Here is a 57671-nt window from a genome sequence, read left to right as displayed (position 1 = left end):
TCGAACCCACGGTAGGCTTGCACCTACGCCTGATTTCGAGTCAGGTACATTCGACCACTCTGCCACCTCTCCGCGAAGCCGCGCATTATAGCGAGGCTTTGGCTTTTTGCCTAGTTCAGGCAACAAGTTTTTCGAGGCCGCCCAGATAGGGGCGCAAAACGGTCGGGATCAGCACCGAGCCGTCAGCTTGCTGGTAGTTCTCCAGCACCGCCACGAGGGTGCGACCGACGGCGAGACCGGAGCCGTTGAGGGTGTGCACGAACTCGTTCTTGCCTTGGGCGTTCTTGAAGCGCGTCTGCATGCGGCGTGCCTGGAAGGCTTCGCAGTTGGAGACCGAGGAGATCTCGCGATAAGCGTTTTGCGCCGGCAGCCAGACTTCGAGGTCGAAGGTCTTGCTGGCGCCAAAGCCCATGTCGCCGGTGCACAGCGAGACCACACGGTACGGCAGCTCCAGCTTTTGCAGGATGGCTTCGGCGTGGCCGACCATTTCGTCGAGCGCTGCATAGGAGTGATCGGGATGGACGATCTGCACCATCTCGACCTTGTCGAACTGGTGCTGGCGGATCATGCCGCGCGTGTCGCGACCGTAGCTGCCGGCTTCCGAACGGAAGCACGGCGTGTGGCCAGTGAGCTTGATCGGCAGCTCGGCGGCATTGAGCAGATCGCCACGCACGCTGTTGGTGAGTGTTACTTCCGAAGTCGGGATCAGGTAGAGCGCTTCGCCCTCGCCTTCCTGGCCGCCTTTCTTGGCGGCGAAGAGATCAGCTTCAAACTTGGGCAGCTGGCCGGTGCCACGCAGGGTTTCTGCATTGACGATGTAGGGCGTGTAGCACTCGGTGTAGCCGTGTTCGCTGGTCTGCACGTCGATCATGAACTGGGCGAGCGCACGATGCAGGCGGGCGATGCCGCCGCGCATGAAGGTGAAGCGCGCACCGGAGAGCTTGGCGCCGGTGTCGAAATCGAGCCCCAGCGGCGTGCCGACGTCGACGTGATCCTTGACCTCGAAATCGAAGGCGCGCGGCGTACCCCAGCGGCGCACTTCGACATTGTCGCTCTCGTCCTTGCCGACCGGCACCGAGGCGTGCGGCAGATTCGGAATGCGGGCGAGGAAATCGTTGAGCTTCTCTTGCAGCGCGGCGAGCTTTTCTTCATTGGCCTTGAGTTCGTCGCCAATGCCGCCGACTTCGGCCATCACCGCCGAGGCGTCTTCGCCCTTGCCCTTGAGCATGCCGATCTGCTTGGAGAGGCTGTTGCGGCGCGCTTGCAGTTCCTGCGTGCCGGTTTGCAGCAGTTTGCGTTCATCTTCCAGAAGCTGGAAGGCGGCCGTGTCAAGGATGAACTTGCGCGCAGCCAGCGCCTGCGCAGTGGTGTCCAGTTGGGTACGAAGCAGTTGTATGTCGAGCATGAGTTCGCGAGAAAAAAGAAGAATTCCGGGCTAGATTGTCTCAAAAATCAGCGCTTGCGGCGCCACTATCGTCAGCTGCTTTGTCGATTGCAAAGCGCAACTGGCATTCCGCTATCGGCGGGCTAGGCTGAAATCATCGATGACAAGTTTGTGACAGGCGCTGGTGCCGATACGCGAGGCGCAATACCCCGCAACACGCGGCCCGGATGTCGATGTCAGCAGGGACACGTGGTTCCACGTGTATGTGCAGTTCCGTGCTGCGCAATTGCTCGCTTTGTTGATCTTGCCGCCTCGTGCGCGGCAGTCAAGCCTCTCCGGTAAGCGAGCATAACGGCGATCTTCGCCAACTCCCGCGACCAGGTGGTGCCAGCCAGCTGGTCGCGGGCTCCTCGCCCCCTGCCCGCCACCATCCCACGCTTTCACCCTGCTCGGCACGAGTGCCTATTTCTTGCCGGCCTCTTCGTCCCATTTGCGCAGCAGGGCGAGCTTTTCGGCGATCTTGCTCTCCAGACCACGCGGCACCGGCTGATACCAGCCCGGCTCGGGCATGCCATCAGGCAGATAGGTTTCGCCGGCGGCGTAGGCATTCGGTTCATCATGCGCGTAGCGGTATTCGTGGCCGTAGCCCAGCTCTTTCATGAGCTTGGTCGGCGCATTGCGCAGGTGCACCGGTACTTCACGGCTCTTGTCCTGCTTCACAAAGGCGCGTGCCTGGTTGTAGGCCATGTAGCCGGCATTGCTCTTTGCAGCAATCGCCAGATAGATCACCGCCTGCCCCAGCGCCAGCTCGCCCTCGGGGCTGCCCAAGCGTTCGAAGGTCAGCGCGGCATCATTGGCGATCTGCATGGCACGCGGGTCGGCCAGGCCGATATCTTCCCAGGCCATGCGCACGATGCGGCGCGAGAGATAACGCGGATCGGCGCCGCCATCGAGCATGCGGCACAGCCAGTAGAGCGCGGCATCCGGGTTGGAGCCGCGCACCGACTTGTGCAGGGCTGAAATCTGGTCGTAGAAATTGTCGCCGCCCTTGTCGAAGCGACGGCTATTGAGCGTCAGCGCGTTCTGGATGAAATCAGCATCGATGCGCTGGATGCCGGCTGCGCCCGCTGCGGTATTGCATTGTTCGAGCAGATTGAGGAAGCGCCGCGCATCGCCGTCGGCATAGCCGATGATGGTGTCGACCGCCAGCTCATCGAACTGCAGATGCCCCAGCACTTTCTCCTGCGCGCGGGCCAGCAGCTGGCGCAACTCGGCATCGCTGAGCGATTTGAGCACATAGACCTGGGCCCGCGACAGCAAGGCGGAATTGACCTCGAACGAGGGATTCTCGGTGGTCGCGCCGATAAAGCTGACCAGGCCGCTTTCGGCATAGGGCAAGAGCGCGTCTTGCTGGCTTTTGTTGAAGCGGTGAATCTCATCGACGAAGAGGATGGTGTGCTTGCCCTGCGCCAGATGCTGCTGGGCCTGCTCCATCGCTGCGCGGATATCCTTGACGCCCGAAAACACGGCCGACAGCGCGATGAAAGCGCAGTCGAAAGATTGCGCGGTGAGCCGCGCCAGCGTGGTCTTGCCAACCCCCGGCGGGCCCCACAGGATCATCGAATGCGGCTTGCCCGACTGAAACGCCAGGCGCAGCGGTTTGCCTTCGCCGAGCAGGTGCGACTGGCCGATGACTTCATCCAGACGCTTGGGGCGCAAGGCCTCGGCCAGCGGCGCGACGGGTTCGTGCGAGAACAGATCAGCCATGCTGCAGACTCAAAGCGGGCACGGTGCGCACAGGCAACTCACTCGCCCACCACGTCAGCGCCCTTGGGCGGCGTGAAGCGGAAACTATCCGCCGTGACGGCAGCATTGCGCTCGAAAGATGAAAACTGCAGCTGAGTGGTCTGGCCGAAGTTGTCACGCACTTCCATGGCTTGCGGCAAGCCGTTCTTGAAGCCGATGCGCACACGCTCAAAACCTGCTTCGCCATTTTTCGGCGTCGCTTCGAGCCAGGCCAGGCCGTCAGCTTCACCGCTGTCGCGCAGATTGAAGTTCTTCTCCATCTCGTTATCACCCGCCAGCAGCGCAGCCGGGCTGGCGCCAATGGCCTTGCCCATCGGCTTGATCACTACCTGATTGAGATCTTTGTCGTAGGACCAGAGCTTGCTGCCATCGCCCACAATCAGCTGGCTGTATGGCTTCTCGTAGTTCCAGCGGAATTTGCCCGGTCGCTGGAACAGCATGTCGCCGCTGGCTTTCTGGCCGGCCTTGCCGCTCTTGTTGATGACCACCTGGTTGAAGCTGGCGCGTGCGGTCTGGGTGGATTTGAGGAACTGATGCAATTGCTCGATGCCGCCATCGGCGGCGCTGGCCAGCGATGCGTGAGCAGCGAGCAGGCACAGGGAGACAGAGGACAGGGCGAAACGGATCTTGGTCGGAAACATCTTGGCTTTCTTGAAGCGAATCAATCTTCGCGGGGTGCGGGCGCAATGACTTCGCGGTTGCCATTGGCGCTCATCGCCGATACGACACCGGATTTTTCCATCTGTTCAATCAGGCGCGCAGCGCGGTTGTAGCCAATGCGCAGATGACGCTGCACCAGAGAAATCGAGGGGCGCCGCGTCTTGACCACGATTTCGACGGCCTGGTCGTAGAGTGCGTCGGACTCGCCATTGCCCTCGCCGCCGGCGTCGCCGAACAGATCGCCGCCACCGGCTGCGGCCGTGTTGCCGTCTTCGCTGGCGCCGGTGAGGATGCCTTCAATGTAATCCGGCTGGCCCAGGGTCTTGAGGTGTTCGACCACGCGGTGCACTTCCTTGTCATCGACAAAGGCGCCGTGCACCCGCGTCGGCATGCCGCTGCCGGGCGCAAGGTAGAGCATGTCCCCCATGCCGAGCAGGGATTCGGCGCCCATCTGGTCGAGGATGGTGCGCGAGTCGATCTTGCTCGACACCTGGAAGGCCATCCGCGTCGGAATATTGGCCTTGATCAGGCCAGTGATCACATCGACCGAGGGGCGCTGCGTCGCCAGCACCAGGTGGATGCCCGCCGCACGTGCTTTTTGCGCCAGACGCGCGATCAGTTCTTCGATCTTCTTGCCGACCACCATCATCAGATCGGCCAGCTCGTCGATGATCACCACGATCATCGGCATGCTGCTGAGCGGCTCGGGGCTCTCGGGCGTCAGCGAGAAGGGATTAGTGAGCGGCTTGCCGGCTTTTTGCGCGTCGGCAATCTGTTTGTTGTAACCGGCGAGATTACGCACGCCCATTGCCGCCATCAGCTTGTAACGGCGCTCCATTTCGCCAACGCACCAGTTGAGCGCGTGGGCGGCGTGGCGCATATCGGTAACGACCGGTGCGAGCAGATGCGGAATGCCTTCGTAGATCGACAGCTCCAGCATCTTCGGGTCGATCATGATCAGGCGGACCTTGTCGGCCTCGGACTTGTAGAGCAGCGACAGGATCATCGCGTTGATACCGACCGACTTGCCGGAGCCCGTCGTCCCGGCGACGAGCAAGTGCGGCATCTTGGCGAGATCGGCGATGATCGCATTGCCGCCGATGTCCTTGCCCAGCGCCACGGTCAGCGGCGAGTGGCTGTCCTGATAAACCTTGGAGCCAAGGATTTCCGACAGGCGCACGGTCTGCCGCTTGGGATTCGGGATCTCCATGCCCATGCAGGTTTTGCCGGGAATCGTCTCGACCACGCGGATGCTCATCACTGACAGCGCACGCGCCAGATCTTTGACCAGGTTAAGGATCTGGCTGCCCTTCACGCCGGTGGCCGGCTCAATCTCGTAGCGCGTGATCACCGGGCCGGGGTAAGCGGCCAGCACCTTGACCTCGACACCGAAGTCGGCCAGCCGCGATTCGATCAGGCGCGAGGTGTATTCGAGCGACTCCACCGAGGGCGGATCGACATCATAGGACGGCGGATCGAGCAAGGGCAGCGGCGGCAGGCTGCCCGTCGTGGCTTCGCCGAACAGGGTTTGTTGAACCGGCTTCTTGGCCTTCTCGATGTGCACCGGATCGACGCGCGGCGCTTCGATATGGATGCTCACCGGCGGCGCGTCTTCGCGTTTCTTGCGGGCGCGCTGCACTTTCTCCTCGCGCTGCACGGCGACCTCCTGGCCGACGCGGCGATCCTGCCAGGCCAGGTATTGCGCATGGCACCACAGCGCCGTCGCTTCCAGCGCATGGCCGAGTCGTTCAATCGCCACCACCCAGGAAAAACCACCGAAGATCGACAAGCCTGCCGCCCACAAGCTGAGCAGAATCATCGTACCGCCGGTAAAGCCCAGGTACTGCATGGCGGTCGCGCTCAGTTCCAGACCGATCACGCCGCCCGGCGCGCCCGGCAGATCAGCACTGCTGCTGTAAAAACGCAGGGCTTCAATGCCGCAGCTGGAGAGCAGTACGACGACGAAACCGGCGAGGACAATGAAAAACGAGCGCCGATCACCGGCCAGCTCATTGCGCAGGCGTGCACCAAAGAACAGGCCCCAGAGCAGGAATAGCACCAGCCACCACACCGAACTACCGAACAGCAGCAGCAGGATGTCGGCCAGCCAGGCGCCGAAGCGGCCACCTGGATTGTGGATCTGCGCCACCGCCACGGCGTGCGACCAGCCCGGATCGGCCTTGTCGTAGCCCCACAGGATCATCGCCACATAGGCGCCTGCCACCGCCAGCACCAGCCAGCGCGCTTCGCGCACCAGCAAGCTGATTTTTTCAGGCAGAGGCTGTGCGGCAGGACGGGATGCAAAACGGAAGAGCATGGAAGATGGGCATCAGCTGGGATGGCTGATTATAGCCTGCACAGGCTCCCCAGACCGGTTGGCGGCAACAAGCCAGCCGACAGCCGTCATTGCTCGCTGCACCACCACCATTCGATGCGGCTGATGACATCGTCCTTGAAGTTAAAGTCCAGCCGGTCAAAGCAAGAGGCCGAGGGGCGCGAATAGGACAGCCAGCCTTCCCCGCTGAAATCCGCTTTGCCGAGCAAGCCCAGCACCTTGTCGCGACTGCCCTGGCCGATCGCCAGTTCCAGCACTTGTTGCCCTGGTTTGGAGAGGCTCAGGCGTTCAAGGCTCAGCTTGTCGTGGGTTTTGACCGCATCGCTCCAGACGACTTCGACATCCGGCTCGGCGAGCCGGTAGCGCCCCAGCGCACCCTTGGCGTAATACTGCTCGGCTGGCTTGCTATGCGAAGATTGCGCTGACTGGCGGATCTTGGCCAAGGCGAAATCACGGCCGAAGCGATCAAAGCTGGGATAGGCGCTGAGCGTTGCGCCAGCGGGTGCAGCGGCGGGCGCACTTTGTTGCGCCAGTGCGCCGGTACTGGCCAGCGCCAGCAGGAAGAAAACCACGGATCTGTAGCTCGGACTGTTCATGCTCAATCACCTCAGCAGACTCAGATAAACCAATCAGAATCAAGCCATCGAGACAGCACGAGCAACATTCACCTGCAGTGCAAGCCGCACAGTCCGACGCGTGTGCGGGCAATCATAGCGCCATTTTCAAACTGCGTGAATCTGCTCGTGAAGCACCACGCCGGAGTCGGTTTCATCGATCAGACCACGCGTATGCAGGTCCTTCATCACACGGGAGACCATTTCCCGCGAGGCGCCGATCATCTTGGCGATGTCCTGCTTGGAAATCTTCTTGCGCACCACGGTCTGACCGCCGCTGGTCTCGGCCATGTCGAGCAGCAAACGGGCGACGCGGCCATAGACATCCATCAGCGCCAGGCTCTCGATCTTGCGGTCCGCTTCGCGCAGGCGCTGCGAGAGATTGCCCATGATGCGCAGACACAGTTCGAAGTTGTCCTGCAGGATCTGGCGGAAGTCTGCCTGCGAAATCACGATCAGATCTACGGCTGCGACGGCGGTGACAGTTGCCGAGCGCGGCTCCTTGTCGAAGACGCCCATCTCGCCGAATACATCGCCATGACTGAGCATGGTGAGGATCACTTCGCGGCCGTCATCGTCGCTGACGATGACCTTCAGGTTGCCGTTCATCACGAAATAAACATTGTCGGTACTGTCGCCGGCGAGAACCACGGCCGTACCGCGCGTTACGCGGCGCAACACAGCGCAGCGCGCAATCGCCTCAAGCTTGTCCATCGCAATGCCCTGGAACATCGGCAAGGTGCGCAAAGCAGTGACGGAGACATGATTGGCAAGCATTTGTTTCTCCCGTGAAATAGTCCTGGAAACCTGAGGGCTTGACAGGAAGGCACGACTATAGATGAACGGACAGATGTAAGAAATCTTTAAGTGCCAACAATGAGGATTGAGCGCCGCTATCGTACCGATCAGCCTTGGCGCTACGACAGCTCAGCTATAATCGCGCCACTCTTCGTCCTGCAGGAAGCACATCATGAGCACCGCCGCCCAGCACCACAGCCTGATCATCCTCGGTTCCGGCCCTGCCGGTTACACCGCCGCCGTGTATGCCGCGCGCGCCAATCTCAAACCGGTGCTGATCACCGGCATGGCACAAGGCGGCCAGCTGATGACCACCACTGAAGTGGACAACTGGCCGGCCGATGCCAACGGCGTCAATGGTCCGGACCTGATGGCGCGCTTCGAACAACATGCTGCACGTTTCAACACCGTACAGATTTTCGACCACATCCACACCACGCAGCTGACCGAACGCCCTTTTACGCTGATCGGCGACTCCGGCACCTACACCTGCGATGCGCTGATCATCGCCACCGGCGCAACCGCCAAATACCTTGGCCTGCCCTCCGAAGAGAAATTTGCCGGGCGTGGCGTGTCGGCCTGCGCAACCTGTGACGGTTTTTTCTACCGCAATCAGGAAGTCGCCGTTGTTGGCGGCGGTAATACCGCGGTCGAAGAAGCGCTGTACCTTGCCAATATAGCCAGCAAGGTGACCCTGATCCACCGCCGCGACAAGTTCAAGGCCGAGGCGATCATGGTCGACAAGCTGATGGAGCGCGTCAAGGAAGGCCGTATCGTCCTCGAACTCGACTCCGCCCTGGACGAAGTGCTCGGCGATCAGAGCGGCGTGACCGGTGTGCGCCTGAAGCACACCAAGAGCGGCGCGAGCAAGGAGCTGGCCCTGCAAGGCGTCTTCATCGCCATCGGCCATGCGCCGAACACCGAGATTTTCAAGGGCCAGCTGGAGATGGACGAGACCGGCTATCTGGTGACCCAGATGGGTCGCAATGGCAATGCCACGCAGACCAGCATTCCCGGCGTGTTCGCCGCTGGCGATGTGCAGGACCACATCTATCGCCAGGCCGTCACCAGCGCCGGCACCGGCTGCATGGCCGCGCTGGATGCCGAACGCTATCTGGACAGCCTGAAGTAAGCCCCGGCGCAGTTCGTCCCGTTCATGGCACGCAACAAAACCATCGCGCTCGCGGATCTCAAGCGCCATGTGCGTGCCAGCCCGGCCAGTGTTGCCGCACGGCCTGCGGCAGCTGCTGCTAAAGCAGTACCCGCAGCGCCGGGCAAGGACGACGCAGCCTTGTTCAAAGCAGCGGTGGAGGATGTGCGCAGCTTGCCAGCGAGCAATCGCGCCGAGATCAAGCGCACACTGCCTGCGCCTGTGCCACGGCCGCGCACCGAGCTGGCCGAATCGGCTCAAACCCCAGCCACCAAGGAAGCGGATCAATGGCTGCCGGCCCACTGGCTGCAGGATTCAGCGCAGCCTGCAGGTAACGCAACCGAACAGCTGATGGCCAGGGCGCTGCAAGGCGTGGTGCCGATCCGTTACGACAAGGTGCATGCCGATACGCCCAAGCCCTTGCCGGTTCCCCTGCAACACGAGCGCGATGAGCAGGCGGCGCTGGCCGAATCTATCTACGCGCCGACGCCGCTCGAACTGGTCCTCGAAGGCGGCGACGAGCTCTACTACCTCAAGGAGGGTTTGCCGCGCACCATGTTGCGCGATCTGCGACGCGGCCGCTGGGTCGTGCAGGCCGAGCTGGACCTGCACGGCGCCAATCGGGACGAGGCGCGCGACCTGCTGGCCGCCGCCTTCGCGCAATGGCGCAAGCAGGACATCCGCTGCGTGCGCGTCATCCACGGCAAGGGGCTGGGCTCACCCGGCAAGGAGCCGGTACTCAAGAAGCTGGTCGCTGGCTGGCTGATGAACTATGACGATGTGCTGGTGTACACGCAAGCCCGTGTCCACGATGGCGGCGCTGGCGCCTTGCTGGTACTGATGCGCGCAGCGCGCCGTTGAGATCCAGGCTGTTGCCGGGCAAATAAAAAGCCGCCCTGAGGCGGCTTCTTTGCGGAGAGATCCGAATCGCTCAGATGGCGGCTTCGCCAGTCTCACCGGTACGGATGCGAATCACCTGCTCGACCGTGGACACGAAGATCTTGCCATCACCGATCTTGCCCGTGCGTGCGGACTTGATGATCGCTTCGATTGCCTGTTCGACGATACCGTCTTCGATGATCACTTCAAGCTTGATCTTGGGCAGGAAGTCCACCACATACTCTGCACCGCGGTACAGTTCGGTATGGCCTTTCTGACGACCGAAGCCTTTGACTTCAGTCACGGTGAGGCCAGTAATCCCTACTTCCGACAAAGCCTCGCGGACCTCGTCGAGCTTGAAGGGCTTAATGATGGCTTCGATTTTCTTCACGGTCTTGCCTCCGGGGTATTGGGTTCATGCTGGCGCAACAAAGCAGGGATAGTAGCGCAATAATCGCCGTTTTAGCGCAGCGCGAGTTGTCAGAAATACATCGCCCGTGCAACACGCTCAGGCTCCGGCATGAATATTCTCTGGCGGGCAGCTGTGTGCTGGCGCGGCGCTTGCGTAGCGAAGAGGCGAAGCCGTATCCAAGCAGGCTCGATAGACACGGCCGCCCAGTAAGCCCCCTGCTCCACCGAAAGCCATCCGAGCACTGATCCATGTTCCGCATCCTTCACAGCATTCACGAAGTCAGCGCCCCGCAATGGGACGCCTTGCACGATGGCCAAGTCTTCGTGCGCCACGCTTTTCTCGCTGCGCTGGAGGATTCCGGCAGCGTCGGCGGTGCCAGCGGCTGGACGCCGGCCTACGCCAGCCTCTGGCAAGACGATCAGCTGATTGCCGCCGCTCCGCTCTACGCCAAGTCACATTCCTGGGGCGAATACGTCTTCGACTGGGCCTGGGCCGAGGCCTACACTCGCCACGGCCTGGCCTATTACCCCAAGTGGCTGTGCGCCGTGCCGTTCTCGCCAGTGCCGGGCGCGCGCCTGCTGGCCCGCGACGCAGCGCATCGTGCGGCGCTGCTGCAAGCGATGCTCGCGCATGCTGAACGTAGCGGCTATTCCTCGCTGCACCTGCTGTTTCCCGATCGGAGCAGTCTAGACGCCGGACTCGCGCAGGCTTTGCTCCAGCGCAGCAGTGTGCAGTTCCACTGGCACAACCAGGGCTACGCCAGTTTCGATGCCTTCCTGGCCACTCTCTCGCATGACAAACGCAAGAAGATCAAGCAAGAGCGGCGCAAGGTGGCGGAAGCCGGCGTCCGTATCGAGGTACTTGAAGGTCGGCAGATCACGCCGGAGCACTGGCGCTATTTTCATCGCTGCCATCGCAACACCTACGCACTGCATGGCGGGCGGCCCTATCTGAACGAGGACTTCTTCCAGCGCCTGGGGCAAGCGCTGCCCGAGCACTGCGTCTTGCTGCTGGCGCAACGTGATGAGAGCAATGTGGCGTGCAGCCTGCTGCTGCGCGACGAGCAGCAGCTCTACGGTCGCTACTGGGGCGCGACCGAAGCAATCTCTTGCCTGCATTTCGAAGCCTGTTATTACCGCCCGATCGAATACGCCATCGACCAACAACTGCTGCGCTTCGAAGGCGGCGCGCAGGGCGAGCACAAACTCGCACGCGGACTCGATCCGGTGAGCACACATTCCCTGCACTGGATCGCCGAGCCACGCTTCCGTGAGGCCATCGCGGACTTCCTGCAACGCGAGGCCAGCGGCATCAGCCAGTACGTCGACGAACTCAACGAGCACTCCGCTTATCGGAATTCCTGAGCCGCTCATTCGCGCCGCTTCAAGCCCGCTCCGTCGCGCGCCGTTATGCGCCAAACCACGTCCATAGCGCGTGGCGCCATTCAAAACGGAAAGGGAGTGAGATGAAGAAAACCCTGCTGCACATTCTGCTCGGCAGCGCTGGCCTGATCACCATGCATTGTGCGAGCGCCGCCAATCAAGGCGTATCGCTCGGTATCTCGACCCTTGGCGCGGGCGTCGCCTACACCTACGGATTCACTCCATCCGCATCGCTCAGCGTCGGCTACAACGCATTTGATTTCAATCGCAAAGCCAGTGAAAGCGGCGTCAATTACGATGGCAAGGTCAAGCTGCGCACGCTTGAGCTGCTCGGCGGCTACCATCCCTTCCAGGGCAGCTTCGCGATCCAGGCTGGCGCCCTCTACAACGACAGCTCGATCAGCGCCAATGGCACCAGCAACGCGACCTCGATCACCATCAACAACGTCACCTACACCGGCACGGCGCCGCAAGCGCATTACGAAAGCAAGTTCTCCAAGAGCAAACTGTCGCCCTATCTTGGCGTCGGCTGGAGCGCCAATCCGCCCAGCAAGCCGGGCCTGGCTTTCAATGCGCGCATCGGCGTGCTGTATCAAAAATCATCCGGCACGCTGACGGTCAGCGGCGTGACGGACTCGACCGGTACGCTGGAGAGCAACCGCGCAGCGGCCGAAAAGAAGCTCAATGACGACGTCAACAAACTGAAGTGGTATCCCGTCGTCGGCATCGGCGCCTCCTACAGCTTCTGAGGCGCTCCGCACAAACAACAAAGGCCGCAATTACAGCAATACAGCTCGGTTACGGCGTATCCAGTTTTTAAGCGCTGGATATTTCGTCGCAAAGGCCGCCGAGAAAGACAGAAGGTCCGCAAAGGAAAGCAAGCGTCGCTTTTCTTTGCGGACCTTTGCTTCTCCTTCGCGCCCTTCGCGTCTATATATCGGCGGACAAAAATGCAAACTGCCTGAATCAACGGTATAGCCTGCAATTGCAGGCCTTCGTTTTGGCTGAACGCGCTGATCAGGCGCCCAGGCGAGCGAGCACGCGCTCGCGGCCGAGCACTTCGAGCACCGCATCGATGGACGGCGTCTGGGTCACGCCGAGCAGCTTGACGCGCAGGGGAATCGCCACCTGCGGCATCTTCAGTCCCTTTTCAGTGCAAGTCTCCTTGATCGCGGCGGACAGCGCGGCCTTGTCCCATTCAGCTCCCTGCAAGCGTGCAGCCAGCGCGGCCAGCGCATCCTGCGCTGCTTCGCTCAGGTGCTGGGCGATCAGCGCTTCATCTGCCTGCACGGCGCTGTAGTACGGCGCCACGGCATCCGCAATCTCGACCAGGGTGGCGGCGCGCTCGCGGTAGAGCGCGATCACTGCGGCCAGATCCGGCCCGCCTTCGATCGTCACATCACGCTTGGCAAGACGCTCGGCGATGTCTGCCGCCAACACCTCCGGCGCCGTCTGCTTGATGTAATGCGCGTTGAGCCACTTGAGCTTCTCGGTATTGAACTGCGCGGCCGAGGGCGTGATGTGGTCGAGGTCGAACCATTCGACGAACTGCGCACGCGAGAAGACTTCGTCATCACCGTGACTCCAGCCCAGGCGCGCCAGATAGTTGATGACGGCTTCCTTGAGGTAGCCGTCCTCGTGATACTGCATCACGCTCACCGCGCCATGGCGCTTGGAGAGCTTGGTGCCGTCGTCGCCAAGAATCATCGACAGATGCGCGTATTGCGGCACCGTCGCCCCCAGCGCCTTGAGGATGTTGATCTGGCGCGGCGTGTTGTTGACGTGGTCGTCGCCGCGAATCACCTGGGTGATGCCCATGTCCCAGTCATCGACCACCACGCAGAAGTTGTAGGTCGGTGTGCCGTCGGCGCGGGCGATGATGAGGTCGTCCATCTCCGCATTGGCGATCTCGATGCGGCCCTTGACCAGATCGTCCCAGGCCACCACGCCATCGGCCGGGTTCTTGAAGCGCACCACCGGCTGGATGCCTGCCGGCACAGCGGGCAAGGTCTTGCCCGGCTCGGGACGCCAGCGACCGTCGTAACGCGGCTTTTCGCCACGTGCGCGCTGCGCTTCACGAATCGCCTCCAGTTCCTCCGGCGCCATGTAGCAGTAGTAAGCCGTGCCCGCCTCCAGCATCTGCGCAATGACTTCCTTGTAACGCTCCATGCGCTGCATCTGATAGAAAGGACCTTCGTCGTGCGCGAGCTCCAGCCAGTTCATGCCATCGAGAATGGCCTGCACGGCTTCCGGCGTCGAGCGCGCGACATCGGTGTCTTCAATGCGCAGGATGAATTGCCCGCCATGGCGACGTGCATAAGCCCATGAAAACAAGGCGGTACGCGCGCCACCAATATGAAGATAACCCGTCGGGCTGGGTGCAAAACGGGTACGGACAGGAGTGCTTGAGGTTTGGCTCATGGGATCAGAATCGGGCTGCGATGCAAAAAAAGCTATTTTACGGCAGAAGACCTTTGACGAACGCGAAAACCCTCTCTATAATCGCGCCTCTCTGATGACGAGGCAGCAATTGCTCCTCAGTTATTTAGGCGGTTAGCTCAGTTGGTAGAGCACGTCCTTCACACGGACGGGGTCGTTGGTTCGAGTCCAATACCGCCTACCAGATTCCCGAAAAGCCCGACGCGAAAGCGCCGGGCTTTTTCATTTTCAAGCCGCGAAACCGCCCACGACCGGTGTACATGCGCTCGGTGTGCCAACGCACCGAAATCCCTCCCGTATTACGCGAGCATGGCCTTACTGAGCCCTCCGGGCTCGCGACGCGGGAGCTCCGAGCATGAACAGCAGATCAAATAGCCAGCGCACGTTCGTCAAGCTGTTGTGCGCCCTCAGCAGCAGCACAGCCCTGCTCCTGAATCCGGCCGCCAGCAGTGCCCCAACGACCAGCTCGCCAACCGTGCCGGCCACACCGCGCAGCGACGGGCTCGCCTCCACGGCCAGCGATGCGGCTATCACCAGCAAGCTCAAGCTCAAATTGGCAGGCAATAGCGCGCTCAAACAATCCGACATCAGCGTCAGCACCTTCAATGGCGTTGTCACGCTCTACGGCGTGGCCAGCAACCGCGCAGCGAAAACACTCGCCGAGGCAGAGGCCACCCGCATCGAGGGCGTCAAAGGCGTCGATGCCAGCGCGCTGCTGATCGGTAAATGAAGCCGCCGGCGCCACTTCACTCTGCGACTCATCGGGACACCATCGCCATGCACATCAAATCCACACTGGGCATTGCCGCACTCCTCGTGAGCGCGCAAGCCATGGCCCAGATCACATTCTATGAAGGTAGTGACTTTCGCGGCCGCGCCTTCACGACCAGCAAATCGCTCAGCAATTTCCAGCGCGGCGGCTTCAATGATCGCGCTTCCTCGGTGGAGGTCAGTCGCGGTCGCTGGCAGGTTTGCTCCGATGTCGGCTTCAAGGGGCATTGCGTGATCCTGCGCCAAGGCAGCTACGATTCCTTGCAGGGCATGGGCATGCAACGACGCATCTCTTCAGTACGCCCGGCCAGCGCCGCTCAAGGCCGCAGCGGCAAAACGCCGGAGCCGCTGGCGCAGGCGGATTACGCCTATCGGCGGCGTCCGGATGAGCGCACTTACACGATAGCCGTCAGCTCGGTCCGTGCCGTGGTCGGCCCGCCGACCCAGCATTGCTGGGTTGAGCGCGAACAGGTGACGCGGCCGCGCGCAGAGGCGAATGTCGGTGGCGCGATTGTCGGCGCCATCCTGGGCGGCGTACTCGGTCATCAAGTGGGCGGCTATCGGCTCACGCGCCGGTCGGGAAGACGAAGTCGGCAGTCGCGAGATCCGCCGCTGCGAACAAACGCCCAGCGGCCCGCCCGACTACTGGGACGTCAGCTATCACTTCCGCGGTCAGGAACATCGCGTGCAAATGAGTGCGCCACCGGGACCGACCCTGGTGGTTAATGCCGACGGCATTCCGCGCCAGTAAGCCTGCACAGCGAAGCTGCAGAGCAGCCACTGCCGCGTGCCAAGAGAGCGACAGACTCTGGCCCAAGCGCTCAGGCGCGGCTTGCGACAGCGCTTTTGCGGCGGTGGATCAAGCGCGACAGCCCCAGAACCAGCACATCGAGCATGCAGTAAAACGCACCGGCGGCCAGGGGCGGATTGGTGGTGGGGATGTGCAACAGCGGCACCTCGCTGTGCCAGCGCCAGTTACCGACCCATGTCGCGAAAACCTCCATGATGAGGGCGATGAGGAACATCCAGACGTAGAAACGCCGGGCGCTGCGGCTGTAGTACCAGCAGACGAAGAACATCAGCCACAGCGGCAGACTCAGCTGATCGATACCGCTGATCGCCAGCACGGCGACCACGAGGCCGCTGAGCAGCGGCATCGCGTCGAGCAGGCGTGCGGGCACGCGCACAACAGTGTTGAGACCGAACCAGAACAGCAGCACATGACCAGGCGGCACGAAGAGCGGGATGTTGTGCAGGCGGTAGTCGTACAGTCCCCAGACCAGGGACAGAATGACTTCACCGGTGGTGGCTAGAATCAGGCAGGCGATCAGCGCCGGCCGCGTGGCGGGCGCTTCCAGCACCAGCAGCGCAAGATAGAGCAGCCAGATGAAGGCGCTGACAGCGCCCTGCCCCCAGGGCGCGCAATACTGATCGATCAGCGCGCCACAGGCGATGCTCGGCGGAATCAGCCAGAGCAGGACGCGCGCCAGACCAGACGTACTGGACGATGGCGCGCCGGCGATCAAAGATCAGCCTCGACCAGATTGCCCTTGGCTTCCATCCAGGCGCGGCGGCCCGAAGCTTCGCCCTTGCCCATCAGCAGATTGAACAAGGCATTGGTCTGCGAATTGGCGTCGATATCGACGGTGACCGGCAGCACGCGGCGTGTGGCGCGGTCCATCGCGGTTTCCTTGAGCTGGTCGGCGCGCATCTCGCCCAGGCCTTTGAAGCGGCCGACTTCCAGCTGCTCGGGCTTGTAGCCTTCTTTGAGCAGGCGATCGCGGAAGGTGGCGAGTTCTTTTTCATCGAGCGCGTAAAAGCGCCGCGCCGGGCGCTTCTTGCCCTGCGCCGGCACGTCAACGCGATACAGTGGCGGCAGCGCAATGAACACATGGCCGCGTGCAATGAGGCGCGGGAAGTGGCGCAGCAGCAGCGTGAGCAACAGGGTCTGGATGTGCGAGCCGTCGACGTCGGCATCGGCCATGATGATCAGCTTGCCGTAGCGCAGATTGGCCAGCACGCTGTCGGGCGCATCGGCGGTGTGCGGATCGACACCGATGGCGACCGAGATGTCATGGATTTCAGCATTGGCGAACAGGCGGTTGGGGTCGATTTCCCAGGCGTTCTGCACCTTGCCGCGCAAAGGCAGAATCGCCTGCGTTTCGCGGTCACGCGCCATCTTGGCCGAGCCGCCGGCCGAGTCACCTTCGACGAGATAGAGCTCGTTCTCGGCGATGTTCTCGCTCTCGCAATCGGAGAGCTTGCCTGGCAGTACGGCGACGCCGCTGCTCTTCTTCTTTTCGACTTTCTGCGCATCCTTCAGGCGCGACTGCGCCTGCTTGATGGCCAGCTCGGCAATCGCCTTGCCGTGTTCGACGTTCTGGTTGAGCCAGGCTTCGAAGGGATGCGTCAGCATCGAAGAGACCAGCTTGACCGCCTCACGCGAGTTGAGCTTTTCCTTCACCTGCCCCTGGAATTGCGGGTCAAGCACGCGGGCCGAGAGCACGAAGCTCATCTTGCCGCAGACATCGTCCTGCTGAATCTTGACGCCCTTGGGCAGCAAGCTGTGGTGCTCGATGAAGCTCTTCACCGCATCGAACACGCCGGCGCGCAGGCCGGATTCGTGCGTGCCGCCCGCCACCGTGGGGATCAGGTTCACATAGCTCTCGGAGAGCTGCACGCCATCGAACCAGCCAAAGCACCAGGCGGCACCCTCGCCTTGCGCGTAATCTTCGTCCGCGCCGGCATAGGCCTCGCCGGTGTAGAGCGGTGCCAATGCTTCGGCGCCGGCGGTCATTTCGCGCAGGTAGCCGGCCAGGCCGTCGACGTAGCGCCATTCCTGGCGCGCCATGCTGCCATCGGCCTGCTCGACATCGAGCGCCACCTTGACACCCGGCAGCAGCACCGCCTTGGAGCGCAGCAGGCGCTCGATCTCGGCCAGCGGCACGCGCGGCGAGTCGAAATATTTACCGTCCGGCCACACGCGAACCCGCGTTCCAGTCTGCTTGCCGCAGGTGCCGGCATCGACCAGCTCACCGATCTGGCGGCCGCCGTCGACAAAGGCGATCTGGTGCACACGCCCTTCGCGGCGCACCTCGACTTCGACCCGTTGCGACAGCGCAGTGGTCACCGCCACGCCGACGCCGTGCAGGCCGCCGGAGAAAGCGTAAGCCGAATTGCCGCTCTTCTTGTCGAACTTGCCGCCGGCGTGCAGCACGGTATAGGCCAGCACCACCACTGGCAGACCTTCAACCGGATGCAGGCCGACCGGAATGCCGCGACCATCATCGGTGACGGCCACCGAACCGTCACGGAACATGGCGACATGGATGTTCTTGGCAAAGCCGGCAAGCGCTTCGTCGGCCGCGTTGTCGATGACTTCCTGCACCATGTGGCAGGGCGAATCGGTCCGCGTGTACATGCCGGGCCGCTCGCGCACGGGCTCCAGGCCCTTGAGAACGCGGAAGGAAGATTCGTCGTATTGTTTCTGGCTCATGGCAAGACTGTGTGGCGTGAAGGCGGTGATTGTTTCATAGATTGCCGGCCTGACCACGGGGCGCGGCAACTTGCGGCAAAGACCTCAGCTCAAGCGGGCAACCACAGGCAGCGCGCTTTTTTGGCAATGTCCTGCAGCAGCTTGTCGTGCTCGGCCATTTCCTGCTCGCTGGCGCGCAGGATGCGCATTGGCGGCCGTTCGGCGGCATGCGCACGGCGCTCGGCCTGGCTGTTGGCGGCAGGCTCTTCGAGGCCGATGGTGAGCGTCTCCTGGCCACGCGTCATGGCCAGATAGACTTCGGCCAGCAGCTCCGCGTCGAGCAAGGCGCCGTGCAAGGTGCGGTGCGCATTGTTGATCGCGTAGCGCTCGCACAAGGCGTCGAGCGAAGCCTTCTTGCCCGGGAACATCTCCTTGGCCATGCGCACGGTGTCGATCACGCTGGGGCATAGCGCGCTCAGGCGGCTCATTTCCAGACGTTCGAGTTCCATGTTGAGGAAGCCGACGTCGAAGCTGGCGTTGTGGATGATCAGCTCGGCGCCGCTGACGTAATCGACGAACTCCGCCGCAATCTGCGCGAAACGCGGCTTGTCGCTCAGAAAATCATCCGACAGGCCGTGGATGCGTTCGGAGTCGCCCACCTCGCGCTCGGGATTGAGGTAGATGTGATAGTTGTGACCGGTGAGCTTGCGATTGGCAAGCTCCACACAACCGATTTCAACGACACGGTCGCCGGTCCGCCAGTCCAGGCCGGTGGTTTCCGTGTCGAGAACGATCTGCCGCATCAGTCAGCCCGCGATTCGCAAGTCTTGACGAGCGATTGGTAGATCGCCACGAAGTCCTCGGCATTGAGCGCAGCCGAACCGATCAGGCCGCCATCGACATCGGGCATAGAGAACAAGCTGGCGGCATTGCCAGGCTTGACGCTGCCGCCGTAGATGATCGGCATGCGAGCGGCAAAGCTGGGGTCGCGCTGGGCGACACGCGAGCGCAGGAAGGCGTGCTCGGTCTGCACGATCTCGGGCGTCGCGGCGATGCCGGTACCAATGGCCCAGATCGGCTCGTAGGCAATGATGACCTGGTCATGCGCGGTGCGGATGTAGCCGAATGCAGCGTCGAGCTGACGTGCCAGCACTTCGTGGGTGCGGCTCTTGTCGCGCTCTTCGGCGGTCTCGCCGACGCAGATGATCGGAATCAACCCGGCATCGATGGCGGCCAGCGCCTTGCGGCCCATCAGACCGTCGTTTTCGCCCTGATAAATACGGCGTTCGGAGTGGCCGATGATGACGTAGCCGCAACCGAGTTCCTTGAGCATGCGCGGCGAGGTTTCGCCGGTGTAAGCGCCTTGCAGGTGATCGGAAGCGTTCTGTGCGCCAAGCTGGATGCCGGTGCCTTCAACCAGGCTCGCCATTTGTGCGATGTAGGGAAAAGCCGGGCACAGCACCATGTCCACATAGGGTGAGAGCGCCGGCTGACGCTCACGAATGGCATTGAGGAGCGTGGCATTGGAAGCCAGGCTGCCATGCATTTTCCAGTTGCCGACAAGCCAATATTTCTTCATATATTCACCTGGTTGATGTCAATGCTTGCGGAAGAACAGCGGCATGCGCGCCTTCCTGAATCCGTAATTCTATCGGGCTTGGCGCCGTTTCCCTACTGCGCCTTTCACTGATCCCGCCATTCGCGCAGACAGGCCAAGGCCTGTTCGATGCGGTCGACCGCGCGCACCTCGATGCCGGCAATCGGCTGCTTGGGCGCATTGGCACTGGGGATCAGCGCCAGTTCGAAACCGAGCTTGGCGGCCTCGCGCAGGCGCTCCTGACCACGCGGCGCGGGGCGGATCTCGCCAGCCAGACCGATCTCGCCAAAGATCACCAGCTTGCGCGGCAGCGCGCGGCTGGTCAGCGAGGAGACAATCGCCAGACACACCGCAAGGTCGGCCGCCGGCTCGCTGATTTTCACCCCGCCTACCGCGTTGATGAACACATCCTGATCGGCGCAGACAATGCCGGCATGGCGATGCAGGACGGCCAGCAACATCGCCAGACGGTTCTGCTCCAGCCCCACCGAGAGGCGGCGCGGGCTGGGACTGCTGGCACTATCGACCAGCGCCTGGATCTCCACCAGCAAGGGCCGTGTGCCTTCCTGGGTGACCAGCACGCAACTACCCGGCACCGGCTGCGGATGCTGCGAGAGAAACAGCGCGGAAGGATTGCTGACGCCGCGCAAGCCCTTGTCGGTCATCGCAAAAACGCCCAGCTCATTGACCGCGCCGAAGCGGTTCTTGAAGGCGCGCACCAGACGGAAGCTCGAATGCGTGTCGCCCTCGAAATACAGCACCGTATCGACGATATGTTCGAGCACGCGCGGCCCGGCCAGCGCACCATCCTTGGTGACATGGCCGACGAGGATGATGCAGGTGCCCGTTGCCTTGGCGTGACGCGTCAGCTGGGCCGAACATTCACGCACCTGGGCCACCGAACCGGGCGCGCTTTGCAGCGCTTCGGAGTACAGGGTCTGGATCGAATCGATCACCGCCACCGCGGGCTTGGCCTCGCGCAGCTGGGCGAGAATCTTCTCCAGCGAGATTTCCGGCAACAGCGGCATTTCGCCGCAATCGAGCTGCAGGCGCCGCGCACGCATCGCCACCTGCTCGGCCGATTCTTCACCGCTGACATAGAGCACGCTCTGCGTCTTGACGATGCACGACAGCGCTTGCAGCAACAGCGTGGATTTGCCGATCCCCGGATCGCCGCCGATCAGCACCACCATGCCCGGCACCAGACCACCGCCGAGCACGCGGTCGAGTTCCTCGACGCCAGTAGGCTGGCGCGGTGCTTCGCGCGGATCGATCTCGGCGAGCTTCTGCAGCTTGCCACTGCCATCGGCCAGCGAGGCAAAACGCGCTGTCGCAGCAGTTTCGGCGACGCTCTCGACCAAGGTATTCCACTGCCCGCAGCCGGTGCACTGCCCCTGCCACTTGGGACTTTGCGCACCACACTCGGTGCAGACGTAGACGGACTTGGCCTTGGCCATTCAGTCCCTCACCGGCACGCGCGGCGCCAGGGCACAGAACAGTTCATAAGAAATGGTGCCGGCAGCCGTTGCCACTTCGTCAGCCGGCAAACCATCGCCCCACAGCACCACGCGGGAGCCGATCTGCGCGGCAGGAATGCTGCTCAGATCGCAGGCCAGCATGTCCATCGAAACGCGACCGAGGGTGCGCGTGAGAATGCCATCGACGAGGATCGGCGTACCGGTGCCGGCATGGCGCGGATAACCATCACCATAGCCGCAGGCGACGATGCCGACGCAGGTCGGCTCGGTCGCTACGAAGCTCGCCCCGTAACCGAGCTGGTCGCCCGCTTGCAGGTACTGGATCGCAATCAGCTCGCTCTCCAGGCTCATCACCGGTTTGAGCCCCAGCTGCACAGCAGATTCAAGCTGCGGCATCGGCGACGCGCCGTACAGCACGATGCCCGGACGTACCCAATCGGCATGGCTGTGCGGAAAGCGCAGCAAGGCGGCAGAGTTGGCGGCACTGCGCGGCAGATCGCTGCCTGCCAGCGCCTGCTCGAAGCGCGCCCACTGCGCATCGATGCCGGCACCATCGGCGCAGGCAAAGTGCGTCATCGCGGTGATGCTGCGCACTGCGCTGCAGGTACGCAGGCGGGCAATCAAGGCCGGCACTTCCTCCGGGCGAAAACCCAGACGGTTCATGCCGGTATTGATCTTGAGGAAGACATCCACGCTGCGCGGCAGCGCCTCTGTCTCAAGCAGGCGCAGTTGCGGTGCCGAATGCAGCACCACACTCAAATCGTATTCAGCGGCCTGCTGCAAACCTTCGGCATCGAAGAAACCTTCGAGCAAGAGGATAGGCTGGGCAAACTGCGCCTGGCGCAGCTGCAGCGCTTCGCTGATGTCGAGCAAGGCGAATCCGTCGGCAACATCGCGTACTGCTTCGGCACAGCGCAGCAGGCCGTGTCCGTAAGCATTGGCCTTGACCACACACCAGGCACGCGCCTGCGGTGCCCGCGCCTTGGCCAGCAGGTAATTGGAGCGGAAGGCGGCGCGATCGATGCGCGCGAAAATCGGACGCATGAGCTCAGAGCAAGGAGGCCGTGGGCGTAACGTCTGCGGGCGCTTCACTGAGCTCGCGCATGTGGCTCACCACGTACTCGGCAAAGGTGGAATGCAGGCGCGCACGGAAACGATCCTTGGGCACCAGCACATTGAGCTTGGAATACAGGCGCGGCTCCAGCGAGATCGCCACCAAGCTGCCCTCACGCAGATCGCGGCGCAGCGAGGCACGCGAGACGATGGCGAAACCGGTGCCTTCACGCACCAGGTGCTTGATGATGGTCAGGCTGCCCAGCTCGGCCGTGCGTTGCAGGGTTTCCGGCGGCACATCGCCATCGCGGAAGAACTGCTCGGCCAGTGCGCGGATCGCCGCCCCCGGATCGCGATCCACAAAGGGGAAGGGTTGCAGGTCGATCGGCCGCAGCGAGCTGGCCGCAGCAAGCTCATGACCCGGCGGCACGACAACCATCAGCTCGTCGCTGAACGCCAGGGTGCACTCGAGATCGGGATTGCTCGAATCGCGTTCGACCATGCCGACATCCAGCTCGTGCGCGGCGACGCGGTTCTCGATGTTTTCGGAGTTACCGACGAACAGACGCGGCACCACGCGCGGATACTTCTGCTTGAAGTTACCCAGCAGCCGCGGCAACCAGTAAGCGGCAATCGTCGGGCTGGCGCCGATGGTCAGCACACCGGTGAGCTCGTCAGTGAGCTCATTGATGCGCACTTCCATTTCGTCGGACAGGCCGAGTATTCGCTCAGCATAGGCAAACACGATGTCGCCAGCGGGGGTCAGGGACACCTTGCCATGGCCACGGTCGAGCAGTCGCGTGTTGAACTGCTCTTCCAGCTGCTTGACCTGGAAGGTCACCGCCGGCTGCGTCATGAACAAGGTTTCAGCGGCACGGGTAAAGGACCCGAGACGCGCCACGGCATGGAATACCTGCAGTCTTCTATCGGCCAAGGTGCTGCTCCGCAACATAAACAATGCTTATCGCGAATTGCATCACAAAGCCCGCCACAAGGAAAGCCCCGCCGACAAGTAAAGTACAGCAAAGGGCCGCATTTCCTGCACTGCGCTACGGGCGGCACGAACAGCTGTGGTATAAACGCCGATCCGTACCTGAACCGGGCTACGCGACCCTGCATCTGCAAGGGCGCGTGTTGTAGACGAGCCGAGCTCCGGCAGTACACACAAAAGGTTTTCGATGGGCTTTGGGTTCTATATCGTCATGGCAGCGCAGTTCTTCTCCGCGCTGGCCGACAATGCGCTGCTCATCTGTGCCATCGCCTTGATGCGCGATCTGCAGGTACCAGCTGAGTACGATTCACTACTGAAGACTTCGTTCACGATTTCTTACGTCGCGCTCGCCGCCTTCGTCGGTGCTTTTGCCGATTCGATGCCGAAGTGGCGGGTTATGTTCATCAGCAATGGCATCAAGATCGTCGGCTGCACGATGATGCTGTTCAGCGTGCATCCCCTGCTCGCCTACGGCATCGTCGGCCTGGGCGCTGCAGCGTATTCGCCCGCCAAGTACGGCATCCTCACCGAGATGCTGCCGCCAGCCAAACTGGTCAATGCCAATGGCTGGATCGAAGGCTTGACCGTCGGCGCCATCATCCTCGGCACCTTGCTGGGTGGCCAGCTGATCGAAGGCAGCTTCCACGACTGGGCGCTGTCGCTGAACCTGCCCTTCATTACCTCCAGTGCCCAGGTCAGCATCCTGGTGGTCGGCGTGCTCTATCTGCTGGCCGCCGTGCTCAACCGCTACGTGCCCGACACCGGCGTGACCTGCAAACCGCTGCGCAATGACCCGATCTACCTGATCCGCGAATTCGCCCATTGCACCAGCCTGCTGTGGCGTGACCGTCTCGGTCAGATCTCGCTGGCAGTCACCACCTTGTTCTGGGGCGCTGGTGCGGCCCTGCAATTCATCGTCATCACCTGGGCCACCTCCGGGCTCAACCTCAACCTCTCCCAAGCCGCGCGCCTGCAAGGCGTGGTCGCCATCGGCGTGGCCATCGGTGCGGTATTCGCCGCCCGCCTGCTGAGCCTGCGCCGCTCGACCACCGTCATTCCGATCGGCATCGCCATGGGCTTGATCGTGCCGCTAATGGTCTTGCTGCCGCTTATCCCGCACATCACCCTGCAGGGCCCCAGCTTCGAGCTGTTTGGCTACAGCTTCAACTGGGAATTCCATGTGCGCATGCTGGCAGTGATGTTCATGATGATTGCCGTCGGCGCGCTGTCCGGTTATTTCGTGGTGCCGATGAATGCGCTGCTGCAGCACCGTGGCAACAGCCTGATGGGCGCCGGACACTCGATCTCGGTGCAAAACTTCAACGAGAACATCAGCATCTTGGTGATGACTGGCACCCTTCCGCTGCTGCTGGGCGCCGGTATCTCGATCAATGTGGTGATCGTGCTGTTCGGCAGTTTCGTCGCCGGCATCATGTACTTGATCAAGCGCTGGCACGAAGCGAATCAGCGCCTCAGCGACGATCTGGCCAAGCTGCCCGACAACTGCTCGCACTGAGCAGGGTGGGGCCGCAAAGCGGCCCGCTCAGCCTGCTGAACGCTGCTTGGCCATCACATCCATGGCAAAGCAAAGATCTTCCCAAGCCTTGGCTTTGTCCGGCAGATTGCGAAGCAGGTATGCCGGGTGATAGGTCACCACCAGCGGAATCCCGGCGTAGTGATGCAGCTTGCCACGCGCGGCAGCAATGCTCGTCTCGCTGCCAAGCAGGGTCTGCGCGGCCGGCCGGCCGAGCGCGATCAGCACACGCGGCTTGACCAGTTCGATCTGCTGCACGAGATACGGCCGGCAGGCAGCGATCTCCTCGGCCTCAGGCGTGCGATTGCCCGGCGGGCGACATTTCACGGCATTGGCGATATAGACATCCTTGTCACGCTTCAGGCCAATCGCCTGCAGCATCGCATCGAGCAGCTTGCCGGCCTGGCCGACAAAGGGCTCGCCCCGTTCATCTTCTTCCGCGCCCGGGCCTTCGCCGACGAACATCCAGTCGGCCTGACGATCACCGACGCCGAACACCGCCTGCTTGCGCGCCTTGCACAATCCGCAGGCGCTGCAACCCGCAACTTCTGCGGCCAGGCCATCCCAGTCGGTCGGTATGCGACGGCGCTCGCTCGGCAGTGCATTCAGTGCGTCATCGGGCACGTCGATGATCTGCTCAATCAGCAGCTCACGGCTTGCCTCCCGTGCCAGATCATTGATCAGCTCATCTGCCGGATAGTCGGCCAGCTGCGCCATCGCCTGCTCTGCAACACGCGGAGCAGGCGCAGGTTCAGGCGCAGGTTCAGGCGCTGATTCGGGCGTTGATTCGGGCGTTGAGCCCAGCGCGACGGCCACTTCAGGCAAGGATGGCTGCGGCGCGGCCTGGCGCAAGCGCCACAGCGGTTTGATGCCCATCTCGGCCAGCACACGGGTTCGATCGATCACAGCGCTCTTCTCATCACGATGGCGTCTTCACGCCCCTGGGGCGCCGGATAATAGCCTTTGCGTACGCCAATTTCGCTAAAGCCCCACTTTTCATACAGCCGCAAGCCCGCCGCATTGGAGCGGCGCACTTCGAGAAACATCTGCGTCGCGCCGCCCTGGCGTGACACGGCACAGAGCTGATCGAGCAGCAAAGAGCCCAGCCCGCGACCACGCAATGCTTCCAGCACGCTGATGTTGAGCAGATGCGCTTCATCGAGCACCAGCATCAGCACCGCGTAACCACAGGCTTCGCCTTCCAGCTCGGCGACCCAGCTGCTATAGCCGGCGTGCAGCGAATCCGCGAAGTTTTGCCGACTCCAGGGAAAAGTGTAAATCTCGCGTTCGGCAGCGCTGACCCAATCAAGATCGGCGCCACTCATCGGACGGAAGGCCAAGCTCACGCGCGGCCTCCGGCCGCCAGGCGCTCGGCCGTAGTCAGGGCGATGCGATTGCGCACGTAATCGGGGGCGGCCAGCGCGGCATCCAGCCAGTCTTGCGGCGCACGTGCGGCCAGCGCGGCGACACTGCGCGCACGCGGCACGGCCTGCGCGTCAATCACCGTCAGATGCGGGCCGAGACGTTCATCCAGCGCTGCAGCATAAGCGCTGAAAGCCGAACCGATGCCCTGCCAGCCAGCACCTGCCGGCAGCGGTACGGAGCCCGGCGGTACGCAGCAGATCTCGCCCAGTGCCTGCGGTATGCCCTCCTGCAGCTCGAACAGCGCGCAATACACTTCGCTCATGCGCGCATCGACCGCGCAGTAAAGGCGTTGGTGCTCGGCAGCAAAAGACCAGGCCAGGGCCTGCAAGGAACTGATCGCTGCGACCGGCAAATCGGCCCCCAGCGCCAGGCCTTGGGCCACGCCACAGGCCAGGCGCACGCCGGTAAAAGCGCCCGGCCCGCAGCCGAAGGCGATCGCATCAAGGGCCTGCAGTCCCTGCCCGGCTTCAGCCAGCAGGCGATGAATCGCCGGCAGCAAGCTCGCCGAATGCGTGTTGCCGCCGCGCGGCAAGTGCTGTTCGAGGCACTCGCCCTTGATCCACAATGCGACCGATGCTTCCTCGCACGAAGTTTCGATGGCGAGAATGCTGCAAGCACCCGCCTGATGATTGTTTGCCAGATTGCCCATGCGGGCATTGTAACCGCGCATCGCAAATCCTCGTGCGAAGCTCGGCCGCCGGGCATCTGCCCACACACAGGAGGAAGACAATTGACCACTCTCGCCACGCTGGCCGTCGCAGGCATTGCTGCCCTGCAAACCTATATCCTGTTGCTGGAAATGTTTTTCTGGGACAAACCGCTGGGGCTGCGTAGTTTTGGCCACAGCGCCGAGCAAGCTGCGGCCTCACGCGTGCTGGCGGCCAATCAAGGGCTTTACAACGGCTTTCTAGCGGCAGGCCTGATCTGGGGCCTCAGCCTGGGTGAGGCCGGGCGCGACATCGAACTGTTCTTCCTCGGCTGCGTGCTGAGCGCCGGCGTGTTCGGCGCCCTCACGGCGCACATCAAGATCCTCTGGGCGCAGGGGCTGCCCGCAGCGCTGGCCATGATCCTGGTTTTGCTGGCATCCTGAGCGGATGAGTAATTCTTCGAGATGGCGTCCGCCGCCCCTGCTGCTGGCTTCCTTGGCCCTGCACGGTACAGTATTGGGCGTACTGATCGCCCAGCCGATCTGGTGGCGCGGCGCCCTGCTGGCCCTGATCATCAACCATCTGCTGCTGGCCGCAGTCGGGCTGTGGCCGCGCTCAAACTGGCTCGGCGTTAATCTGACGCGTCTGCCTGCGACGCCGGCAACGCACAACGCTGTCGCCATCACCATCGACGATGGGCCCGATCCGCAGATCACGCCGCAGGTGCTGGAGATCCTCGCGAAGCACAAGGCGCAGGCCAGCTTTTTCTGCATTGGTCGCAAGCTGCACGATCAGCCCGCGCTGGCACGCAGTATTGTAGCGGCGGGACACGCCATCGAAAATCATTCGGAACATCATCGCCACAATTTCTCACTGCTCGGACCCGCCGCAATGGAGCGCGAGGTGGCCCAGGCGCAGGCAAGCATCAGTAGCCTGAGCGGGCGTCGGCCGTTTTTTTTCCGGGCGCCGGCAGGCTTGCGCAACCCCTTTCTCGATCGGGTACTGCACCGTCAAGGCCTGCGTCTGGCCAGCTGGACCCGGCGCGGCTTCGACACCCGCGAGCGCAATGCGCAAAAAGTGCTCGCGCGGCTGCTAGATGGATTGCGTGCGGGCGACATTCTCCTGCTGCATGATGGCAATGCCGCACGCGACGGAAGCGGGCGAGCGATCATCCTGGAGGTACTACCTCAGCTGCTCAAGGAAATCGAGGCGCGCGGTTTACGGACAATCAGGCTGGATCAGGCGCTGGACGCCGATGGCAGTCTCGTCGCTCAATCGCGATAGGCATCACGCAATTCGCGGCGCAACTGACGGCGCTCTTCTGGCGTCAGGCGACGCAAGGCGCCCGCCTCTTGTGCGGAAGGCGCGACAAAGCGCCCCATTTCGTGACGCTCGACAGGCCTGGGGCGAAGCTCTTCGGGCGACTCACGCGGACCTGGACGCGGCCCGTACTGGCGCAACTCCTCGCGCAAGCCTTGCAAGCGCTCGCGCCGCTCGGGCGCCATAGCAGGACGCTCGCGCCGTTCAATCGCGGGCGGGCGCACATAGACCTCGCGCTCGCGTGGCTGTGCCTGCGCAGCGGGCAAGACGCCCATCAGCACACACCACGACACACCCAGCCAGACTGCCCGATTCTTCATTACCACTCTCGACGTTTGGGGCGTGAAAGCCACAATTGAGCTTTGAACCCTATACCTGCATCTTCGTCCACACGCAGGAAAGCTGCTGTACCACGTGGTAGCAGCTTGTAAGCAAATGTAATCAAGCCGCCGCCAGGCAACAGATCCTCACACTTGAGCGGCAAAGACGCTGACACAAACGCAACAAGTGCTTAGGATGGCGCCATGGACAAAGATCGTTTCCGCATTCTCGTCATCGATGATGACGCCCGCCTGCGTAGTCTGCTAGACCGTTATCTTGACGAGCAAGGCTTTACCGTCAAGGCTGTTGCAGATGCGCCACAGATGGACCGCGCCCTGGCGCGTGAGCACTTCGACCTGCTGGTACTCGACCTGATGCTACCCGGCGAAGATGGCTTGTCGATCTGTCGCCGCCTGCGCGCCGCCAACAATCTGGTGCCGATCATCATGCTCACTGCGCGCGGTGATGAAGTTGATCGCATCGTCGGGCTGGAGGTCGGCTCCGACGACTACCTGCCCAAACCCTTCAACCCGCGTGAGCTGGTGGCACGCATCCACGCCGTATTGCGCCGCCGCCCCAAGAGCCTGCCTGGCGCACCGCTGGAAGAAGATGGCATGGTCAGCTTCGGTCAGGTCAGTGTCGATCTGGGTGCCCGCCGCATGGAACGCGCGGGCGAAGACGTGCCGCTGACCACCGGCGAATTCTCGCTGCTCAAGGCACTGCTGCTGCATCCACGCCAGCCGCTGTCGCGGGACAAGCTGATGGAGATGGCACGCGGCCGCGAATACGATGTCTTCGATCGCTCCATCGACGTGCAGATCTCGCGCCTGCGCAAGCTGGTTGAGGAAGATCCGGCCAAGCCGCGCTACCTGCAAACGGTGTGGGGCTTTGGCTATGTCTTCGTGCCTGACGGTAGCAAACACGCCGGCAAGGACTGATGCCCCGACTCCGCTTTCCCTGGCCACGCACCCTGTTGTGGCGGACCTTCCTGCTCATCGTGCTGCTGATGGGCTTGTCGCTGTTCGCCTGGTTCCAGATCTATCAGCAATTCGCGATCAAACCGCGCACGCATCAGACGGCGCAAATGGTCTACAGCATCGTCAATCTGACCCGCGCAGCGCTGCTCGCATCGGATGCCACGCAGCGCACGGCCTTGCTGCAGGATCTCATCCACATGGAAGGCATCCGCGTCTATCCGGCGGAGAGCACCGACCAGATTGTCGCGGCGAATGAATCGGCTTTCATGCGCGGCCTCGCAGATGAACTGCGCCTGCGCCTGGGGCCGAGCACGATCACCGCATCCTCACTCGAAGGACAAACCGGCTTCTATGTCAGCTTCATTCTCGACCCCTACGCACCGGATGATCGCTACTGGCTGATGATTCCCGCCGAGCGCGTGGCACGGGGCGATGTGGTCGGCTGGATCGGCTGGGGGCTCGCGGTCGCCCTGCTGTCGATGATCGGCGCCTACCTGCTGGTGTTCGGCATTACGCGGCCGCTCAAGGCACTGGAACAAGCGGCGCGCAGCGTAGGCCGCGGTGAGTTGCCACCGCCACTGCCAGAGAAAGGCTCACGCGAAATGGCTGCGGTGGCCAATGCCTTCAACCAGATGTCACGCGACCTCAACCAGCTCGAATCCGATCGTGCGCTGATCCTTGCCGGCGTCTCGCATGATCTGCGCACGCCTTTGTCGCGCCTGCGTCTGGGCATCGAGATGTCCGGCGCCAGCGCCGCCGATATCGCAGCGATGAGCACCGATATCGACGACATGGATCGGGTGATCAAGCAATTCCTCGACTTCGCCCGCGATGCGCATTCCGAGAGCAGCGAGCCTTGCGAACCCGGCGCCCTGCTCGACGAGCTCGCCGAACGCTATGCACGGCGCGGCGCCCGCATCAGCGTCAGCCGCCACACCAGCGTCACGCTCAATCTGCGCCCGCAATCGATTCGCCGCGCCGTCACCAATCTCATCGATAACGCATTGCGCTACTGCCCGCCCGACACCCCCATCGAGCTGCGCCTGGACGTGCAGGCCACGCAGATCTTCATCGATGTGGTTGATCAGGGGCCGGGCATTCCGGCCGATGCCGTCGAGCGCCTCAAACGCCCCTTCACTCGCCTGGAGTCCGCCCGCAGCAATGTGCAAGGCTCGGGGCTCGGACTGGCCATCGTCGAACGCATTGCCCGCCTGCATGAAGGTGCGCTCGACCTGCTGCCCAATCCGGCCGGTGGCCTGATTGCCCGCATCCAGTTGCCGGGCAAGCTTCGCCACAAGGCAGGCCTCGTACGAAACCCGCTGACAGAGCAGTCGACTATAATCGCGCGATCATGAAATTTCTTTTCGACTTCCTGCCCATCGTGCTGTTCTTCGTCGCCTACAAGCTGGGCGACATCTACATCGCGACCAAGATCACCATGCTGGCCACGCTGGCGCAGCTGCTGATCAGTAAATTCATACTCAAGCGCCTGGACAAGACCCTGCTCAGTTCGGCCGCCATCGTGTTTGCCTTGGGTAGCCTGACGCTGATCTTCCACAACCCCAATTTCATCAAGTGGAAACCGACCCTGGTCTATGCTTGCATGGCGCTGGCGCTACTGGTCAGCAACAGCGTCTTCAAGCGCAACCTGATCCGCGCAGCCATGGAAGAACACCTCAAGCTGCCCGAACCGATCTGGGGTCGCCTGAATCTCGCCTGGATCCTGTTCTTCGTCGCCATGGGCATCACCAATATCGTGGTGGCCTACTCGGTGTCTGAAGCCATGTGGGTCAATTTCAAGCTCGCCTGCATCGGCATCACCCTGCTCTTCTGTATCGGACAGATGCTTGTACTGGCACGCTATCTGCCAAAGGAACCGACATGAGCAACACCGCAGACAAGATCCGCCAGGCGCTGAGTGCATTGCAGCCGAACACCCTTGAACTCAGTGATGACAGCCACGAGCACGCTGGCCATGCTGGCAACCGTGGCGGCGGACATTACAGCGTGCGCGTGGTGTCCAGCCAGTTCGAGGGCTTGTCCACGGTAGCGCGCCACCGCCTGATCTACACGACACTCGGCGCGCTGATGAAGACCGAGATCCACGCGCTGGCCATTGCAGCCCAAACGCCTTCTGAAGCATCGACGACTGCGTAGTTGTCACCGACTCCTGCCTTTGCAGGTTTTTCACTCTCTGCTTTTTTAACAGCCAGGTCACTCAATGAATTACAAAATTTCGCTGCTCGCACTTGCCCTTATCGCCTCCGTTGGCACCGTTTCGGCCCAGACGCCGGCCGCCAAGAAGGCTGCACCGGCCGCTGCTGCCAAGCCCGCTGCGGGCAAAGCCGCTGGCAAGATCGCCACCGTCAACGGCAACCCGATCAGCGAGAGCCTCGCGCAATTGCTGGTTGATGAGCAACTCTCGCAAGGCCAACAGGATTCGGCCGACCTGCGTGCTGCCGTCAAAGACGAGCTGATCAAGCGCGAAGTCCTCGCGCAAGAAGCCCGCAAGCTGAACTTCGAAAAGACCGAAGCCGTCGCTTCGCGCATCGAACTGGCCCGTCAAAGCATCCTGCTCGGCGCCTATCTGGACGACTACGTTGCCAAGCACCCGGTGCCTGAAAGCGCCATCAAGGCCGAATACGACCGTCAGGTGCAACTGGCCGGCGACAAGGAGTACAAGGTCCGCCACATCCAGACGGAAAAAGAAAGTGATGCTGTTGCAATCATCAAACAGCTGGACAGCGGTGCCAAGTTCGACACGCTGGTCAAGGAAAGCAAGGACCTGGGCAGCAAGGACAACGGCGGCGACCTCGGCTGGATGCGCCCGCAAGGTAGTTTCAAGGACGCTATCGTGCTGCTCGACAAGGGCAACTACACCAAGACTCCGGTCAAGACCGAATTCGGCTTCCACGTGATCCTGCTGGAAGATGTGCGCAAGCCTGAGATCCCCGCCTACGACCAGGTCAAGGAGCGCGTGCGCCAAGCACTGGTGCAACAAGTGATCCAGAAGCACGTGGCAGAACTGCTGTCCCGCGCCAAGATCGACTAAAGCTAAAAACATCAAAACAAAGGGGCCGGCAGGCCCCTTTGTTTTGACTGCATGCGCAAGCGCTTGGCAGCCAGCTATAATCGCGGTTTTTTCGCAGTGGAGAACTCAATGGGCTTTCTGTCCGGCAAACGAATCCTGATTTGCGGATTACTCAGCAATCGCTCGATTGCCTACGGCATTGCTAAGGCCATGCATCGTGAAGGCGCCGAACTGGCCTTTACCTATCAGAATGACCGCTTCCAGGAGCGCGTCACCAAGATGGCTGCAGAATTCGGCAGCGAGCGGGTCTACATCTGTGATGTTCAGGATGACGCGCATATCGCAGCATTGGCTGAATCGATCGGCAAAGACTGGGACGGCCTTGATGGCCTGGTGCACTCGATTGCCTTCGCCCCTGGCGAAGCGCTGCAAGGCAACTTCCTCGAAGGCCTCAGCCGTGAAGCGTTCCGCATCGCGCACGACGTCAGCAGCTACAGCTTCGCAGCGCTGGGCAAGGCACTGCGCCCGCTGATGCAAGGCCGTAATGGCGCCATGCTGACGCTCTCCTATCTGGGTGCCGAGCGCACCATGCCCAACTACAATGTGATGGGTCTGGCCAAGGCCAGCCTGGAAGCTTCCGTGCGTTACATGGCAGCGGCCGTCGGCCCCGAAGGCATCCGCGTCAATGCGGTGTCCGCCGGCCCGATCCGCACCCTGGCAGCATCTGGTATTGGTGACTTCGGCAAGCTGCTGAGCTACAACGAGCGAAACGCACCGATGCGCCGCAATGTGACCATCGATGAAGTCGGCAATGCTGCAGCCTTCCTGTGCTCGGATCTCGCATCGGGCATCAGCGGTGAAGTGCTGTACGTCGACGCAGGCTTCAACAATGTAGCCGTAGGCAGTGTCGAAGCCACACAAGGCTGATATCCGTGCGCTGATACAGCGCGCTTCAGCACCATGAAAAACGCTGCCCTCGGGCAGCGTTTTTTTATGTCTTGCTGATGCGCAATTCTTGCATCATTCAGCTGCGCTGCTGTTGGACGGCAAGCGATCCTGATAGATCTCGACCCCCAGGCGATTACGCATGCCGGTCTGCAGCTGACGCAGATCAGACACGGCATAGATCTGATTGAGCTGGCGGGCGAGACCATCGATTCGCGGATCATTCAAAGCCACCTCCGGCTTGTTGATCTGCTCAATGCGGTAGATCGAGTATCCGTCCGCTGTGGTGGCACCCACGTAGGCCGGCAGCTTGGCGGATTTGGCCGCGAACACAGCGCGACGCACTTCATCGCTAGGCATTTCGCTACGCTTGAGCGCCTTGGCTGCACTCCAGCTGGCCTCAACGGCAGTTCCGGCATTGAGCTTGGCCAGACGCGCTTCACCTTCAGCCTTGGCGAGCTTATCTGCCTCAACAGCACGCAGCTGAGCTTCAATCGCTGGGCGCACTTCATCGAGCGGACGTTGCTTCTGCGGCTGATAATCGGTCACGCGTACCGAGACCAGCACACCCTTGCCCAGGTCAATCGCTTCAGAATTGCGACGATCATTCACCGATTGCTCGGCGAAAATGGCAGCAAGCACTTTCGGATTTGCCAGCACGCCGGGCGCCGCGGCACCACCCTTATCGATCCAGTCGCTGTGCTGGACACTCAGGCCCAATTTGTCGATCACACCCTTGAAAGTATCAGGCTGCTCATACACCAGATTGCCGAACTGATCCGAAGCCTCCGCCAGACGCTTGGCACCGGCTTGCTTTTGCAGTTCAGCCGAGATCTCACCGCGCACCTCTTCGAAACTACGCGTCTTGCCACCGCGCACATCGGTCAGCTCGATAATGTGAAAACCAAACTTGGTCTCGACAATATCGCTGATCTGATGCGGCTTGAGGGCAAACGCCGCGGCTTCGAATTCCGGCACCATCGCGCCCTTGGCGAAATAACCCAGGTCGCCGCCCTGCTCGGCTGAACTATCCGTGGAGTTTTCCTTCGCCAGTTTGGCAAAACTGCCCGGCGCGGCCTTCAGCTTGGCAAGCAGCTCTTCTGCTTTTTTCTTCGCAGCAGCCTTCTGCTCCGCTTTGGCTCCTTCCGGCACACCAATCAGAATGTGGCTGGCACGGCGCTCTTCGACACCGATGTAATCCTTCTTGTGCGACTCATACCAGTCGCGAGCCTCCTTGTCACCGACCTGGACCTTGCTCGCCAGCTGGTCAGCATCAAGCACCACGTATTCGACCTTGGCACGTGCCGGGCTCTCGTATTCCTTCTTGTGAGATTCGTAGTGCTTCTGAATCGCCTCCGGCGACAGCTGCACCTTGGCATTGAAACTGGCGCGATCAAGCTTCCATTCTGCAACCGTACGTTGCTCCTCGGTCAGTGCGATCCAGCGTGCAACAGATTGACGGGGCAAGGCGCTGATCTGCGCAAGCGGCGTCATCAGCAGACGCTGACCAAGCGATTCGCGCACACGCGCTTCATAAGCCACCTGAGTCAAGCCATGCGTCTGCAACACGTACTCGGCTTTCTTCGGCGAGAACTGACCGTTCTCCTGGAATTCGGGCTCGTTGACGTAGGCATCCTTGATCAGCACATCGGGCACAAAGAGACCAGCACCCTCACTCGTCAAACCGATGGCGCGTTCATTGATCATCATGTCCAGCACTTGTTCGCGATAACCGGGACGGCTGGCAATGGACGGGTCTTGCTGGTCGCTGGCGATAGTGCGCATGCGGTCGAGCAGCGAACCCGCGACAATTCGCTCGCCGCCAATCTTGCCGATGACGTCGGCATTGCCCGGCACCTTCTGCATATCACTCAGAATGCCCCACAACGCGAAGGGCAGGATGATGACCGCAAGAACGATCTGGACAATTCTTCGATTGTTTCGGACAGCTTCAAACATTGCACACTCGATTCAGAAAATGGAAAGCTGAAGATGGCATCACGCACCATCAACAAAAATTTGACCATGCTGCAGATACGAAAAAGGCGAACAGAGTTCGCCTTGAATCGTGTTGGCGGAGTGGACGGGACTCGAACCCGCGACCCCCGGCGTGACAGGCCGGTATTCTAACCGACTGAACTACCACTCCGCGCTTGCATGTGCGCTCACAATCATTTGAGAGCATGCTCATTTGGTGGGTGCTGAGGGGCTCGAACCCCCGACATTCGCCTTGTAAGGGCGACGCTCTACCAACTGAGCTAAGCACCCGCACTGCGCAGCTGAACCTGCTTTGTCCAGCTGCGAGGGAGCATTAGTTTACAGCATCCTTGAGCGCTTTGCCCGGACGGAATTTCGGCACCTTGGCGGCCTTGATCTTGATGGTATCGCCGGTGCGCGGATTGCGGCCCGAGCGAGCAGCGCGCTTGCCCACGGAGAAAGTACCAAAACCAACGAGCGTCACGTCGTTGCCCTTCTTCAGGGATTGCTTGATGGCTGCAATCGCAGCATCCAGTGCGCGACCCGCTGCAGCCTTCGAAATTTCAGACTGCTTGGCGATCACGTCGATCAGTTCGGATTTGTTCACGTAAACCCCCTCAAGTGTTGTCAATACTTCAACGGACAGAGCCGTACTCGCATTTCGTTACTTAGCGGAACTGCTTTGTAACGTTCATTCTTCAGTCAGCGGGAAATCTTATAACAAGCCGCAAAACCTTGTGTCAAGCCGCTTTGCAGCGAATGATGCGCTATAGCAGACGAGTGATGCAAGTCTCACAAAAAAAGGCGCACTTTGCGGTGCGCCTTTTCGGGTGATGCATCAAACAATGTCCGTCAATGCGTCACCACACCCGTTGCCGGCGCGGGGTCAGTGGTCGCCGCAACTTCTGCGACCGCGGGCACCACAGGCTCCGGCAAGGCCACTGGCGCACGCTCCAGCGCGAGTTCAAGCACCTGATCGATCCAACGAACCGGAATGATCTCGATCTTGTCCTTGACACCAGGAGGCAGCTCGGTGAGGTCCTTGACGTTCTCATGCGGAATCAAGGCACGCTTGATACCCCCACGCACTGCCGCCAGCAGTTTTTCCTTCAAACCGCCGATCGGCAACACCTCGCCACGCAGGGTGATTTCACCCGTCATGGCGACATCGGCGCAGACCGGAATACCGGTGAGCACCGACACCAGCGAAGTTGCGATGGCGATCCCTGCGGACGGGCCGTCCTTCGGCGTCGCACCTTCCGGCAAGTGGATGTGGATGTCGCTCTTCTGGTAGAAGTCCTCTTCGATACCCAGCTGACGCGAGCGCTTGCGCACCACCGACAGCGCGGCCTGGATGGACTCCTGCATCACCTCACCGAGCTTGCCGGTGGTCATGATCTTGCCTTTACCCGGCAGGACCACCGCTTCGATGGTCAGCAGCTCGCCGCCCACCTCGGTCCACGCCAGACCAGTGACCTGACCAACCTGATTCTGCTTCTCCGCCACGCCGAAGCTGTAGCGACGCACACCGAGGAACTTGTCGAGGTTCTTGGCATTGATGATGATCTTGCTGCTGCGCTTCTTCATCACCAGCGACTTGACCACCTTGCGGCACAGCTTGGACACCTCGCGCTCCAGGCTACGCACACCGGCTTCACGGGTGTAGTAGCGGATGATGTCGCGCAAAGCGTCTTCGGTGACGGTCAGCTCTTCGAGCTTGACACCATTGTTCTTGAGTTGCTTGGGCAGCAGGTAGCGCTGCGCAATGCCGACCTTCTCCTCTTCGGTGTAACCGGAGAGACGGATGATTTCCATCCGGTCCAGCAGCGGACCGGGAATGTTCAGCGAATTGGCAGTTGCCACGAACATCACTTCGGAGAGGTCATATTCGACTTCAACGTAGTGGTCGACAAAGGTCGAGTTCTGTTCGGGGTCCAGCACCTCGAGCAGGGCCGAGCTCGGGTCGCCACGGAAATCCTGGCCCATCTTGTCGACTTCGTCGAGCAGGAAGAGCGGATTGCGCACGCCGACCTTGGTCATGTTCTGCAGGATCTTGCCCGGCATCGAACCGATGTAGGTACGGCGGTGGCCACGAATCTCAGCCTCGTCACGCACGCCGCCGAGCGACATGCGCACGAACTTGCGATTGGTCGCTTTGGCGATGGACTGACCCAGCGAGGTCTTGCCCACGCCCGGAGGTCCGACGAGGCAGAGGATAGGCGCCTTGAGCTTGTCGACGCGTTGTTGCACGGCAAGATACTCAAGGATGCGTTCCTTGACCTTGTCGAGGCCGAAATGGTCCTTGTCGAGCACCTTCTGGGCTTCGCCCAGATCCTTGCTGATGCGCGACTTCTTCTTCCAGGGCAGGCCGGTCAGGGTCTCGATGAAATTACGGACCACCGTCGCTTCAGCCGACATCGGCGACATCAGCTTGAGCTTCTTGAGCTCCGCCAGTGCCTTGGCCATGGCTTCCTTGGAGAGGCCGGCCGTCTTGATCTTTTTGTCATACTCTTCCAGATCGGCACCATCTTCACCCTCGCCGAGTTCTTTCTGGATCGCCTTGACCTGTTCGTTGAGGTAGTACTCGCGCTGGCTCTTCTCCATCTGGCGCTTAACGCGACCACGGATGCGCTTTTCAACCTGCAGGATGTCCAGCTCGGTTTCCAGCTGAGCCAGCAGACGTTCCAGACGCTGCGCAATATCCAGCAGCTCGAGCACCATCTGCTTCTGTTCAAGCTTGAGCGGCAGATGTGCGGCGATGGTGTCAGCCAGGCGGCCGGCTTCATCGATACCGGCCAGCGAGGTCAGGATCTCGGGCGGAATCTTCTTGTTGAGCTTCACGTACTGATCGAACTGGCTGATGATCGCGCGACGCATCGCTTCGATCTCGTGGTTCGTCGTCTCGCCGCTGGGCATCGGGCGCACACGCGCCATGAAGACATTGCGCAGATCGTCTACGTCTTCGATACGTGCGCGTTGCGTGCCTTCGACCAGAACCTTGACGGTACCGTCGGGCAGCTTGAGCATCTGCAGGATGTTGGCGATACAACCGATGTCGTAGAGATCATCGGTCGAAGGCTCATCCTTGGCGGCTGATTTCTGGGCAACGAGCAGGATGCTCTTGCCGGATTCCATCGAGGACTCGAGCGCCTTGATGGATTTGGGACGCCCGACAAACAGGGGAATCACCATGTGTGGAAAGACTACCACGTCACGCAACGGCAACAGCGGCAGTTCAATCACTTCGGGAGGGAGTTCGGGCTTGCTGGACATGATTGTTCCTTTTAAGAGCTCCCTGAGAATATGTGGCTCGTCCTCGGCTTTTCAAGCCTTGGACGAAACCACCCTGGCCTCAGTTCGAACCAGACACCTTAGGCTGATCTGCGTAAATGAGTAGCGGCTGAGCGCCGGCTTCAATCACGCTTTCTTCAATCACGACTTTTGAAACACCTTCCATACCAGGCAGCTCGTACATGATGTCGAGCAATGCCGCTTCGATGATGGAACGCAGACCACGCGCGCCAGTCTTGCGTTTGATCGCCTTGCGGGCAATCGAATGCAGGGCAGCCTGACGCACTTCGAGTTCGACACCTTCCATCGCGAAGAGTTTCTGGTATTGCTTGACCAGCGCATTCTTCGGTTCGACAAGAATCTGAATCAGCGCGTCCTCGGTCAGCTCGTGCAGCGTTGCCACCACCGGCAGACGACCGATGAACTCAGGGATCAAACCGTACTTGATGAGATCTTCGGGCTCCACCTGACGCAGCGCATCCGCCACGCTGCCGGCAGCACGACTCTTCACTTCTGCGCCGAAACCAATCCCGACCTGCTCGGTACGATTGCGAATGACCTTGTCCAGACCATCAAAAGCGCCGCCGCAGATGAACAGGATATTGGTCGTATCGACTTGCACGAAGTCCTGATTCGGATGCTTGCGACCACCTTGCGGCGGCACCGCGGCGACCGTACCTTCGATCAGCTTGAGCAGTGCTTGCTGCACGCCCTCACCCGAGACGTCACGCGTGATCGAGGGGTTGTCGGACTTGCGCGAAATCTTGTCGATTTCATCAATGTAGACGATGCCCTGCTGAGCCCGCTCGACATCGTAGTCGCACTTCTGCAAGAGCTTCTGGATGATGTTCTCGACGTCCTCACCGACGTAACCGGCTTCGGTCAGCGTCGTCGCATCAGCCATCACGAAGGGAACGTTGAGCAGGCGCGCCAAGGTTTGTGCAAGCAAGGTCTTGCCCGAACCCGTCGGCCCGATCATCAAGATGTTGCTCTTGGCCAGTTCGACTTCGTCGGTCTTGGACAGATGACGCAGACGCTTGTAGTGGTTGTACACCGCCACCGACAGGCTGCGTTTGGCGCTGCTCTGGCCAATCACGTACTGATCAAGGATTTCGCCAATTTCCTTCGGGGAAGGCAAATCGCTTTTGTCCAGACGCGCGCCCGCCTCGCCACCGATTTCATCGCGAATGATGTCATTGCACAATTCGATGCATTCATCGCAGATGAATACCGAAGGACCGGCAATCAGTTTGCGGACTTCGTGTTGGCTCTTGCCGCAGAAGGAGCAATAAAGCAGTTTTTCGTTACCGCCAGACTTTTTGTCTGTCATCTCCGCTCCCTTTATTTCGCCTTGTGCTTCAAGCCGTGGCTTCGCTACGGCTGGTGAGCACCTTGTCAATCAGACCATATTCCAGCGCGGCCGTTGCCGACAGGAAGTTGTCACGATCGGTATCGCGCTCGATGCTCTCGATCGGCTTGCCGGTATGTTCGGCAAGCATTTCATTGAGACGGCTGCGCAGATAGAGGATCTCGCGCGCATGGATCTCGATGTCGGACGCCTGACCCTGGAAGCCACCGAGAGGCTGGTGGATCATGACGCGCGAATTGGGCAGGCAATAACGCTTGCCCTTGGTGCCGGCCGACAGCAGGAATGCACCCATGCTGGCAGCTTGCCCGATGCACAGCGTGCTGACATCGGGCTTGATGAACTTCATCGTGTCATAAATCGCCATACCGGCGCTGACCGAGCCACCCGGCGAATTGATGTAGAAGTAGATGTCCTTGTCGGGATTCTCGGACTCCAGGAACAGCAGCTGCGCCACGACCAGATTGGCCGTGACGTCATTGACGGGACCGACCAGGAAGATCACCCGCTCCTTCAAGAGGCGCGAGTAGATGTCGTAGGCGCGCTCGCCACGCCCGCTTTGTTCCACCACCATCGGTACCAGACCGAGACCCACCGGATCCCACTCCTGACCAGATTGCATGCTTGATCCAAATTGTGTCATTACTCGCTACCCCTTCAAACGCGACAATTACTGCTTCATTACACCGGGTCAAGCAAGGATCAAGCCGTTTGCTGATTGTTCATCAGTTCATCAAACGATACGGCCTTGTCGACGACTTTCAGTTGCGTGCTCAGCCATTCGACGACATTGTCTTCGACGGCCAGATCTTCGATGTTCGACAGACGTTCCGGATTGGCGTAGTACCACTTGATCAGCTCTTGCGGATTTTCGTAGCTCTGCGCCAGCTCCTCGACTTGACGACGCACCTGGTCAGGCGTTGCGTTCAGCTTGTTCTTGGCGACGATGTCGGAGACGATCAGGCTGATCTTCACGCGACGCGTTGCCTGCTCGACAAACCATGCCGGCTCGACCGGCACATTTTTCGGGTCCATGCCGCGACGTGCCAGGTCTTGCTTGGCCTCTTCGGCCATGCGTGCCGATTCCGATTCGATCAAGGCCTTGGGCACATCCAGCTGCACCACGCGGTCGAGCACTTCAAAAACGTTGCCACGCACTGCATTGCGGATACGACGCTTCACTTCGCGTTCGAGGTTGTTGCGGATCTCGGCGCGCATCTTGTCGACATCGCCATCGGCCACGCCCAGCGAGCGCGCGAATTCGGCATCGAGCTCGGGCAACTTGGCTGCTTCGACCTGCTTGACAAGGATTTCGAATTGCACGGTCTGGCCAGCCAGATTCTGTGCGTGGTAATCCTCGGGGAAAGTCAGGTCGAAGGTCTTGCTGTCACCGGCCGAAACGCCATGCAGTTGCGCATCGAATGCCGGCAGCATCTGACCGCCGCCAACCACCACCGGGAAGTCCGTCGCCTGACCACCTTCGAACACTTCACCATCCTTGCGGCCAGTGAAATCGATCACCACGCGATCAAGTTCTTGCGAGGCACGAGCAGCCACTTCGTAGGTCGTGCGTTGCTTGCGCAGCACGTCCAGCGTCTTGTCGACTTCGGCATCGCCAATGCTCAGCGTCGGGCGCTCGACCGTGTTGTCGCTCAGGTCGCCAACGACGACTTCCGGATAGACTTCGAAGGTTGCGCTGAATTCGATCTGGCCTTCAGCTGAATCGGCCTTCGGCTCGATGCGCGGGTAGCCGGCAACGCGCAGATTCTGTTCGCGCACCTTCTCGCCAAAGCTGCGCTCAACAGCGTCACCGAGCACTTCGGAACGCACTTGCGGGCCATAGGTTTGTTCGACGATCTTCAGCGGCACCTTGCCGGGGCGGAAACCCGCCATCTTCACGGTGCGCGCCATGTTCTTCAGGCGTGCGCCCACGTCACGTTCGATATCGGCCTGCGAGACTGCCATGTCAATACGGCGCTCCAGCGCGCCCAGCGTGACTTCATTCGTTTGCATCAGGAATTTCCTTGATCAAGTGTGGGCCGGTGCGCTGCATCGAGAGCTTGACGCGCCGGCATGGTTCAGAGCACAGGCAGCTTCCGCCTAACAACGGTTGCCTTCCCGGCATTTGTTAAAAGACAAGTCAGCTGATTTTACCACAAGCTCCGAATGAGCTTTGCCGCCCCACGACTGGCACGTTACATGCATCTGCTTTCGCATCATGCAAGGCGTGCGCAGAACGCAGCAGCTTCGCTCGCGAGCCCGCCCCGAACCTCGATACAGCAGGGAATTCTAGTGCGTCGCCGCAGTCAGACAAGGATGGATAAGAAGCCAAAATACAGTTCGCTCTGAGCACAAGCTTTGTCGCGGGCAGCGCTAGCCTGAGTCCAGAGTTGTTGGTTTACGCAGCTTTACACGTAGCGAGGAGGTGTTGCATGAGCATTTTCAGTGCGTATCAAGCCCGTTTCGAAGTGGACAAGGAAGAGGAATTCTCGCTTCAGGAATACCTCGAAATCTGCAAAACCGATCGCAGCGCCTACGCCACGGCGGCCGAGCGCATCCTGATGGCGATCGGCGAGCCGGAAATGCTCGACACCCGCCTCGATCCACGCGCCTCGCGCCTGTTCTCCAACAAGGTGATCAAGATCTACCCTGCCTTCCGTGAGTTCTACGGCATGGAAGAGGTGATCGAAGACATCGTCTCCTACTTCCGCCACGCTGCTCAGGGGCTCGAAGAGAAGAAGCAGATCCTCTACCTGCTGGGCCCGGTCGGTGGCGGCAAAAGCTCGCTGGCCGAAAAGCTCAAATCGCTGGCCGAGAAGCTACCGTTCTACGCAATCAAGGGCTCGCCGGTGCATGAGTCGCCGCTCGGCCTGTTCGATCCGGCCGAAGACGGACGCATCTTCGAAGATGACTACGGCATTCCTCGGCGCTATCTCAACACCATCATGTCGCCCTGGGCGGTCAAACGCCTGCACGAATTCAATGGCGATGTGACCAAGTTCCGCGTCGTCAAGCTGCGCCCTTCTTCGCTGCGCCAGATTGCGGTCGCCAAGACCGAGCCCGGCGACGAGAACAACCAGGACATCTCCTCGCTGGTCGGCAAGGTCGATATCCGCATGCTTGAACAGTTCTCGCAAAACGATCCTGACGCCTACTCCTATTCGGGCGGCCTGTGCCTGGCCAATCGCGGCATGCTTGAATTCGTCGAAATGTTCAAGGCGCCGATCAAGGTGCTGCACCCGCTGCTGACCGCCACCCAGGAAGGCAACTACAAGGGCACCGAGGGCTTCGGCGCGATTCCCTTCGACGGCGTGATTCTCGCCCACTCGAACGAATCCGAATGGCAGCAGTTCAAGAACAACAAGAACAACGAGGCCTTCCTCGACCGCATTTTCACGGTCAAGGTGCCCTACTGCATGCGCGTCTCGGACGAGGTGAAAATCTACGAGAAGCTGCTGCAGCACAGCTCGCTGACCGAAGCGCCCTGCGCGCCCGATACGCTCAAGATGCTGGCCCAGTTCGCCGTGCTCTCGCGCATGAAAGAGCCCGAGAATTCCAGCATTTTCAGCAAGATGCGGGTCTACGACGGCGAGAATCTCAAGGACACCGACCCGAAGGCCAAGAGCTACCAGGAGTACCGCGACTACGCCGGCGTCGATGAAGGCATGACCGGGCTGTCCACGCGCTTTGCGTTCAAGGTGCTATCGCGGGTGTTCAATTTCGACCATCGCGAGGTGGCTGCCAACCCGGTGCACCTGATGTACGTGCTGGAACAGCAAATCGAGCAGGAGCAGTTCCCGCCCGAAATCGACCAGAAGTACACCGCCTTCATCAAGGAATACCTGTCGCCGCGCTACGCCGAGTTCATTGGCAAGGAGATCCAGACCGCCTACCTCGAATCGTATTCGGAGTACGGCCAGAACATCTTCGACCGCTACGTGACCTATGCCGACTTCTGGATCCAGGATCAGGAATTCCGCGATCCCAACACCGGCGAGATCTTTGATCGCGCCTCGCTCAATGATGAGCTGGAGAAGATCGAGAAGCCCGCGGGCATCAGCAATCCCAAGGACTTCCGCAACGAGGTGGTGAACTTCGTGCTGCGTGCCCGCGCCAAGAACAACGGCAAGAATCCGAGCTGGACTTCGTACGAAAAGCTGCGCGCCGTGATCGAGAAGAAGATGTTCTCGAACACCGAGGACCTGCTGCCGGTGATCTCCTTCTCGCCCAAGGCCAGCGCCGACGAGCAGAAAAAACATCAGGACTTTGTCAATCGCATGATCAGCAAGGGCTATACAGAGAACCAGGTGCGCCTGTTGTGCGACTGGTACCTGCGCGTGCGCAAATCGTCTTGATTTTTTGAGGAGAAAGGCGCGAGCCGAGGGCTCTGCGTGTCTTGCTGGCGGTGGATCAGCGCCTGCAAGACAGCCAGAAGCGCTCGCCTCGTACCTCACCAGACCATGGTTCGCATTGTCGATAGACGTTTTGACAGCAAGAACAAAAGCGCGGTCAACCGCCAGCGTTTCATGCGCCGCTTCAAGGGGCAGATTCGCAAGGCGGTGGCTGACGCCATCGATGGCCGTTCGATCAAGGATCTGGACAAGGGCGAGAGCGTTTCGATCCCAAGCAAAGATCTGTCGGAACCGCACTTCCAGCATGGCGAAGGCGGCGTCTGGGATCAGGTGCACACCGGCAACGACCAGTTCTCCAGCGGCGATGAAGTCAATCGCCCGCAAGGTGGCGGTGGTGGTGGTGGGGGCGGCTCAGGCGCCAGCGAAGATGCCGCCTCGGAAGACGACTTCGTGTTCCAGCTCTCACGCGAAGAGTTTCTCGACATTTTCTTCGACGATCTGGCCCTGCCCAACCTGGTCAAAACCCAGCTGGCCAAGATTCCTGAATACAAATCGCAGCGCGCGGGCTTTTCGGCCGACGGCGTGCCAGCCAATCTCAACCTCGTCCGCTCGATGCGCAGCGCGCTGGGGCGGCGGCTGGCGCTGGGCTCGCCCTACAACGCCCGGCTGCGCGAGCTGCATGCCGAGATCGCCGAACTCGAAGCGCTCACGCCGCGTGACGAGGAGCGCATCCTGGCGCTCAAGGAAGAAGCCGGGCGCTTGCGCGCCAAGCTTGAACGCATTCCCTTCCTCGACACCTTCGACCTGCGTTACAACAACCGCATCCGCCTACCACAGCCCTCGACTCAGGCCGTGATGTTCTGCCTGATGGATGTCTCCGGCTCGATGGACGAGGAGAAGAAGGCCACCGCCAAGCGCTTCTTCATGCTGCTCTACCTGTTCCTCACCCGCACCTACGAGCAGATCGAAGTGGTCTTCATCCGCCACCACACGGTCGCCAAAGAAGTCGACGAGGAGAATTTTTTCCACTCACGGGAATCGGGCGGCACAGTGGTCTCCAGCGCGCTGGACCTGATGCGCGACATCATCCAGGAGCGCTACGCCTCAGGCCTGTGGAACATCTACGGCGCCCAGGCCTCGGACGGCGACAACTGGGAGAACGATTCGCCGCGCTGCCGCGAGCTGCTCTCCAGCGCCATCCTGCCTTTCGTACAGTTTCTCGCCTATATCGAGATCACGCCGGGCGAGCCGCAGAACCTGTGGCGCGAGTACGAAAAACTGCTCGGCACGCACAGCAACTTCGCCATGCAACGCATTGAAAACTATGGCGACATTTACCCGGTGTTCCGCGAATTGTTCAAAAAGACCCTGCTTTGACTGAGGCGCTGCCGGGGCAAGCCCCGACAGCCCGATTTGTGATGAAAGGCGGCAGCTGATGGTCACCAAGAAACGTACGCGCAAGCCCCTGCCCGCTCCCTCGGAGTGGACGTTCGAGCTGATCGAAACCTATCAGAAAGAGATCCAGCGGGTCGCCGAGGCTTACGGACTGGATACCTATCCGAACCAGATCGAGATGATCACCGCCGAGCAGATGATGGATGCCTACGCCTCGGTGGGCATGCCCGTCAATTACCACCACTGGAGCTTCGGCAAACAGTTCATCGCCACCGAGAAGAGCTACCGGCGCGGCCAGATGGGTCTGGCCTACGAGATCGTCATCAACTCCAACCCCTGCATCTCCTACCTGATGGAGGAGAACACCTTGCCGATGCAGGCCCTGGTGATTGCGCACGCGGCGTACGGCCACAACTCCTTCTTCAAGGGTAACTATCTGTTCCGCACCTGGACCAATGCGGACGCGATCATCGACTACCTGATCTTTGCGCGCAATTTCCTCTCCGAATGCGAGGAGCGCTACGGCGAAGAAGCGGTCGAACTGCTGCTCGACTCCTGCCACGCCTTGATGAGCGTGGGCGTGGATCGCTACAAGCGCCCGCCCAAGCTGTCGATCGAGAAAGAGAAAATGCGCCAGAAGGAGCGCGAGGACTATCTGCAATCACAGGTCAACGATCTGTGGCGCACCTTGCCGCAGCTGGAAGCCCGCGCCTCGCAGCAAAACGAGCGACGCTTTCCGCCGGAGCCGGAAGAGAATCTGCTCTACTTCCTCGAAAAGAATGCGCCCCTGCTCGAACCCTGGCAGCGCGAAGTGGTGCGCATCGTGCGCAAGGTCTCGCAATACTTCTTCCCGCAGCGCCAGACCCAGGTGATGAACGAGGGCTGGGCCACGTATTGGCACTACACCTTGCTCAATACGCTCTACGACGAGGGCTTGCTGGCCGACAGTTTCATGATGGAGTTCCTTCACTCGCACACCAATGTGGTGATGCAACCGCCTTATAACGCCGCCTGGTATCGCGGCATCAATCCCTACGCGCTGGGTTTTGCGATGTGGACCGATATCCGCCGCATCTGCGAATCGCCCAGCGATGAAGACCGACGCTGGTTCCCCGATATCGCCGGCTCCAACTGGCGCGAGACCTTCGACTTCGCGATGCGCAACTTCAAGGACGAGAGCTTCATCGCGCAATTCCTCTCGCCCAAGCTGATGCGCGAGCTGCGCATGTTCGCGATTCAGGACGACGATCGCGAGGCGCGCCTGAAAATCACCGCCATCCATGATGATGCGGGCTATCAGCGCCTGCGTGAATCCCTCTCCGAGCAATACAACCTCGGCGCGCGCGAGCCCAATGTGCAGGTCTGGAATGTCGATGTGCGGGGTGACCGCACACTGACCCTGCGCCATCAGTCCTACAAACGTCGCCCGCTGGGCACCACCAGCCCGGAGATGCTGCGCCACATCGCCCGCCTGTGGGGTTTCACGGTCAAGCTGGAGACCGTGGACGACGACGGCAAGGTGCTGCTGGTGCGCGAATGCCGGCCGGACAAAACCGCGGATCTCTCACGCGCAGCCTGATCCAGCCAAACGTGCTGCGGCACGCACCAGAACAATGCACCGCAGCGCACATTATTGAAACATGGCGATCCCGCCGCGCTTCAGTTCAATGCGCATCGACGGCCTGATTCATCAACAAACCGAATCAATTCAGGCCCCCACGCGGCTATTTCCGTATGTGCCACGGCGATCTGCGCATGATTGACAGCGCGACGCATAAATGGGTATACGAAGCCTTGACGCCGCTGGCCGGATTAAGCCACCTGCGCAGAGATCATCCAAATCCGTGCACGTGGAGCCTTCATGTCAAGCCAGTTTCGTATTGTCTTTTCCGGGAAAGTTCTTGAAGGCTTCGATTATCCCGAGGTCAAACGCTCGGCCGAGCGCAAGCTGCAAGCGGGCAGCGAGCAAGTCGAGCGCCTGTTTTCGGGCAAGCGTGCGACGATCAAGAAAGGCCTCGCCGAAGCACAAGCCAATCGCTACTACGCCGCCCTACGTCGCATCGGCATGGATGTCTCGGTCCAGCCCGAGAGTCAGAGCAGCAGCGACACTCTCGCGCCAAGCGAGCAAGTCCTCAGCGCCGCAAATGATCCGTCTGCGGACACCAGCAAAGCCTATTCGCTACCGACACTAGAGCACTCAAGGCCTGAGCGCGCTGATGAAAATGCGGAAAATTTCGATAGCAGCAAGACCCTTATCGCCAATGGCGACATCCTGACCGAGCTGGTGCCTGACCATGCTGACTGGCCCAGCATTTCGCTGACGGACGAACCGCTGCCGAACTTTTCCGCCCTCGAAGCCGCGCCAGGTGGATCGAACGAGGCGGCGGATGCCACCCCTGCCCTCGATCCCCTGCTCGACCCCACGATCAACACCGATGCGCTGGACGAAGAAGCAAGCGCGCCAGAACCCGAATTGCTGGTGTCCTGCCCGACCTGCGGCAGCCATGTTCCCGCCGAGAAAATTCGCACCGTTCCGACGAACGTATTTGCCGAAGACCAGCTGATTGCGCCACGCGTCGAGCGCGAACTGCCGATGCAGGTAACAACGCCCAAACCGGCTGCGCCTGCTGTAGCCAAGGATCGTCGCGGGCTCTACCTGGTGGGCGGTGTCGTCGCCGTTCTGGTCGTGCTGACGCTCTGGGCCATCCTCAACTAGGCGTAAAAAAGCCCGCTTGCCGGCGTGCGGCAAACGGGCTGTTCGTCAGGGCGCTGCCGCCGGTCAGGCGGCGCGCTTGAGCGGGTAGATGAACTTGATGTCCGTGATGTTCTTCTTGCCGATTTCCGGCAGCAGTGCATCGCCATGGATATAACCGCCCTGGCTACGGAACACCGGCATCTGCGCGCCTTTGCCTTCCAGCGTACCCAGCAAGGCCGCCAGTGCCAGCGGTTCAGCATCGTCAAAGCGGGCGTGGATATGCTGTTCGCTTGGCAGGAAGAAGCCGCGATGTGCGCGCTGGCGGAAGATGCTCTCACCAATCGCCTTGGCCAGATCGATATACGCTGCGGCCCCCGTGGTGCGTGCAACTTCCAGCACAGCAAAGAGCAGGATCGCGTCATTGGCGCGGGTTTCCAGATTCACCTCCGGACGCGCCGGATCAGCCGGATTCCAGTTGCCCAGACCGAAGTGACGCGCCATCGCGGCCACCGTCGGCCACAGACTTTGCTTGCCACTCGCCGCCCAGGCCGTCGCGTAGGACAAAAGCATGATCGGTGAAATCTTTTCGCGGCGGAATTCGATGCCTGCCTTGCCGTAGTAACCGTAACGCGGGATGTGCTGACCAGTCAGATCCTTGCCATCGGCAAACATCGGCTTGATTTCATTGCTCGCCGGATCGTAGGCGTATTGGGCATACGCTTCGAGCCCGGAGACCGTCCAGTCCATCAGCTTCTTGCCGCGTTCGCCGAGCTGGCGGGCCATCGAGACCTGGGCCAGCGAAGCATCGCCATAGATGCCTTGCGGGCCGTTGAGCGCCTCTTCATCCATCTTGAAGAGCACCCAAGCCTCCATCGCCACCTTGCCGTATTCAGGGCCGAACTGACGCTGCGCACGGTCGCCAAAGAAGGAGAAGGTGTACTTGGGATCGTTCTCGTCAGTCGGCGGCTCTTCGCGCTTGGTCGGGCGATTGAATTGATAACAGCCCAGGCCGGTTTCCGGATAACGCGAACGCACATACTGCCAGGACATGAACTCGGCCCAGTTCAGCGCGCCCTGATCGCCTTCGGCGAGGAAGGACTGACAGGCTGCATAGATCAGATCATTGCCGACATTCACGAAGGACAAACCCTTGGCTTCGCGCAGGATCTCGAGATTCTCGTTGCGCGGCTTGTCCCAGAAGCCCTCTTCCACCAACTCCTTGCCGTACTCGCCGTGGCGCGAGAGCTCGATGGTGTCCCAGTCGAGGATGTGGCTGTTCCACACTGCCTTGACCAGACGCGAGGTCGCCGCGGCATTGGTCTCGTACATCAGCTCATAGAAGGGATAGTGGTGCTTGAGCTCATGGACCTGGTTCTTGTTTTCCGGTCCGACAGCCTTGAGCGTCTTCATGTCGAGGAAGGAATGCCCGCCCCAACAAAGCAGGCCGCTCTTGTCGGCGTGCTCGAAATGGTAGGCGATGGCATCCTTGGCGGCCTGCTTGTAGTCCGCGCGGCCGGTCAGCGTGCTCAGTCCGCTGAGCAGGCGAAAAAGGTTCTGCTGCGAAGCAATATTGGACGGCTCCCAATCCGTGCCATCCACATTGCGCCAGGTCACCGGCTTGCCCGTAAAACTGTCACAACCATCGAAGAACAGCGGCGTGCCGTGGTAGGGGTCGCGATACTTGCTCAACACGGTATCGGCGTACCCACAAAGGTAATCGTGTATATGTCTCATCTAAACCTCTGATCTGGCAGCGCTTTGGCAGCATGCCTTGCGCCATTCTAACATTCACGGCAGCGCCCCGAAGCGCGACACCGTCTGCTTTTAGTGGCCCGGCTTGCCTTGCATCAATCACGTGATGCCACGGCGGGCAGGCAAAGCCCTGTCTGGATTACGGCAAATCGCGTGTTTTCCTGAACAGGCTCAAGCTGCAGCGCTGAAGGCTGTGGAATCATTGAAACGATTGTGTAAAATCGCACAACTACAAAAAACGAGGTTCCAAAATGTTTGTATATGCTTCCGATTGCAAGCTCGAAGACCTGGGTGGCGGCGTCAGCCGTCGCATCCTGGCGCATGCCGGCACGATGATGCAGGTCGAAGTGCACTTTGAAGAAGGTGCCATCGGCCCGCTGCACAACCATCCGCACGAGCAGCTGACCTATGTGATGTCGGGCGAGTTCGAATTCACCATTGGCGACGAAGTCAAAATGGTCAAGGCCGGCGACACGCTCTACAAGCGCTCGGGCATCATGCATGGCTGTGTCTGCCGCAAGAAGGGCATGCTGCTGGACACCTTCACCCCGCAACGCGAAGACTTCCTCGCTTAAGTCTCAGCATTGCCAGAAAAGCCGGTCCGTGTGACCGGCTTTTTCTTGCCTGTTTATTGCCTCCTTCCAAGACCCACCCGCTGTGCTCACCCGCAAGCATCTGCCGCTGCTGCTCGACCTCGCATTCAATCTGCTGCTGCCCTGGCTGGCGTATACGGCGACCCGCGATCACTGGGGCGAATTCAATGCCCTGCTGTGCTCGGCCGCGCCACCGATGATCTGGAGCCTTGGCGAATTGCTGCGCCACCGCCGCATCGACGCACTGAGCATTTTCGTACTCGGCGGCATTGCGCTCTCGGCTATCGCCATGCTGCTCGGTGGCAGCCCGCGCATGCTGCTGCTGCGCGAATCGCTGATCTCGGGTCTATTCGGCGTGCTGCTGCTTGTCTCTGCAGCCTTCGCCAAGCCCCTGGTCTATTACCTCCTGCTCGCCAACGCAAAACGCCAGGGTGAAGCGCCAGCACAGACATTCCAATTGCAATGGCATGAACAGCCCAAGCTGCGCGCACGCGTACGCCTGATCAATATGGTGTGGGGTGTGGGGCTGACGCTCGAAGCAGGCCTACGCAGCTATCTCGCCTGGCACTGGAGTGCGGAACGCTTTCTCGCCATTTCGCCTTTCATCAGCTACGGCCTGTTCGGCCTGCTGGTGCTGTGGACCTTCAGCCTGCGTCGCCGCTAAGTAAAAATACTTAGCAAAATTTAAAAAAATGCTGCATTGCACCTTTGCCTGTGGTCAACCCTGATTTTTTTCAGAGGACAACAATTGCATAAGGCGGCAGAGTTGTTTTGAATTTCGGACCCACGGAGACAGATGCAAAAAAATGGGCCCCGAATGCACAAAGCATGGTCTTCCAGCCGCCGATCTTTCGACAAGCGTATCGGTAAGTCCCGTGGAGGAACACCATGTCAGTCATGATTCATCGCGTCCGTCGTCATGCAAGCAAATTGCTAGGCGGCGCACTCTCAGCATTTTCACTACAGGGCGCTTCTGCGGCTGAAACCATGCAACATGCAGGTGAAGCCAGCCTGGTCCTGCCTTCCCTGCACGATCCAGCCCTGGCTACCTTCATCGGCGGTTTCAGCGGTTGGCAATTATTGTTTGCCGGTCTGCTGATCTGTATTGCAGGTCTCGCTTTCGGCGCCATCATCTACCGCCAGGTTCGCGATATGCCGGTCCATCGTTCGATGGCCGAAGTCAGCGAACTGATCTATGAAACCTGCAAAACCTACATGATCACGCAGGGCAAGTTCCTGCTGATTCTCGAAGCCTTCATCTCGGTCATCATCGTTGCCTACTTCGGTTGGGTGCAGCAGATGCAGACCTATGAAGTGCTGACCATCCTGCTCTTTTCGCTGATCGGTATCGCCGGCTCCTTCGGTGTGGCCTGGTTCGGTATCCGCATCAACACTTTCGCCAACAGCCGCACCGCCTTCGCTTCGCTGGCCGGCCGCGCCTGGCCCTGCTTCTCGATTCCGATGAAGTCAGGCATCTCGATCGGCATGCTGCTGATCTCCACCGAACTGCTGATGATGCTGGGCATCCTGCTGTTCATCGATCCTGCGCTGGCCGGCAAGTGCTTCATCGGCTTTGCCATCGGCGAATCGCTCGGCGCTGCAGCGCTGCGGATTGCCGGCGGCATCTTCACCAAGATCGCTGACATCGGCTCCGATCTGATGAAGATCGTCTTCAAGATCAAGGAAGACGATGCCCGCAATCCCGGCGTCATCGCCGACTGTGTCGGTGACAACGCCGGTGACTCGGTTGGCCCGACCGCTGACGGCTTCGAGACCTACGGTGTGACTGGCGTTGCGCTGATCAGCTTCGTGATGCTGGCCGTGCCGACGCCTGCCATGCAGGTGCAGCTGCTGGTGTGGCTGTTCGTGATGCGTCTGATGATGATCGTCGCCTCAGGTATTTCCTACCTGATCAATGATGCCGTCGCCAAGCGCGCACTGGCGCACAAGGCCCGCTTCAATTTCGAGCATCCGCTGACCTCACTGGTGTGGCTGACCTCGGCCGTCTCGGTGGGTCTGACCTTCCTCGTGTCGTGGATGCTGATCGGCCACCTGCAAGCCGGTGTGCAAACCTTCCCGGATCTGTGGTGGCAACTGTCGCTGATCATCAGCTGCGGTACCGTTGCGGGCGCGCTGATCCCTGAACTGGTCAAGGTGTTCACCTCCACCAGCTCGGGTCACGTGCGTGAAGTGGTGGCGTCCTCCCGTGAAGGTGGCGCCAGCCTGAACATCCTCGCCGGTCTCACGGCAGGCAACTTCTCGGCCTTCTGGATGGGCAGTCTGATCGTCACACTGATGTCTTTCGCCTATCTGGTGTCGCAACACGATCTGCTGCTGGCGATCAATCCTGATCCGCTCAAGGGTGCCGTGATGGCTGCCGTGTTTGCCTTCGGCCTGGTCGCCTTCGGCTTCCTCGGCATGGGCCCGGTGACGATTGCGGTCGATAGCTACGGCCCGGTGACTGACAATGCACAGTCGGTGTATGAGCTCTCGGTGATCGAAACCCTGCCTGGCATCAAGGAAGAAATCCAGCGCGATTTCGGCTTCACGCCTGACTTCGAAGTCGCCAAGGAACTGCTCGAAGAAAACGATGGCGCCGGCAATACCTTCAAGGCAACGGCCAAGCCGGTGCTGATTGGTACTGCGGTGGTCGGCGCGACGACGATGATGTTCTCCATCGTCATGCTGCTCACCCATGGCCTGACGGTGAATCTGGACAAGCTCTCGCTGCTGCACCCGCCCTTCCTCCTCGGTCTGGTGTCCGGTGGCGCGATGATCTTCTGGTTCTCCGGCGCCAGCATGCAGGCGGTGTCGACCGGTGCTTATCGCGCAGTGGAATTCATCAAGCGCCACATCCACCTCGACAGCAGCGCCAAGGCTTCGGTCGAAGACTCCAAGCGCGTGGTCGAAATCTGCACGCAGTACGCGCAGAAGGGTACCTTCAACATCTTCCTCGCAGTGTTCTTCGGCACGCTCGCCTGCGCCAGCTTCGAGCCCTTCTTCTTCATCGGCTATCTGATCTCGATCGCCATCATCGGTTTGTATCAGGCCGTGTTCATGGCCAATGCCGGTGGCGCCTGGGATAACGCCAAGAAGATCGTCGAGACCGAACTGCGTGCCAAGGGTACCGACCTGCATGCTGCCAGCGTGATCGGCGACACGGTGGGTGATCCGTTCAAGGACACCTCCTCGGTGGCGATGAACCCGATCATCAAGTTCACCACCCTGTTCGGCCTGCTCGCCGTGGAAATGGCCGTCGGCATGGCAGAACAAGGTCACCAGCAGCTGATGCTGGGTCTGGCCACACTCTTCCTGTTCGCCTGCATGGTTTTCGTGTGGCGCAGCTTCTATTCGATGCGCATTGGCTCGACGGCCAAGCTGCTCGAAGAGGAAAGCGATCAACAGGCCACCGTGGGCGCCAAGCCGGCGGTTGCATCCCTCAGCTAAGCCAGAACGGATTCTGTTCTTCACGACAAAGGCGCACTGCGGTGCGCCTTTGTGCTTTCTGAACAGCATCCCGTAGCAGCAAGGCTTGACGGCAGCCCGCCAAGCCTTGCGGGCAGAATCCTCCGCGATCCGTGGCATAACACGATAAAATCTGCCATCCACGTTTCCTTTGCTTGCCCTCCCTTGCACACACCCACGCCGCCCCAATTCCCTCTGCTGGACGCTCTCGATCACGAACTCACTGCCCTCGATGCCCAATCGCTACGTCGCCGCCGGCGCACCGTAGAGTCGGCGTGCGGGCCGCGTGTCGAGGTCGCAGGAGAGACGCTGCTGGCCTTTGCCAGCAATGACTATCTGGGTCTGGCTGCCGATCCGCGTCTGGCCCAGGCGGCGGCGCTCGCCGCGCAGCGCTGGGGTGTCGGCGCCGGCGCCTCGCACCTGGTCAGCGGGCACAGCCGTGCGCACGAGGCGCTCGAAGAAGCGCTGGCCGAATTCACTGGCAACCAGGCGGCGCTGCTGTTTTCCACCGGCTACATGGCCAATATCGCCGTGATGCCAGCGCTGCTCGGCCGCAATGGCGATATTTTTGCCGACCGCCTCAACCACGCCTCGCTGGTCGATGGCGCCCAGCTCGCACGCGCCTCGCTCAATCGCTACGCCCATGTCGACATGGGCATGCTCGCCGCCCAGCTGGCCGCCTCAACAGCGCGCGAAAAGCTCATCGTCAGCGATGCGGTGTTCAGCATGGATGGCAATATCGCGCCGCTGGCGCAGCTGCTGGAGCTGGCCGAGCGCCACAACGCCTGGCTGCTGCTCGACGATGCACACGGCTTCGGCGTGCTCGGCCCGCAAGGGCGCGGCAGCGTGGCCGCAGCGGGTCTGAAGTCTGAGCGCCTGATCTACATGGGCACCCTGGGCAAGGCGGCGGGCGTCTCCGGCGCCTTTGTTGCCGGCTCGCGCAAGCTGATCGACTGGTTACAGCAACGCGCCCGACCGTACATTTTCACCACCGCCATGCCACCGATGCTGGCCGAGGTATTGCTCAGCGCACTGCAGCTGATCGAGGCTGCCGATGATCGCCGCGCCCATCTGACGGCGCTGATCGCGCAGCTGCGTACAGGGCTCGCCGCCCAGCAGAGCCGACTGATGCCGTCGAGTACACCGATCCAGCCGCTGCTGATCGGCGACAATGCCGCCACCCTGGCCGTTGCCGAGGCCCTGCATGCGCGCCAGCTGTGGGTGCCGGCGATCCGTCCGCCAACCGTCCCGGTCGGCGCCGCACGCTTGCGGATCTCGCTGTCGGCCGCGCACAGCCTGGCTGATGTCGATACGCTCTGTCAGGCGCTCAGCGAGATCCTGCCGGCATGAGCAGCCTGGTTCTGCTGCACGGCTGGGGCCTCACACCTGCCGTGTGGCAAGCGCTGCAAGCGGCCTTGCCCAATCAACACAGCATCGCCCTGCATTGCCGCCCGCCGGCGGGCAGCCTCGCTGACTGGGCCGACGCGATCAGCGCAGAGATTCCGCCCGGCAGCGTAGTGCTGGGCTGGTCGCTCGGTGCAATGCTGGCCATGAGCCTTGCCGCACGCCACCCGCAGCACGTGGCCAAGCTGATCCTGATCGCCGCGACGCCACGCTTCGTCCAGTCGGCCGACTGGCCACATGCGCTCGACGCTGCCACGGTGACTGCTTTCCGCCAGAGCTTCACGGCGCAGCCAGCGCGCACACTGAGTCGCTTCATTGCGCTGCAGGCATTCGGCGACGAGGCACGTAGCCAGGTCGCCGCCCAGCTCACGGCAGCGCTGGCTGACGCGCAAGCCGAACACGCCGCGCTCGCCCATGGCCTGCGCCTGCTGGAAGAAAGTGATCTGCGTAGCAGTCTGCCCTCCTCCGGCCTGCCCTGTCTGCTGATTCACGGCCAAGCCGATGCGCTGATGCCGCCGGCGGCCAGCGAATGGCTGGCACAACGCTGGCCGCTGAGTCAGCAGCTGATCCTGCCCGCTGTTGGCCATGCGCCGCATCTCTCCTGCCCGGCGCGGCTGGCGCAGGCTATCGAGTCCTTCCTCAATGCCCAGCCCCGCTGAGAAGCGCAAGATCCGCCAGGCTTTCTCGCGCGCCGCGGCCAGCTACGATCGCGTTGCCCGCGTGCAAAGGCGCATCTGCGACGCCCTGCTCGCACGCCTGGAGCCCGGCGCCAGCGGCATCGCGCTCGACGCTGGCTGCGGCACGGGCTACGCGCTGCCTGCCTTGGCGGCACGCGGCCAGCAATGCATCGCACTGGATCACGCCATCGGCATGCTCAGCGCGCAACACAGCGCGGGCATGTGTGCCGACATCGAACAGCTGCCGCTGCGCGATGCCTGCGTCGCGCAATACTTCAGCAGTCTGGCCTGGCAGTGGATCGATGCCGAAGCTGCGATCCGGGAGGCAGCGCGCGTGCTGCGCCCCGGCGGGCATCTTGCCGTGGCAACGCTGGCACCGGACAGCCTCGCGGAATTGCGCCAGGCGATGCGCCAGGCCGACGGTCGCGAACACGTGCGCAGTTTTGCCGCCGCCGAGCCCTACGCCGCGATGCTGCAAGCCGCTGGCTTCAGCGAGATCCGCATCGAGCGCCAAGTCTTCCAGGATCATGCCGACAACCTGCTGAGCCTGCTGCGCGACCTCAAGGCACTCGGCGCACACACCCTCGATGGCGCGCGCAGCGCCGGCTTCCTGCCACGTGCCGCCCTGCAACGCGCCGCAGCATTTTACGAACAGTACCGCGTCGAGGCCGGCTTGCCGCTGAGCTACGATGTGGTCTTCCTCAGCGCACGACGTACTTCATGAGCCGCACACCGCAATCCCTGTTCGTCACCGGCACCGACACCGATGTCGGCAAAACTTTCATCAGCTGCGCCCTGCTGCATGGCTTTCGCGCGCGGGGCCTGCGCGCGGTCGGCTACAAGCCGGTCGCGGCGGGCGCCAGTCTTTTGGACGGCCAGCTCTGCAATGAAGACGCCCTGCGCCTGCAAGCAGCAGGCAGCCCCGGTTTCAGCCTCGCAGAGATCAATCCGGTCTGTCTGCCCGATGCCTGCTCACCGCACATTGCAGCAGCACGCGCGGGCGTCGTTCTCGAACTCGATCAGCTCGTCGCGGGCTACCAGCAGCTGGCAGCGCAAGCCGACGTGGTGCTGGTCGAGGGCGCCGGCGGCTTCATCGTGCCGCTGAGCGAGACGCTCGACGCCGCGCAGCTGGCGCAAGCGCTGGCGCTGCCGGTGGTGCTGGTGGTCGGCCTGCGCCTGGGCTGTCTCAACCATGCGCTGCTGAGCGCTGAGGCAATCCGCGCACGCGGTCTGCGCCTGGCCGGCTGGGTCGGCAATCTCGTCGATGCGCAGATGCCTTT

Annotated in this window: 52 protein-coding genes and 4 tRNA genes (2 of these 56 running past the window's edge); 27 read left to right on the top strand and 29 right to left on the bottom strand. The window is 61.3% G+C overall.

Annotated features, from left to right (window positions below; genetic code table 11):
• The 7 genes from ABDB84_RS13990 to ABDB84_RS13960 all read right to left on the bottom strand — a co-directional run.
• Positions 1-72: transfer RNA gene (locus ABDB84_RS13990), tRNA-Ser, on the bottom strand; it reaches 18 nt to the left of the window's first position.
• A gap of 43 nt (positions 73-115) precedes the next feature.
• Entirely contained in the window at positions 116-1405 is a 1290-nt protein-coding gene (gene serS, locus ABDB84_RS13985) for a serine--tRNA ligase (RefSeq protein WP_345920361.1), read from the bottom strand.
• 441 nt (positions 1406-1846) lie between these two features.
• Positions 1847-3151 (bottom strand): replication-associated recombination protein A, encoded by a 1305-nt coding sequence (locus ABDB84_RS13980; protein WP_345920360.1) that lies wholly within the window; start codon positions 3149-3151, stop codon positions 1847-1849.
• 38 nt (positions 3152-3189) lie between these two features.
• Entirely contained in the window at positions 3190-3831 is a 642-nt protein-coding gene (gene lolA / locus ABDB84_RS13975; RefSeq protein WP_345920359.1) for an outer membrane lipoprotein periplasmic chaperone LolA, read from the bottom strand.
• 20 nt (positions 3832-3851) lie between these two features.
• Entirely contained in the window at positions 3852-6167 is a 2316-nt protein-coding gene (locus tag ABDB84_RS13970; RefSeq protein WP_345920358.1) for a DNA translocase FtsK, read from the bottom strand.
• An 86-nt stretch (positions 6168-6253) separates the two neighbouring features.
• Positions 6254-6781, bottom strand: a complete 528-nt coding sequence (locus ABDB84_RS13965) for a hypothetical protein (protein ID WP_345920357.1) — start codon at positions 6779-6781, stop codon at positions 6254-6256.
• A 126-nt stretch (positions 6782-6907) separates the two neighbouring features.
• On the bottom strand, positions 6908-7576 hold the full coding sequence (locus ABDB84_RS13960) for a Crp/Fnr family transcriptional regulator (RefSeq protein ID WP_345920356.1): 669 nt from the start codon (positions 7574-7576) through the stop codon (positions 6908-6910).
• 193 nt (positions 7577-7769) lie between these two features.
• On the opposite strand from ABDB84_RS13960, the gene trxB reads away from it, so the two are divergent.
• Together trxB and ABDB84_RS13950 are read left to right on the top strand one after the other, a co-directional pair.
• Positions 7770-8729, top strand: a complete 960-nt coding sequence (trxB, locus tag ABDB84_RS13955; RefSeq protein WP_345920355.1) for a thioredoxin-disulfide reductase — start codon at positions 7770-7772, stop codon at positions 8727-8729.
• Between the two features lie 24 nt (positions 8730-8753).
• On the top strand, positions 8754-9608 hold the full coding sequence (locus ABDB84_RS13950) for a Smr/MutS family protein (protein ID WP_345920354.1): 855 nt from the start codon (positions 8754-8756) through the stop codon (positions 9606-9608).
• A 70-nt stretch (positions 9609-9678) separates the two neighbouring features.
• On the opposite strand, the gene ABDB84_RS13945 is transcribed toward ABDB84_RS13950, so the two are convergent.
• A complete protein-coding gene (locus ABDB84_RS13945) occupies positions 9679-10017 on the bottom strand; it encodes a P-II family nitrogen regulator (protein ID WP_345920353.1) in 339 nt (112 codons plus the stop codon).
• 269 nt (positions 10018-10286) lie between these two features.
• Here ABDB84_RS13945 and ABDB84_RS13940 point away from each other — a divergent pair, with 269 nt between their 5' ends.
• Positions 10287-11402: a GNAT family N-acetyltransferase gene (locus ABDB84_RS13940; RefSeq protein ID WP_345920352.1), complete on the top strand. Its 1116-nt coding sequence runs from the start codon at positions 10287-10289 to the stop codon at positions 11400-11402.
• 101 nt (positions 11403-11503) lie between these two features.
• Positions 11504-12169 carry a hypothetical protein gene (locus ABDB84_RS13935; protein WP_345920351.1) on the top strand — a complete coding sequence of 222 codons (666 nt, stop codon included), beginning with the start codon at positions 11504-11506 and terminating at the stop codon, positions 12167-12169.
• Between the two features lie 268 nt (positions 12170-12437).
• Here the strand turns inward: ABDB84_RS13935 and gltX are convergent, their stop codons facing one another.
• Positions 12438-13841 (bottom strand): glutamate--tRNA ligase, encoded by a 1404-nt coding sequence (gene gltX / locus ABDB84_RS13930; protein WP_345920350.1) that lies wholly within the window; start codon positions 13839-13841, stop codon positions 12438-12440.
• 126 nt (positions 13842-13967) lie between these two features.
• On the opposite strand from gltX, the gene ABDB84_RS13925 reads away from it, so the two are divergent.
• From ABDB84_RS13925 to ABDB84_RS13915, 3 genes are all read left to right on the top strand, one after another.
• Positions 13968-14043, top strand: a tRNA-Val gene (locus ABDB84_RS13925).
• A 171-nt stretch (positions 14044-14214) separates the two neighbouring features.
• Positions 14215-14589 carry a BON domain-containing protein gene (locus ABDB84_RS13920; RefSeq protein WP_345920349.1) on the top strand — a complete coding sequence of 125 codons (375 nt, stop codon included), beginning with the start codon at positions 14215-14217 and terminating at the stop codon, positions 14587-14589.
• Between the two features lie 47 nt (positions 14590-14636).
• Positions 14637-15356, top strand: a complete 720-nt coding sequence (locus ABDB84_RS13915) for a beta/gamma crystallin-related protein (protein WP_345920348.1) — start codon at positions 14637-14639, stop codon at positions 15354-15356.
• Positions 15357-15451: 95 nt separating this feature from the next.
• Here the strand turns inward: ABDB84_RS13915 and ABDB84_RS13910 are convergent, their stop codons facing one another.
• From ABDB84_RS13910 to ABDB84_RS13880, 7 genes are all read right to left on the bottom strand, one after another.
• Positions 15452-16156: a hypothetical protein gene (locus ABDB84_RS13910; RefSeq protein WP_345920347.1), complete on the bottom strand. Its 705-nt coding sequence runs from the start codon at positions 16154-16156 to the stop codon at positions 15452-15454.
• Positions 16153-18126, bottom strand: a complete 1974-nt coding sequence (locus ABDB84_RS13905) for a DNA topoisomerase IV subunit B (RefSeq protein ID WP_345920346.1) — start codon at positions 18124-18126, stop codon at positions 16153-16155. The genes ABDB84_RS13910 and ABDB84_RS13905 overlap by 4 nt, the downstream gene beginning before the upstream one ends.
• An 89-nt stretch (positions 18127-18215) precedes the next feature.
• Positions 18216-18908, bottom strand: coding sequence for a DNA polymerase III subunit epsilon (dnaQ, locus tag ABDB84_RS13900; RefSeq protein ID WP_345920345.1), 693 nt, complete (start codon positions 18906-18908; stop codon positions 18216-18218).
• The gene (gene tpiA, locus ABDB84_RS13895; RefSeq protein WP_345920344.1) at positions 18908-19684 is read right to left on the bottom strand and encodes a triose-phosphate isomerase; all 777 of its coding nucleotides are present in this window, start codon (positions 19682-19684) and stop codon (positions 18908-18910) included. The genes dnaQ and tpiA overlap by 1 nt, the downstream gene beginning before the upstream one ends.
• Before the next feature lie 104 nt (positions 19685-19788).
• Positions 19789-21159, bottom strand: coding sequence for a DNA repair protein RadA (gene radA / locus ABDB84_RS13890; RefSeq protein ID WP_345920343.1), 1371 nt, complete (start codon positions 21157-21159; stop codon positions 19789-19791).
• Complete coding sequence (gene alr, locus ABDB84_RS13885; RefSeq protein WP_345920342.1) at positions 21160-22224, bottom strand: alanine racemase; 1065 nt, start codon at positions 22222-22224, stop codon at positions 21160-21162.
• A gap of 4 nt (positions 22225-22228) precedes the next feature.
• Positions 22229-23167 carry a LysR family transcriptional regulator gene (locus tag ABDB84_RS13880; protein ID WP_345920341.1) on the bottom strand — a complete coding sequence of 313 codons (939 nt, stop codon included), beginning with the start codon at positions 23165-23167 and terminating at the stop codon, positions 22229-22231.
• A 244-nt stretch (positions 23168-23411) separates the two neighbouring features.
• Here ABDB84_RS13880 and lplT point away from each other — a divergent pair, with 244 nt between their 5' ends.
• On the top strand, positions 23412-24740 hold the full coding sequence (gene lplT / locus ABDB84_RS13875) for a lysophospholipid transporter LplT (RefSeq protein WP_345920340.1): 1329 nt from the start codon (positions 23412-23414) through the stop codon (positions 24738-24740).
• Positions 24741-24767: 27 nt separating this feature from the next.
• On the opposite strand, the gene ABDB84_RS13870 is transcribed toward lplT, so the two are convergent.
• The 3 genes from ABDB84_RS13870 to tsaB are packed head-to-tail and all read right to left on the bottom strand — an operon-like array spanning position 24768 to position 26853.
• Positions 24768-25664: a uracil-DNA glycosylase gene (locus ABDB84_RS13870; protein WP_428715098.1), complete on the bottom strand. Its 897-nt coding sequence runs from the start codon at positions 25662-25664 to the stop codon at positions 24768-24770.
• Positions 25661-26104, bottom strand: a complete 444-nt coding sequence (rimI, locus tag ABDB84_RS13865; protein WP_345920339.1) for a ribosomal protein S18-alanine N-acetyltransferase — start codon at positions 26102-26104, stop codon at positions 25661-25663. The genes ABDB84_RS13870 and rimI overlap by 4 nt, the downstream gene beginning before the upstream one ends.
• Positions 26101-26853 carry a tRNA (adenosine(37)-N6)-threonylcarbamoyltransferase complex dimerization subunit type 1 TsaB gene (gene tsaB / locus ABDB84_RS13860; RefSeq protein WP_345920338.1) on the bottom strand — a complete coding sequence of 251 codons (753 nt, stop codon included), beginning with the start codon at positions 26851-26853 and terminating at the stop codon, positions 26101-26103. The genes rimI and tsaB overlap by 4 nt, the downstream gene beginning before the upstream one ends.
• Before the next feature lie 60 nt (positions 26854-26913).
• Between tsaB and ABDB84_RS13855 the strand changes: the two genes are divergently transcribed.
• Together ABDB84_RS13855 and ABDB84_RS13850 are read left to right on the top strand one after the other, a co-directional pair.
• Positions 26914-27273 (top strand): DUF1304 domain-containing protein, encoded by a 360-nt coding sequence (locus ABDB84_RS13855; RefSeq protein WP_345920337.1) that lies wholly within the window; start codon positions 26914-26916, stop codon positions 27271-27273.
• Positions 27274-27346: 73 nt separating this feature from the next.
• On the top strand, positions 27347-28114 hold the full coding sequence (locus ABDB84_RS13850; protein WP_345920336.1) for a polysaccharide deacetylase family protein: 768 nt from the start codon (positions 27347-27349) through the stop codon (positions 28112-28114).
• Here ABDB84_RS13850 and ABDB84_RS13845 read toward each other — a convergent pair.
• Positions 28102-28470: a hypothetical protein gene (locus ABDB84_RS13845; RefSeq protein ID WP_345920335.1), complete on the bottom strand. Its 369-nt coding sequence runs from the start codon at positions 28468-28470 to the stop codon at positions 28102-28104. The two genes, ABDB84_RS13850 and ABDB84_RS13845, sit on opposite strands and share 13 nt — an antisense overlap.
• 204 nt (positions 28471-28674) lie before the next feature.
• On the opposite strand from ABDB84_RS13845, the gene ompR reads away from it, so the two are divergent.
• From ompR to ABDB84_RS13815, 6 genes are all read left to right on the top strand, one after another.
• Positions 28675-29409, top strand: a complete 735-nt coding sequence (gene ompR, locus ABDB84_RS13840) for an osmolarity response regulator transcription factor OmpR (protein ID WP_345920334.1) — start codon at positions 28675-28677, stop codon at positions 29407-29409.
• The gene (locus tag ABDB84_RS13835; RefSeq protein WP_345920333.1) at positions 29409-30803 is read left to right on the top strand and encodes an ATP-binding protein; all 1395 of its coding nucleotides are present in this window, start codon (positions 29409-29411) and stop codon (positions 30801-30803) included. The genes ompR and ABDB84_RS13835 overlap by 1 nt, the downstream gene beginning before the upstream one ends.
• Positions 30800-31333 (top strand): septation protein A, encoded by a 534-nt coding sequence (locus tag ABDB84_RS13830; protein ID WP_345920332.1) that lies wholly within the window; start codon positions 30800-30802, stop codon positions 31331-31333. Before ABDB84_RS13835 ends, ABDB84_RS13830 begins: the two co-directional genes overlap by 4 nt.
• A complete protein-coding gene (locus ABDB84_RS13825) occupies positions 31330-31605 on the top strand; it encodes a BolA family protein (protein WP_345920331.1) in 276 nt (91 codons plus the stop codon). The genes ABDB84_RS13830 and ABDB84_RS13825 overlap by 4 nt, the downstream gene beginning before the upstream one ends.
• 64 nt (positions 31606-31669) lie before the next feature.
• A complete protein-coding gene (locus ABDB84_RS13820) occupies positions 31670-32500 on the top strand; it encodes a peptidylprolyl isomerase (protein WP_345920330.1) in 831 nt (276 codons plus the stop codon).
• A 108-nt stretch (positions 32501-32608) separates the two neighbouring features.
• Positions 32609-33406 carry an enoyl-ACP reductase FabI gene (locus tag ABDB84_RS13815; RefSeq protein ID WP_345920329.1) on the top strand — a complete coding sequence of 266 codons (798 nt, stop codon included), beginning with the start codon at positions 32609-32611 and terminating at the stop codon, positions 33404-33406.
• A gap of 93 nt (positions 33407-33499) precedes the next feature.
• Here ABDB84_RS13815 and ABDB84_RS13810 read toward each other — a convergent pair whose 3' ends face one another.
• From ABDB84_RS13810 to tig, 8 genes are all read right to left on the bottom strand, one after another.
• Positions 33500-35383, bottom strand: coding sequence for a peptidylprolyl isomerase (locus tag ABDB84_RS13810; RefSeq protein ID WP_345920328.1), 1884 nt, complete (start codon positions 35381-35383; stop codon positions 33500-33502).
• Positions 35384-35496: 113 nt separating this feature from the next.
• A tRNA-Asp gene (locus ABDB84_RS13805) sits at positions 35497-35573 on the bottom strand.
• A 43-nt stretch (positions 35574-35616) separates the two neighbouring features.
• A tRNA-Val gene (locus tag ABDB84_RS13800) sits at positions 35617-35692 on the bottom strand.
• 43 nt (positions 35693-35735) lie between these two features.
• Positions 35736-36008: an HU family DNA-binding protein gene (locus ABDB84_RS13795; RefSeq protein ID WP_345920327.1), complete on the bottom strand. Its 273-nt coding sequence runs from the start codon at positions 36006-36008 to the stop codon at positions 35736-35738.
• 245 nt (positions 36009-36253) lie between these two features.
• A complete protein-coding gene (gene lon, locus ABDB84_RS13790) occupies positions 36254-38674 on the bottom strand; it encodes an endopeptidase La (RefSeq protein ID WP_345920326.1) in 2421 nt (806 codons plus the stop codon).
• Positions 38675-38753: 79 nt separating this feature from the next.
• Positions 38754-40022, bottom strand: coding sequence for an ATP-dependent Clp protease ATP-binding subunit ClpX (clpX, locus tag ABDB84_RS13785; protein ID WP_345920325.1), 1269 nt, complete (start codon positions 40020-40022; stop codon positions 38754-38756).
• Between the two features lie 28 nt (positions 40023-40050).
• Complete coding sequence (gene clpP, locus ABDB84_RS13780) at positions 40051-40680, bottom strand: ATP-dependent Clp endopeptidase proteolytic subunit ClpP (RefSeq protein WP_345920324.1); 630 nt, start codon at positions 40678-40680, stop codon at positions 40051-40053.
• Positions 40681-40760: 80 nt separating this feature from the next.
• Positions 40761-42071: a trigger factor gene (gene tig, locus ABDB84_RS13775; RefSeq protein ID WP_345920323.1), complete on the bottom strand. Its 1311-nt coding sequence runs from the start codon at positions 42069-42071 to the stop codon at positions 40761-40763.
• A 419-nt stretch (positions 42072-42490) separates the two neighbouring features.
• On the opposite strand from tig, the gene ABDB84_RS13770 reads away from it, so the two are divergent.
• The 4 genes from ABDB84_RS13770 (at position 42491) to ABDB84_RS13755 (ending at position 48521) form a co-directional block, all read left to right on the top strand.
• Positions 42491-44413 (top strand): PrkA family serine protein kinase, encoded by a 1923-nt coding sequence (locus ABDB84_RS13770; RefSeq protein WP_345920322.1) that lies wholly within the window; start codon positions 42491-42493, stop codon positions 44411-44413.
• A gap of 105 nt (positions 44414-44518) precedes the next feature.
• Positions 44519-45787: a YeaH/YhbH family protein gene (locus ABDB84_RS13765; RefSeq protein ID WP_345920321.1), complete on the top strand. Its 1269-nt coding sequence runs from the start codon at positions 44519-44521 to the stop codon at positions 45785-45787.
• Between the two features lie 58 nt (positions 45788-45845).
• Positions 45846-47384, top strand: coding sequence for a SpoVR family protein (locus ABDB84_RS13760; RefSeq protein ID WP_345920320.1), 1539 nt, complete (start codon positions 45846-45848; stop codon positions 47382-47384).
• A gap of 282 nt (positions 47385-47666) precedes the next feature.
• Complete coding sequence (locus tag ABDB84_RS13755) at positions 47667-48521, top strand: hypothetical protein (protein ID WP_345920319.1); 855 nt, start codon at positions 47667-47669, stop codon at positions 48519-48521.
• A gap of 63 nt (positions 48522-48584) precedes the next feature.
• On the opposite strand, the gene ABDB84_RS13750 is transcribed toward ABDB84_RS13755, so the two are convergent.
• Positions 48585-50234 carry a hypothetical protein gene (locus ABDB84_RS13750; protein ID WP_345920318.1) on the bottom strand — a complete coding sequence of 550 codons (1650 nt, stop codon included), beginning with the start codon at positions 50232-50234 and terminating at the stop codon, positions 48585-48587.
• Positions 50235-50503: 269 nt separating this feature from the next.
• Here ABDB84_RS13750 and ABDB84_RS13745 point away from each other — a divergent pair, with 269 nt between their 5' ends.
• From ABDB84_RS13745 to bioD, 7 genes are all read left to right on the top strand, one after another.
• Positions 50504-50827: a cupin domain-containing protein gene (locus ABDB84_RS13745; RefSeq protein ID WP_345920317.1), complete on the top strand. Its 324-nt coding sequence runs from the start codon at positions 50504-50506 to the stop codon at positions 50825-50827.
• 82 nt (positions 50828-50909) lie between these two features.
• The gene (locus ABDB84_RS13740; RefSeq protein ID WP_345920316.1) at positions 50910-51509 is read left to right on the top strand and encodes a VC0807 family protein; all 600 of its coding nucleotides are present in this window, start codon (positions 50910-50912) and stop codon (positions 51507-51509) included.
• 224 nt (positions 51510-51733) lie between these two features.
• Positions 51734-54292 (top strand): sodium-translocating pyrophosphatase, encoded by a 2559-nt coding sequence (locus tag ABDB84_RS13735; protein WP_345920315.1) that lies wholly within the window; start codon positions 51734-51736, stop codon positions 54290-54292.
• A gap of 183 nt (positions 54293-54475) precedes the next feature.
• Entirely contained in the window at positions 54476-55660 is a 1185-nt protein-coding gene (gene bioF, locus ABDB84_RS13730) for an 8-amino-7-oxononanoate synthase (RefSeq protein WP_345920314.1), read from the top strand.
• Complete coding sequence (locus ABDB84_RS13725) at positions 55657-56373, top strand: alpha/beta fold hydrolase (RefSeq protein WP_345920313.1); 717 nt, start codon at positions 55657-55659, stop codon at positions 56371-56373. The genes bioF and ABDB84_RS13725 overlap by 4 nt, the downstream gene beginning before the upstream one ends.
• Positions 56357-57115 (top strand): methyltransferase domain-containing protein, encoded by a 759-nt coding sequence (locus ABDB84_RS13720; protein ID WP_345920312.1) that lies wholly within the window; start codon positions 56357-56359, stop codon positions 57113-57115. Before ABDB84_RS13725 ends, ABDB84_RS13720 begins: the two co-directional genes overlap by 17 nt.
• A protein-coding gene (bioD, locus tag ABDB84_RS13715) for a dethiobiotin synthase (protein WP_345920311.1) crosses the window boundary here: on the top strand, positions 57112-57671 show its 5' portion. The gene runs 112 nt beyond the window's last position; 560 of the gene's 672 nt are visible here — the first part of the coding sequence; its start codon is at positions 57112-57114; its stop codon lies beyond the right edge, outside the window. Before ABDB84_RS13720 ends, bioD begins: the two co-directional genes overlap by 4 nt.

It is taken from the genome of Uliginosibacterium sediminicola (assembly GCF_039631295.1).
GTDB lineage: Bacteria > Pseudomonadota > Gammaproteobacteria > Burkholderiales > Rhodocyclaceae > Viridibacterium > Viridibacterium sediminicola.
This window is presented reverse-complemented; position numbering and strand designations above follow the sequence as displayed.

Coding starts and splice junctions, on each gene's coding strand:
- ABDB84_RS13825 (WP_345920331.1), top strand. CDS start 31,330: ATGAGCAACACCGCAGACAAGATCCGCCAGGCGCTGAGTGCATTGCAG.
- ABDB84_RS13725 (WP_345920313.1), top strand. CDS start 55,657: ATGAGCAGCCTGGTTCTGCTGCACGGCTGGGGCCTCACACCTGCCGTG.
- radA (WP_345920343.1), bottom strand. CDS start 21,159: ATGGCCAAGGCCAAGTCCGTCTACGTCTGCACCGAGTGTGGTGCGCAA.
- ABDB84_RS13810 (WP_345920328.1), bottom strand. CDS start 35,383: ATGTTTGAAGCTGTCCGAAACAATCGAAGAATTGTCCAGATCGTTCTT.
- ABDB84_RS13750 (WP_345920318.1), bottom strand. CDS start 50,234: ATGAGACATATACACGATTACCTTTGTGGGTACGCCGATACCGTGTTG.
- ABDB84_RS13820 (WP_345920330.1), top strand. CDS start 31,670: ATGAATTACAAAATTTCGCTGCTCGCACTTGCCCTTATCGCCTCCGTT.
- ABDB84_RS13845 (WP_345920335.1), bottom strand. CDS start 28,470: ATGAAGAATCGGGCAGTCTGGCTGGGTGTGTCGTGGTGTGTGCTGATG.
- tsaB (WP_345920338.1), bottom strand. CDS start 26,853: ATGCGCGGTTACAATGCCCGCATGGGCAATCTGGCAAACAATCATCAG.
- ABDB84_RS13970 (WP_345920358.1), bottom strand. CDS start 6,167: ATGCTCTTCCGTTTTGCATCCCGTCCTGCCGCACAGCCTCTGCCTGAA.
- ABDB84_RS13920 (WP_345920349.1), top strand. CDS start 14,215: ATGAACAGCAGATCAAATAGCCAGCGCACGTTCGTCAAGCTGTTGTGC.
- lon (WP_345920326.1), bottom strand. CDS start 38,674: ATGTCCAGCAAGCCCGAACTCCCTCCCGAAGTGATTGAACTGCCGCTG.
- gltX (WP_345920350.1), bottom strand. CDS start 13,841: ATGAGCCAAACCTCAAGCACTCCTGTCCGTACCCGTTTTGCACCCAGC.
- tpiA (WP_345920344.1), bottom strand. CDS start 19,684: ATGAAGAAATATTGGCTTGTCGGCAACTGGAAAATGCATGGCAGCCTG.
- ABDB84_RS13915 (WP_345920348.1), top strand. CDS start 14,637: ATGCACATCAAATCCACACTGGGCATTGCCGCACTCCTCGTGAGCGCG.
- ABDB84_RS13765 (WP_345920321.1), top strand. CDS start 44,519: ATGGTTCGCATTGTCGATAGACGTTTTGACAGCAAGAACAAAAGCGCG.
- ABDB84_RS13720 (WP_345920312.1), top strand. CDS start 56,357: ATGCCCAGCCCCGCTGAGAAGCGCAAGATCCGCCAGGCTTTCTCGCGC.
- ABDB84_RS13835 (WP_345920333.1), top strand. CDS start 29,409: ATGCCCCGACTCCGCTTTCCCTGGCCACGCACCCTGTTGTGGCGGACC.
- ABDB84_RS13960 (WP_345920356.1), bottom strand. CDS start 7,576: ATGCTTGCCAATCATGTCTCCGTCACTGCTTTGCGCACCTTGCCGATG.
- ABDB84_RS13905 (WP_345920346.1), bottom strand. CDS start 18,126: ATGAGCCAGAAACAATACGACGAATCTTCCTTCCGCGTTCTCAAGGGC.
- ABDB84_RS13755 (WP_345920319.1), top strand. CDS start 47,667: ATGTCAAGCCAGTTTCGTATTGTCTTTTCCGGGAAAGTTCTTGAAGGC.
- lplT (WP_345920340.1), top strand. CDS start 23,412: ATGGGCTTTGGGTTCTATATCGTCATGGCAGCGCAGTTCTTCTCCGCG.
- ompR (WP_345920334.1), top strand. CDS start 28,675: ATGGACAAAGATCGTTTCCGCATTCTCGTCATCGATGATGACGCCCGC.
- ABDB84_RS13830 (WP_345920332.1), top strand. CDS start 30,800: ATGAAATTTCTTTTCGACTTCCTGCCCATCGTGCTGTTCTTCGTCGCC.
- ABDB84_RS13815 (WP_345920329.1), top strand. CDS start 32,609: ATGGGCTTTCTGTCCGGCAAACGAATCCTGATTTGCGGATTACTCAGC.
- ABDB84_RS13935 (WP_345920351.1), top strand. CDS start 11,504: ATGAAGAAAACCCTGCTGCACATTCTGCTCGGCAGCGCTGGCCTGATC.
- alr (WP_345920342.1), bottom strand. CDS start 22,224: ATGCGTCCGATTTTCGCGCGCATCGATCGCGCCGCCTTCCGCTCCAAT.
- tig (WP_345920323.1), bottom strand. CDS start 42,071: ATGCAAACGAATGAAGTCACGCTGGGCGCGCTGGAGCGCCGTATTGAC.
- ABDB84_RS13950 (WP_345920354.1), top strand. CDS start 8,754: ATGGCACGCAACAAAACCATCGCGCTCGCGGATCTCAAGCGCCATGTG.
- ABDB84_RS13760 (WP_345920320.1), top strand. CDS start 45,846: ATGGTCACCAAGAAACGTACGCGCAAGCCCCTGCCCGCTCCCTCGGAG.
- lolA (WP_345920359.1), bottom strand. CDS start 3,831: ATGTTTCCGACCAAGATCCGTTTCGCCCTGTCCTCTGTCTCCCTGTGC.
- ABDB84_RS13770 (WP_345920322.1), top strand. CDS start 42,491: ATGAGCATTTTCAGTGCGTATCAAGCCCGTTTCGAAGTGGACAAGGAA.
- clpP (WP_345920324.1), bottom strand. CDS start 40,680: ATGCAATCTGGTCAGGAGTGGGATCCGGTGGGTCTCGGTCTGGTACCG.
- serS (WP_345920361.1), bottom strand. CDS start 1,405: ATGCTCGACATACAACTGCTTCGTACCCAACTGGACACCACTGCGCAG.
- ABDB84_RS13965 (WP_345920357.1), bottom strand. CDS start 6,781: ATGAACAGTCCGAGCTACAGATCCGTGGTTTTCTTCCTGCTGGCGCTG.
- ABDB84_RS13745 (WP_345920317.1), top strand. CDS start 50,504: ATGTTTGTATATGCTTCCGATTGCAAGCTCGAAGACCTGGGTGGCGGC.
- ABDB84_RS13940 (WP_345920352.1), top strand. CDS start 10,287: ATGTTCCGCATCCTTCACAGCATTCACGAAGTCAGCGCCCCGCAATGG.
- clpX (WP_345920325.1), bottom strand. CDS start 40,022: ATGACAGACAAAAAGTCTGGCGGTAACGAAAAACTGCTTTATTGCTCC.
- ABDB84_RS13980 (WP_345920360.1), bottom strand. CDS start 3,151: ATGGCTGATCTGTTCTCGCACGAACCCGTCGCGCCGCTGGCCGAGGCC.
- trxB (WP_345920355.1), top strand. CDS start 7,770: ATGAGCACCGCCGCCCAGCACCACAGCCTGATCATCCTCGGTTCCGGC.
- dnaQ (WP_345920345.1), bottom strand. CDS start 18,908: ATGCGGCAGATCGTTCTCGACACGGAAACCACCGGCCTGGACTGGCGG.
- ABDB84_RS13735 (WP_345920315.1), top strand. CDS start 51,734: ATGTCAGTCATGATTCATCGCGTCCGTCGTCATGCAAGCAAATTGCTA.